This window comes from Shewanella oncorhynchi (assembly GCF_012584455.1).
GTDB lineage: Bacteria > Pseudomonadota > Gammaproteobacteria > Enterobacterales > Shewanellaceae > Shewanella > Shewanella oncorhynchi.
On sequence record NZ_JABAEB010000010.1, the window covers coordinates 115,144 to 172,814 of the forward strand.

Below are 57,671 nucleotides of genomic sequence, written 5' to 3' on the forward strand. Positions count from 1 at the left end.
GTTACGCCTCGTCCTTTACCCTTTAATATTTACGGCTTAAGCCTGCACATAGTGCTGCCTGTGCCCGAGCCAACGTAAAATAATTGCATCGACCTTTTCGGGGGCTTGCACCATTACATGGCTCGCTAATTTCTGAATGTGTGGGATCAAAGCTTGATCGCGCACCAGATCGGCAATTTTGAGCTCAGCCAGTCCCGTCTGCTTAGTGCCAAGCACTTCACCCGGGCCACGAATTTCTAAATCTTTCTGCGCTATGATGAAACCATCATTGCTTTGTCTGAGTACACTCAGTCTTTGGGTGGCGGTATGGCTCAACGGCGCCTTGTAGAGTAACACACAATGGCTTGCGATGGCGCCTCGACCGACTCGTCCGCGCAGTTGATGTAGTTGTGCTAGACCTAAACGTTCAGGGTTTTCAATGATCATCAGGCTGGCATTAGGCACGTCGACGCCCACTTCAATCACGGTTGTCGCTACCAGTAGATGAATAATGCCTGCCTTAAAGTCGGCCATGATTTGCTGTTTCTCGGCGCTCTTCAACCTGCCATGCACTAGGCCAATATTGAGCTCGGGCAGGGCGAGGCGCAGTTCTTCGGCTGTGTCTTCGGCGGCTTGGCATTCGAGCACTTCGGATTCTTCAATCAGAGTACACACCCAATAGGCCTGACGTTGGTCGCTGATGACGGCGTTACGCACCCGTTCAAGCACTTCGTTACGGCGTAAATCAGCAATCGCCACTGTGGTCACTGGAGTTCGCCCCGGCGGCAGTTCATCGATAATGGACGTGTCGAGATCTGCATAGGCCGTCATAGCAAGCGTGCGGGGAATAGGTGTGGCTGTCATGATCAATTGATGCGGGTGGAAACCTTGGTTCACGCCCTTTTCCCGCAGGCCTAAGCGTTGGTGTACGCCGAATCTGTGTTGCTCATCGATAATAATTAACGCGAGTTTGCTAAAGACTACATGCTGCTGGAAGATGGCATGGGTCCCAATTACCATCTGGGCTGCGCCAGATTCAATATCCGCAAGGGATTGGGCTCTGACCTTACCTTTGAGTTTGCCCGCCAGCCAACCGACCTTAAGCCCGAGTGGCTCAAACCAAGCGGCAAAGTTAGTCGCATGCTGCTCGGCCAATAGCTCGGTTGGCGCCATCATGGCAACTTGATAACCGTTTTCAATCGCTTGCAATGCCGCCATCGCCGCGACTAAGGTTTTACCTGAGCCAACATCCCCTTGCACTAAGCGCATCATAGGGTGCGGCTGTTCTAAATCTTTGCCTATATCAGCCACGACTCTTTGCTGGGCGCCAGTCGGCTTAAAGGGCAAAGCCGCGAGGAAGGGATTGAGCAACTGCCCCGTGGCCTGCATGGTGACAGCGGCATCTAAATTACTGCGCTGCCTTAGGCGTAACATACTGAGATTGTGGGCGAGTAATTCTTCCTGCACGAGTCGTTGCTGGGCTGGGTGTTGGCCTAGCTCTAAATCGAACTGAGAGATCCCCGCAGGAGGACGATGTAGCGTCTGTAGCGCTTGTTTAAGGCTGATGTTATTAGGTTGCAATTGTGGTGGCAGAAGTTCAGTTAAGCCACCCTCTTCTAGCAATACCAAGGCTTGCTCGGTCAGCTTTAGCCAACTCGCCTGTTTTAAGCCCTCAGTCGTGGGATAAATCGGCGTTAGGGTATCACTCAGGTGAACATCTTCACCGGGATACACCACTTTATATTCTGGATGCACTATCTCAGCTTGATGACTACCACGGCGCACTTCACCATAGGCGCGGATTATCAAACCATTTTGCATGGCATTACGCTGAGCAACGGAAAAGTTAAAGAAGCGCAGACTTAAGCTGCCCGTATCGTCGCGCACATTGCAGACCAGCATGCGCTTGCGGCCTTGGATGATTTGTGTCGATTGGATTTCAGCTTCTATAGTGCCATAACCGCCTAGGCTGAGGGCGGCAATGGGATAGATTTGGGTTCTATCTTCGTAGCGCAGGGGTAAGTGAAACAGCAGATCTTGTACTGTTGTGATGCCGAGCTTTGCGAGTTTCTCCGCGACCTTTTTGGCGACGCCTTTGAGGTCGGTGATCGGAACAAGATCCAATTGCTGCAAGTCGTTAGCACTCAATCACTGTGAATTTATACATATATTAACAGAGAATAAGCGTAAGGCAATCTCAAGGGGAATTAGGGTGTTATCAAATTTTGTTTGGAAGCATAGCTAATATCCTTCTGTAGCCTTAAGACCACAAAATTGTTGATAAGATATCGTTAGGCTGAAAGCGTGGTTAACTGTGAGTGTTATTACAACCAGCCTTTTTGTTTGGCGATGCGCGCTGCATCGATTCGATTGCTGGCATTGAGTTTGGCTATGGCTTCTGAGAGGTAGTTGCGAACAGTCCCTTCGGCGATAAAAAGAGTTTCGGCGATGTCGGAGGTGGATTTGCCTTCGCTAGCGAGGCGAAGAGCGCGGCGTTCTTTGTCGTTGAGTGGGTCGACATCGCCAATCGCCATCATCGCAAGTTCAGGATCGATCACTCGTTTTCCCGCCATTACTTGTTGAATCGCGTTGACTAAGGTTTCCGAGGGCGCATCTTTAAGCAGAAAGCCGCCCACACCCGCTTCGATGGCACGTTTAATATAGCCCGCACGGCCGAAGGTGGTAATGACCACTATCTTGGTTTGGCTATGTTGCTCCTTTAACCATGTGGCCAGCTCTAAGCCTGTGCGGCCGGGCATTTCGATATCCGTTAGCAAGAGATCAAAGCTTTGCTGTTTGAGTAAGCTTAGAGCTTCGTCACCGTCACTCGCTTGGGTGATACTAAAACCCCCTGCAAGCGTAAGGAGTGCGGCGAGTGCTCCTCGCACCATAGCTTGATCTTCCGCCAATAAAATCTTCATTAATGTGTTGCTCCCTGCAAAGGTAAACTGACGGTAAAGGTATATCCCTGTTCGAGATTATAGCTCAAGCTGCCGCCTAAACTGTCGAGACGCTCGCGTATACCAGTGAGGCCATTACCTTCTATAAAAGGTTTGGCCGCGGCATTGTCTTTGACTTCTAGCAGCAGGCGGTCTGATTGCTTAGAAAAGTGGATAGAGCATTCACTTGCACCGCTATGGCGAAGAATATTATTAATGAGTTCGGTGAGGATCAAACTCAGTTGGCTTTCTGTGCTTGCACCTAGCTTGGGTAGCTCACCACTGAGCTCGACACTTAAGCCTTTATCCCTTAAGGATTTACAAAGCTGCGTCACGCAACTCTCTAGACCCTTGTGTTTGTAGTCTGACACTGTGTGGCGGATCTGGCTTAAACTTTCCCTCGCAATTTGTCCTAGCTCAGTCAATTGGGTTGATGCGAGTTCATATTCTTGTTTTGCGATAAGCTTTTCGGCTAGCTCAGCCTTAAGGGCGATGGAAGATAGGCTATGCCCCATAATGTCGTGTAGATCCCGCGCGATACGTTCACGCTCAAGCATAGTGGCCAAGGTGGTAATTTCTTGGGCACTTTGCTGTTCTTTCAATTTATGCCGATAACGTCTGCGTTCGGCGACACCAAACATGCCCACGCCGAGCACTAATCCCGAGCCGTAAAGTGGAAAGTAGTAACTGTTAAAGTGGTAAATCTCATTGAGGGCAAACAACAGGCCGATGAGGGCTGCAATAGCCAACAGACAGGTCCGGAGAGGATAAAAAAAGCCAATGAAGAAGGCGGCAAAGGTAAATAGCGAGATAGAGCCTGGGTTGATTGGTGTGATCGCTATTGCTATGGCCACCATAATGAGAATGGGCAGATAGGCGCTACGGCTATTGCACTTATAGGTCCAAAAATAACTGGCAATAAAAGGGATTAACACGGCAAAACTGAGGGCGATTTTCCAGCTTGGATAGGGATTTATGGCAAGTGGGATAAGATAAAACACTAAGTTTATCAAATACACCCAAGCAAGTTTTCGTTCGAGCTGAAGGGGAGTGCTTATCATGATGCCTCTGTGTCACTGAGTTGGTTGTTGAATGCCCACCGATGGCATCTTGTTTTAATTTATTCTTTTTAGGGATTGGCGCTATCGTCAGCGCCATAGATCCCCGTTAACAACTTTGTCTATTTTGCACTTAATTGCTGATTTTGTTGAAGCAAAAATTTTGCCCAACCGTAATCTGCTTGTACTTTGATCGCTTGTTGCCAATCTTCAATCGCGCCTTGGCTATCGCCTAATTCCTGTTTAGCGAGCCCGCGCCACGTGTAAGCTTCGGCTTCACCCCAGCAAATGTTGTCGCAAGGCTGGGCGAATCTTTCTATGGCTGTAGTGGCTAAGGTCTTAGCATTTTGCATGCTGCCGCCAAATATGGCTGGCGTGTTATAGGCGGCGATGGCTTTAACAAGCGCTACCCGTGGATTTTGTGGTTCTAATTGTTCGGCACTGGCAATCGCCTTGGCGGATTTCATGCCGAGCGTTGCACCTTTGCTATTGTCTAAGGCGATTTGCATGCCATAAACCGACGATAATAGCGCGAGGGATTCTGCATTCGCTTGGCTGGTTTCGAGTGCTTCTAATGTGGTTTGCGCTGCACTCAGTGCGCTGCTAGCGAGTGTTTTCTGCCCCATTACATTGGCACTGATGGCTAAGCGATAGTTCGCATAGGCTTTATCATAATCTTGAGTGCTACCGCTCAGTTGTTGTAATTGCGTTAGATTCATTGCATTCGAGGCCGCGTCTACGTTGGTGATGCTAGTGTTTGATGGCGTTGCTGCAAACGAGTGAGTACTGATAAGCACAAAGCTGGAGGCGAGGAGTAATGTTTTCATGGTATTTCCTTATTGAGTGAGTTTCCCAATGTTTGGGTACGGGCTCATTATCAGAAATTCGATAGAAGAAGTGCAGACACAAAGGTCATGGCTTTGGCATGACAAATGTCATCAGTTGAGTTGTGTGCTTATATTTTTTATGAGGTGTGCTTTAAAGAAAGTGCGTGATGAATAAAGGACAGCAATACCTAGAGAGCAAAACACCGGAGAGGCTCCGGTGTTTTTTATCGTAAATGAGCAGCTAAGTGTTATACCACAGCTTGAGTGCTCGCTTGGTTTATTAGGTAGCCCAAGTAACCTAAGTAGCACAGTAGTAATACTGAACCTTCGCGGCGGCCAATACGAAATCCTGTCCAAGCGAAAGGTAAAATCATGATGGCAAATGCCAACATCACGATGAAATCAAAGGGTTGGAAGCCAAGTGATGATACTGGCTGTACTATTGCAGTAATACCTAAAATACCCAAAATATTGAATATGTTAGAACCGACAACGTTACCTATGGCTATGTCACTCTGACCTTTCAGTGCCGCTAGAACAGAAGTTACTAACTCTGGCATACTGGTACCAATCGCCACGATCGTTAAGCCGATAATGACTTCACTGATACCGAAGGTCTTGGCTAAATCTACTGCGCCGTTGACAAACAAAATACCGCCACCGACTAACATACCAATACCGACTAAGATAAATAGTGCTGAAAGTAGCGGATTATTTGGACCTGCTTCAATCTCTTCCTCTTCATTACCATTTTTCGAGCTGATGTAACTAAAGGCTAAATAACCGAACAGTAGTGACAGCAATATCACTCCGTCAATTAGGCTGAGCTCGCCATCTAACAAGAGTGCCCAGAACAACATGGAAGCCAATATCATCAAAGGGATATCACGCTTTACGACTTGAGATTGCACTTGAATAGGGCGGATAAGTGCCGTGATGGCTAAAATCAAACCTATGTTAGCAATGTTAGAGCCAATAACGTTACCTAAGGCGATACCGCTGTTTCCTGCTAGAGCAGATTTTACACTCACAGCCAGTTCTGGTGCGCTAGTACCAAAGGCTACAATAGTTAAGCCTATGATAAGTGGCGTAATACCTAAACGTAGAGCGATTGAACTCGCGCCACGAACTAGGGCTTCAGCGCCTAAGGTTAAAATAATAAAACCGCCAATAATCGATAGTGTAATTAGCATCGTTAGACTCTGTTAAACCTAATATTGAATGGAAAAGTACAAGGGAATTGCCCCTTGGCCGACTGGCGCACATGATACGTGGTTTTATCGGATTTTGACAGAATATGTCATAAAAAAGCACACCCTAGGCGTGCTTAGTTTTAGCTGATGACCATACTCGCCAACTGATTGTTTGGCCTAGTTATTTTTGAGTTAATTCATCTTCCCAGCGGACTTGGGCGCCACGAATGCCGTCAACTCGTTCGCTAAAGGCTTTTTCAAGCACATGGCGTTTGATTTTGAGGGTAGGTGTGAGCGCATCATTTTCAATCGTCCAAGGATCACTAACCACGACAATCGCATCGACATGTTCGTGTGACTCTAAGTGCGGATTAACGCTATCGAGTGTCGCTTTGAGTGAGGTGCGGACTTCTTCACGGGCTTGTAGATTTGCCCCTTCGGATAACTGCACTAGTGCGACGGGATGTGGCAGACCAGAGCCAATCACGCAGATCAGTTCAACATGGGGATCCTGTGCCAGTTTACGTTCGATAGGCACGGGCGCTACATATTTGCCCTTGGCGGTTTTAAAGTTGTCTTTCACTCGGCCAGTAATAGTGACACAACCATCGGCATCAATTGAGCACAGATCGCCTGTGTGGAAGAAACCATCAGCATCGAATGCCGCTGCAGTAGCTTCAGGCTGTAGATAATAAGCAGTCATTAATCCTGGGCTCTTGAGCAGTAGCTCACCATCCTCGCCTTGGCGGATCTGGCAATCCTCAACTGGGCGGCCAACAGTACCAATTTTACGCGCATCAAAAGGATAGTTGATGATCGAATAGGCACAGTTTTCTGTCATACCCCAAGCTTCGCAGATATTAAGACCAATACTGTGATACCAGTGGATCAGTGATGGCGGAATAGGCGCCGAGCCAGAGCCGAGTAGACGACAATGGTTTAAACCTAAACCCTTATGGATTTTGTATTTCACAAAGCTGCTAAGCAGTGGGATTTTCAGCAATAGATTAAGTTTACTGACCCCAATTTTGTCGATAATGTTTTTCTGAAACAGGCTCCATAACCGTGGTACCGAGAAGAATACCGTTGGTTTTGCCCGTTGAACATCGACAACGAAGGAGTCGAGACTTTCAACGAAAGCCACCACACTACCTGAGTAGAAGGATGAGCCTTCAATCGCAACGCGCTCTGTGATGTGGGCTAAGGGTAAATAGGATAAAAGTCTATCATCGCCATCGGTGCGCAGGTCACGGACTACCGCTTGGCAAGTCCAGCCATAGCTGGCGAAGGTTTGAATCGCGCCCTTAGGTTGGCCAGTCGAGCCAGAGGTATAGATGAGTGTCATCACTTGATCTGGAGTCGGCAGTGGGGCGTTAATTAAGGGATAGCCTAGCTTAAGCAACTGTTCCCATTGATATTGGGCTGGCATCGTATCATAGGGCATGGCAAGGCGTAGTAGCTCGCCGCCGACACCAGCCTCTTGGTCTGCCCAATGGTCAAGCTTGCCGAGAAAAATGGCTTTTGCGCCACTGTGTTGCAGTACATAGCGAATCGTGTCTGTGTTGGCGGTAGGGTAAATAGGTACGCTGACATAGCCGCCGTGCATCAACGCGAGGTCGGTGATAAACCATTCGGCACAGTTTTTAGAGAGAACGGCAATTTTATCACCACGCTCTAAGCCTAAGTGATGTAAGGCTCCGGCAAGTTGTTGAACTTTTTCTTGAACTTCAGCCCAAGTAAAATCAAGGAATTGACCCTTGATCGGTTGGCGTAAATAGACTTGGTCCCCCTGAGTATTAGCCCAGTGCGCCAGCATTTCAATTGGCGTCTTAATCGCTGTATCCATTGGCAATTCCCTGTTATTTATTGTTCTTTTGGCTGTACCCAGTATGGCGAGTTTTGTGAGCTCGCGCAAATAGTTTACAAGATTGTAAAATATGAGAATGGAGCGCAAAGCCTACAAGTTGAGTGTTATACCAATCGTATTAAATATCTGTTCATTCAGCGGGAGTTCAACGCGCTTTAGACAAGGCGAAGGCTTGAAGGCATAGTGGTGCTCTGTCGAAAGCCTTAAACGCAGTATAAAGCGCGTTGCCATGTAGTAAACATCAGCCGCCCTTCGGGAGCCACACTGGCATCCCACTCCGGTGTTGCATTGACTTAAAAGGGAATAACCATTTCTGCGTCAATGCGCCTTGGATTGAAATGCCTGTGAGGCTCTGAACTGATTAGATATTTAATGTGATTGGTATGAAAGCAAGATGAAGAGAGTGGCGAGCGGGGGGGATTGTGTTGGCAACAAAAAGGCGCCGTAGCGCCTTTTTGTTTATAGAAGGTGAAATGCTAGCGCTTACAGCTCCATCACGCCGTCCATTTCAACTTGAGAATCCTTCGGCAATTGCTTCACGCCGATAGCAGCACGGGCAGGGTATGGCTGGCTGAAGTAACGGCTCATGATTTCATTCACTTTAGCGAAGTGGCTTAAATCAATCAGGAAGATGTTGAGCTTAACGATATCGTTGATTGAACCACCCGCAGCAGCACAAACCGCCGTTAGGTTTTCAAATACTTGCACGACTTGTGCTTCAAAATCATCGCTGACAATTTGCATTGTGCTTGGCACGAGCGGGATCTGGCCAGATAAATACACTGTGCTGCCGACTTTAACCGCTTGTGAATACGTGCCTATGGCCGCTGGGGCGTTTTCGGTCGCTATGATGATTTTTTCTGCCATGACGCTCTCTTTAGTGTTGAGTTAATTAACGGTTACGGGACGTGCGCAGTACTTCGGGCAGTACCCTAATTCGGCGCATCACGTTGGCTAAATGGATCCTGTCTTTCACCGAAATCCGCAGGTTGATCAAATACACGCGACCATCACGTTCTTCAGTGCTGAGGTTGTGAATGTTTGAACCTTCGGCGGCAATGATCGAGGTGATCTTCGCCAGTGCACCTTGGTGGTTAACAATTTCCACCCGCAGATTGGCTTGATAATCAACGCCTTCAACATTATCCCATTGTACGGGAATATACTTGTCTGGCTCGCCTTGATAACCACGAATATTGGCGCAGTTTTCCATGTGTACCACTAAGCCCTTACCTTGGCTCACGTGGGCTATCACGGCATCACCTGGGATAGGGCGGCAACAGTTAGCGAAGGTAACGAGCATGCCTTCGGCGCCACGAATTGGCATCATGTGGCCGTCGCGACTTTCTTGATTCTCAAGATTATCGCCAATCAAACGCTGGGCGATAACAATACTCATGGCATTGCCAAGGCCGATGTCGGCGAGCAGCGAATCGAGCGTCGTATGTTTAGTATCGCGGATCACTTTTTCAATCTGCTCAGGCGCAATGCTATCGAGTTTAGTTTTGCCTAGCGCATGGTTGAGCAGGCGGCGACCAAGCGCAATCGCATCATCACCCTTAAGGCTTTTCAGCACTTGGCGGATTTTAGCGCGAGCTTTACCGGTTACCACAAAGTTCAGCCAAGCGGCATTAGGACGGGCGCCTTTAGCGGTAATGATTTCAACGGTTTGACCTGAAATTAACGGTTGGCTAAGCGGATACGCTTGGCGGTTAACGCGGGCACCGACGCAGGTATTGCCCACATCAGTATGCACTTCGTAGGCAAAGTCTACCGCGGTGGCATTGACGGGTAATTCCAGAATGCGACCTTCAGGGGTGAACACATAAATCTCTTCAGGGAAGAGTTCAGTCTTCACGTTTTCAACGAATTCGAATGAGGTGCTAGCGCTTTGTTGTAGCTCCAACAAGCTTTGCATCCACTTACGGGCACGCACTTGAGTCGTCGTGCCTTGGCCTGTTTGTGCACCGCCTTTGTAGGCCCAGTGTGCTGCTACCCCTTTGTCGGCCATCTGGTCCATATCTTCGGTACGAATTTGGATCTCAACGGGCACGCCATGTGGACCAAATAAAGAGGTATGGAGAGACTGATAACCGTTGGCTTTAGGGATAGCGATATAATCTTTGAAACGACCGGGACGAGGCTTGTACAGTCCATGCATGGCGCCGAGTACGCGATAACAAGTGTCGATGGAATCGACTATCACCCTAAAGGCGTAGATATCCATCACTTCTTGGAATTGCAGTTCTTTACTCTGCATCTTGTTATAGATGGAGTAGAGGTTTTTCTCGCGACCTTTGACTTTTCCTGGAATACCCGCATCGTTTAAGCGCGTATACACAGCGGCTTCGATGCCTTGGATCAATTCTTTGCGATTGCCACGGGCGGCTTTAACGACTTCTTTAAGCACTCGATATCGCATGGGATAATAAGCTTGGAAACCTAAGTCTTCTAACTCTGTCTTGATGTTATGGATACCAAGACGGTTAGCGATGGGCGCGTAGATTTCTAAGGTTTCGCGGGCGATACGGCGACGTTTGTCGGGACGCAGTGCACCTAAGGTACGCATGTTGTGGGTTCTATCGGCAAGCTTGATGAGGATAACGCGGATATCCTGCGTCATCGCCATCATCATTTTACGGAAGTTTTCAGCCTGAGCTTCTTTCTTGTCGCGAAATTTAAGCTTATCGAGTTTTGACACGCCTTCGACGAGTTCGGCCACCGCGACACCGAATAGTTCGGCTAAATCGTCTTTGGTGACATGGGTATCTTCGATGGTGTCATGGAGCAGTGCTGCCATCAGCGTCTCATGATCAAGACGCATGTCAGCAAGGATGCGGGCAACCGCAACCGGATGAGTAATATAAGGTTCGCCACTCGTGCGCATTTGCCCTTCGTGGGCATCGCGCGCAATCTGGTACGCCTGCTTGAGCAATTCTACCTGTTCAGGTTCTAAGTAACCGGAAGCAGACTCCTTTAGACCTTCAAACAGATACAAGTGGCAGCTCTCCTTTTACCTAAATAGGTTTTTACTCAAAAACTATAATGAACGACCTTCAGCAATGGCTGCAACCGCTGCAATTTCAGCGGCTTCACGTTCACGTACCGTTTGACGCTCATCGGCATCTAAGGTGTGAGCATTAACTAAACCTAGTTCGATTTCACGCAGGGCGATAACCGTGGGTTTGTCGTTCATCTCTTCAACCATAGGGTCTTTACCCTGCACGGCGATTTGGCGAGCACGACGCGCCGCAACCAAGATCATATCAAAACGGTTGCCGATTTGTTCTACGGCGTCTTCTACAGTTACGCGAGCCATGTGTTGAAACTCCAGTTTATCTAGGGAAAAAATGACGCAAAATTGTACACTATGACAGCTATCCTGCCAACAGATCGTGAAGCATATCATTTTGCGCGTGGATCTGACTAGCACCTGTTAAGCGCTGACTGCGAATGATGGCACGCAAATCGGCTAAGGCAGTGTCAAAATCGTCGTTGACGATAATAAAATCATATTCTTTATAGTGGGACATTTCCGATACGGCTTGTGCCATACGGCTGGCGATAACATCGCTACTGTCTTGTCCGCGACCTGTGAGGCGGCGCTCTAGCTCGGCTTTCGAGGGTGGTAGAATAAACACACCAACGGCCTCTGGCATCACGGCTTTAACTTGTTCGGCACCTTGCCAGTCGATATCGAGGAAAACATCGATACCTTGGGTGAGCGTATGCTCGATCACATGGCGCGAGGTACCATAGTAATTGCCAAACACTTCTGCCCATTCAAAAAAGGCATTTTCAGCAATTAAGGCTTTGAATTGCTCAACATTAACGAAGTGATAGTGTTGACCATCAACTTCACCTGGGCGTGGTGCGCGGGTGGTATGAGATACCGAAACCTGCATGTCGGCTGGCTTGTCTTTAAGCAAGGCTGAAATCAACGAGGATTTACCTGCGCCACTTGGCGCCGACACAATAAATAAATTTCCGCGTGCGGTCATGAGCTAAATATCCAATGGGTTAACGCAAGAAGGGCCCAGAAAGCCGAGCATTATACCGATTTTGACCATAGAAATACTAGGGCTTGTTGGCTGGCAATTTAAGCCTATTTTAGATTTACTTCGATATTATGTGCATTTTTATCCGACTTGGGTCGTAGGCACTGACAATTGCGGGTAAATTGGTTACGCTCGTGCGAATAAGGCAATGAGTGTCTTTTTGTATCTCGTTTTTACAACAATAAAGGAAGGGTCGTGCTGTTAAAATCTCTTTTCTGCCTTCACGGGCGTGATTCTCGTCCCCGTTTTGTCGCAATCAGTGTTGGCGTTTACGTCTGTATTGCATTTGCCGCCGCTGCTTTTGGGGCTAATTTTCTGATGTATTTGCTGGCATTGTTGGGTCTACCTTTATTAGGGCTCACCAGCTTGCGTCGTTTGGCCGATGCCGATAAGTCAAAAGGCTTGATTGGCGTATTTCTATTGCCGTTAATAATTTTCATCGGCCTGTTAGCGGCCGATGTGCATATTGCCTTAATTGGATTGAGTTTAGTGTTAGCCGCGGGACTGACATTTTGGGGCTGGCGCTTTCCTGCACCAACGATAGTGGATTATCGCTACGGTTATTTCGGTCCTGAGCTGGATGCACCAACATCACAGGCAATGCCTAGGCGCCGTGTGGAACCGACTATCGTTCCTAAAACCATCGCACCTAAAACCATAGATCCTAATACTATAGACCCTAAAGCCATGGCATCTAAAACTGCCATAGATCCTAACATCATTGACCCTAAACCTATTGTTGCTCAAGACGTTGCCGTAAGACAATCGGCAAAATCTACCTCTCACATTCAAGCACAACCTCAAGCTGAAAGGCATGAGCCGCATGTTGATCAGCTTCATGCCCAAACCATTAGTGCTGAGACTGTGTCTGAGCCAGAGGTCGATTTGTCTACCCATGTTGAATCTGTTTTAACATCGCCGAGGGTTGAGCCGAGTGTTAGCGCGGCGGAGGCAGAGCGAGAGGCGTTGCGTCAAGATGAGCTGCGCTTTGATGCGTTAACTCGAATGACGCAGAATCCTGCCGATTTTGTGATACCAGACAGCCATGCGGATTTCCGTCCTGCTAATACTAGCCGCGTTGAACAGACCCACATTGAGTTGATTGATGTCGATGTGGACAATGTTGATTTGAAACATGTCGACTTTACTGCGGCGCAATTAGATCCTGCCGAGCGTAGTGTTGAACCCGGTTGGCGTTTTACCGCCGAAGAAGATGACGAGCCTGACAGCTTTAACGATAGAGATCATGCCGAAGAAGTGCGTCAGCGCCGCGCCGAAGCAAAAGATTCTGGTTCGATGACTGAGCTATTTCGCGGTTTATTTGAGTTTTTGGCGCCACTAAAGCGTTTTTTGGTGTTGCCTAAGATTAAACTGCCGAAAGTGGAACGCCGTTATTGGCGCCCAGCAGGAATTGGCTGTTGCGTGGTGCTCTTGATTGCCTTGGTGTGGGGCCTTTGGCCAAATGGCGACGCAGAAACGGGTGATGGTGCAGAAGTTGTCACGGTTAACGCGATTGCGCCCTATGCGGGTGAGCGGGTGACGCTCGCGTTACCGGACGGTTTTTCTGTGGCGCTGGAGGATGACATCTTGATCATGCGTTGGCTCGGTGAGAAAGGTAAAGCACAAAACCTGTGGTCCTTAGCGACGGCAAAGGGAGATAAAACTTGCAGCGTCTTATCCTTTAACAATGGCACTGACTATCGCCCTGTGACTGTGGATCTGAAAGCGGATTCCGCTTCAGAGGCGCGATTCTCACCACTCGACACTCAGGCCATCATTATTGACCTCGCCCGTCGAGGTAATATTAGCCTGTGTGGTTATAAGTTCAGTCTTAAGGGCAGCCAAGCGATATTGGAACAAAATCGCACCTTTGGCGATTATATTGCTCGTTAAAAAGTCTGCTGCTAAGTCGATAAAAATTCTGCTTAAATGCTAGTCACAATTAGAGGGGTAGATTACACTTTTGCTCCTCTTTTTCTCAAACCGTACTTTAGGTTGTTTAGGTCACTGCGGTTTGGGGAAACATCTTTAAATTTGAACTGAATATATCAATCCAGCATGAATACAGAATTGACCTTAGTCATTATGGCTGCGGGGCTAGGTAGTCGTTTCGGCGGCGATAAGCAATTGGCGGCACTCGGCCCCGCGGGTGAACCCATGTTGGTGCTATCAATCATGTCGGCCATTCGCAGTGGTTTTCAGCGTGCTGTGCTGGTGATCCGTCCAGAGTTAGAAAGTGAATTAACTGAGATCCTGACACGATTTTTGCCAGCCGATTTTGAATATCATTTTTGCTATCAAGTCTTAACGGATTTACCCGAAGCGGCGCAGTTGGCGGAACTTAGCCACAGGCTTAAACCTTGGGGGACGGCCCATGCACTCTGGAGTGCGCGCCATCTTGTTAAAGGGCCAATGGCCGTTATCAATGCCGATGATTTTTATGGTGATAGCGCTTTTGCTTCCTTAGCCAAAGGCTTAAGCATGAGGCCAACTGAGTGGATGATGGTGGCCTATCCCATAGAACTCACGTTGTCGGAACACGGTGGTGTTAACCGTGGTCTGTGTCAGGTTGAAAATGGTCAGCTTAAATCGGTCGCCGAATGGCTCAATATCGCCGAGCAAGCAGGCCATTTAATGGGTGATGGCCCACAGGGTCATGCTAATTTGCCGGCGCACTCCTTGGTCTCTATGACATGCTGGGGCTTCTCCCCAAACATATTTGATGTTATTAAACGTGAATTAACCGAATTTATCGGGCAACAGGGTCAACAACCTAAGTCTGAATGCTATTTACCCGCCATAGTACAAGCGGGAATTGAGCAAGGTTTGCCTGTGTATGTCGATGTTGCCTGTGAGCCATGGCTTGGCGTGACTTATCCGCAGGACACTGTCTGGGTAAAACAAAAATTAACGGAGTTATTGAGTGATTAAACTCATCAGGCAGTCAGTGTTGCCTCATTTTGGTATTGAATCTGCCGAGGCGAAAATTTCTGCCCTCGGTAATGGCCACATCAATGACACCCTTTTAGTGCGCTGGCCTGCGGGCGAATTGGTATTGCAGCGAATTAACACTGAGGTATTTAAAACACCCAACGCTTTGGTCTGCAATGCCGATAAAATTAGCCATCATTTATGCGCTAAGTCATTACAGCAACAATACGGCCTTAAAGTCGTTAGCCCATGTTTAACCCAAGAGGGTGAGCTGGCTATCGATTTAGGCGAGCAAGGATTTTGGCGTGCGATCAGTTACTTGCCCCATAGTCTTAGCATTGAAGTGGTTAAGTCGGAACAAGAAGCGGAAATGGCGGCTAAGGCCTTTGGGCATTTTGCCTCTGCCTTGAGTGATTTTGATGCGACAGAGCTTGAAGATGTGATCCCTCAATTTCACCATTTACCGGGACGCATGGCCTTACTAAAGCAGGCCGCTGAACTCGATAGTCAACATCGCTTAGCGCTCTGCCGTCATTGGGTCGATTACGCGTTATCTCAGCAGGCTTTGCTGGATGAACTTGCAGAAATATCGCCAAAGCTGCCGCTACGAATTTGTCATAACGACACTAAAATTAATAACATGCTTTTCGATAAACGCGACATGTCCAGCATGGCGATTATCGATTTAGATACCTGTATGAAAGGTCATCTGATGTATGACTTCGGCGACATGGTACGCACTTTCTGCTCGCCAGAGGAGGAAGACTCTACGGCCTTGGATAAAGTCCAAGTTCGCCAAGACATCTTCGCCGCGATTTGCCGTGGCTACTTGAGCGAGTTGGGTGACGTTTTAACGGAAGACGAAAAGCGCAGTCTGTGGCTCGGTGCTCGGGTGATTTGTTTGATGATAGGTGTGCGTTTTTTAACGGATTATCTTAACGGTGATGTGTATTTCCACATCCACCGCGAAGGCCATAATTTAGACCGCGCCGCCAACCAGTTTACCTTGTACCAAAGCTTGCTCGACCAAGAGGCTGTGCTTAAAGCTAATTTTTAATTCAGCGCTTGGATATCTGTGCATTGGTATTTGTGTACTGATCCAATGCATTGTTAAAGCGTGTAGTCGAAAAACTTACGGCTTTGTGGGCCTGCGCTATTGGTGTTGACCTTGTTGGGGTGTTTATATTCGCCCCAACTTGCCACGTTGCGGCCCACGTTAAGTTTAGGGAAACTCAGCGGCTCGCTTAAACCTAATGTAACATCGCTATTCTTCGCGTTTGCTTCTATTCCCAAAAATTGCAGTAACTGACTTAAGCTTCCTGCATGGCTAACATCGATTGAAATAAAGTCTTCCCTCCCATTAAAGTAAGCGAACACTTCTTGCTGATGCTTTTGATAACAAGCAATTAAGTGCTCACTGCTGGCAGGTTCCGCCACTTTATCTATGGCGAAAGTATGCCTAAAACTGCGCTTTAATATTGGATGGAAGCGGCCCGTTTTTTCATCCAAATGGGGCGCCATTTTACCAAGTAACATCTGCATTGAAGGCAACCAAGTATTGATATCGCGGTCGAGATAGACAAACACAGCCTCGGGAAATAATAAATCCAACTGCTGATAATCGCTGAAACAAGGCGTGTCAGACACTGCATCGGCCAGCATAAATGCCTGTTTAGTAAAGGCCATGTGCGCCACTTTTAGCCCTTGCTCCAACAGCGCCACACTCACACTCGTGGTGCCCGTACGTGGCAAACCTATGATAAAAACCTTCTGTTTTTGCTCGGCAACAACCGACTCATGCTTAATTGCATTTGGCTCGACTGCACTAGGCTTGGTTGCATTCGGCGCGAGTAAGCTTAGCCTGATTTCATTTGGTTTAGTCGAATCGCACTGTGGCTGATTGAGCTGCACATCTGCACGATGTTTATGCCCTTGAGAATCGGGAAGGGTGGCAATAGTTGCGTTATCAGGCATGGATTTGGCTCGGCATTCTTGTCAGCGTGGTCGCGATGGGTAGGTAAATTGGGGTTTAACATTAGCGTTTTATCAACGTTGGCAGTATATCGCAGTGCACAGGTTTTGGCAGCGCAAAGCTGGCGTTGCGTCGGTATTGGGTTGTAGAGGCAATCAACAGCATAAATCCCTTTATGCTAGAAGCAGTTGGGCAAGGTGAGGCGATTACTTGTATTATTTGCCTCATTTTGTGAGGCGAATAGGTTTGTTAATTGACTCATTGTGTGATGCTCATAATGCTGTTCTTACTTGGGGCATGTAGAAAATCAGTGGGTTGATGGTTACCTATACCCTCAGAAAGCTGCCAAGGTTGGCGTAAACGGAAAATCACCTTGCGCTACTATCAGCAGTTGATAAGATATGCCGCTTATGTATAAGCGTACAGTCTTTTGATTGGCAAAGCGCTTTCGATACACTCATAGACTCTGGGGCGTTGAGCTTTAAATGAAGGCCTCAGTAAATGAAAACGCAACGAGTGTAAAAAGTGAATGAGTGCCGCTTATGTAGGGAATCAAGCGAGCACAGTATTCGAGTAAGCTATCCGAGTAAACAATGAAAAACGTCAAACAATCGCGTTGCGTAATAGGCATTAAAGGTCAAATGCCCGATCCCGATTTCCCTGTTGATATCTGGTTCGATTCGCTTAAATCGGTTGCCAATGTGCTATCAAAAGAAAACCAGCAGCTGCTAAAAGTGATTGCCGAGCAAGAGCCGCAATCGGTTACTAAATTGGCCGCGCTTACAGGACGAGCGGTAAGTAATGTGTCGAGAACACTGAAAACATTGGGCAAGTACAACTTAGTTGAAATGCAAAGCACAAAAACCATGCTTCGCCCTAAAGTCATCCATCAAGAATTTATAGTAGTAGTTAATAATGAACAATAAAACCAACGTCCTTCTACAAGCCGAAGTACTTATTAAGCCAGTAGCACTTGAGCATGTTCCACAAGGCAGTGACGTTGAAGCGGTAATTGATCAATGGTTACATGCCATTGCAACCGATAGCCAGTTTTACTGTAATCCTAAATTAGCAAAGCCAGAACAGCTCAAAAAAGTCGTAATAAGCCAGTTACAAAAAAATGGTTTATACACAACGCGAGACGCATTTTTTAATGAAGTGTTCGGAACGCTAAAGTTAAAGCCCGATTTTGACAGTCAATTTCGCTTTATCGACTTATTTGCGGGGATCGGTGGCGTAAGGCTCGGTTTTCAACAAAATGGCGGTGTTTGTGTATTTTCTTCAGAATTTGATAAGCATGCTCAGCAAACCTACAAAAATAATCATGGCGAGGTTCCATTTGGTGATATTACAAAGATCCCCGCAAGTGAAATCCCTGAACACGACGTTCTTTTGGCTGGCTTCCCATGTCAACCATTTTCGCATGCAGGTCTTAAACTAGGGATTGAAGATACCCGAGGCACTCTATTTCATGACATAGCCAACATTCTAGAAACGAAAAAGCCTAAGTTTGCACTGCTAGAAAATGTGAAGGGGTTAATTAGCCATGATAAAGGTTACACGCTCAAAGTAATTTTAAAAATGCTAACCAAGATAGGATATAGCTGTAATATTCCGAAAAATGTTATTGAGCATGGATCTACAAAGGAAATTCAAACCTTAGCCAAAGAAATGGTTCTTAAATCAGTGGACTTTGGAATTCCTCAGAATAGACAGCGCATCTATATTGTTTTATGGCGTGATGGCGAGGTTGATAAGTTTGAATATCCAAAACCACTAGGCATTGAAGTTAAAGTTGGTGACAAGTTAGAGGAAAATCCAGATCCTAAATTAACTATTTCGGATAGGCTATGGGAAGGTCATCAACGTAGAAAAATTGAAAACAAAAAAAATGGCAAAGGCTTTGGTTTTGGCTTAGTTACAGAAGAATCACCTTACACCAATACTATCTCAGCAAGATATTACAAAGATGGTAGCGAAGTTTTGATTGATCAGGTTGGAAAGAACCCTAGGAAGATTAGTCCAAGAGAGGCTGCTCGATTACAGGGTTTTCCTGATGAATTTGAGCCTAGCTCTTCAAAAGTTCAAGCATATAAACAGTTTGGAAATAGTGTTACTGTTGATGTTATTAGCGCAATAGCAAATTGCATATCAGAATATCTATAAGGATGCTTAATGTTAATCGATTTAAGGAAATATAGTGGTAACAGCTCTTACGTTGTAGTGAATACCAATACTCTGAAAGAAATTAAGCTACCTGCAAATCTTAGGGATAAGATAGAAGGACGAATTTTAGCAGGAAAACTTACTGTTAATCCTTACACTGCATTTTCTAATACAAGTGCAACAAATTACGCTGTAATGCCAAATCAGATTTTTCGATTTGCTTGTGAAATTTATGATGCTGCTTTCGATGTTATGGCTTACTTTAACGTTTTGGATGAAATTAGAACATCAATAAATTTGACAGACCTATTTTCTGAAAATGTAGAAGAGATTGAAGCAAAATTACTGGCTTTAGGTTTACTAGATGAATACGATGTTAAACTACTTGCTCAATTTATCTCTTTTCCAAAGAAAAAAGGCGAAAAAAACGAATATAGACTTGGTGGAAAATCAATCTTTAATAAAAGTGATGCTGGGAAAGTAAGCGTCCGCTCAAATGAGGATTGCTTTGGTTCTATTGTTCTAACTATGGTTAATCTACCAAATTCCTCATCTAGCATTTTTGGTGACTTAGTATATTCGCTTGTACAAAATAAAGATTTATATGATGAAATTCGAACGTATTTCTACACATTATCTAATTCAATACCTTCAGAACAAATAACGCGACTAAGTGTTGAAGTTTCCAAACCCTTCCTCCTTCTAGCTGGCATCTCAGGCACAGGTAAAACCCGTTTTGTGCGTGAGCAAGCTAAGGCTACAGGTAGTCTTGCTGAAACCTATTGTTTAACCTCGGTACGTCCCGATTGGCATGAGCCTAGCGATTTGCTGGGATATATTTCGCGCTTAAATGGCGCAGCCGAATATATTACCACCGATGTATTGCAGTTTATCGCTAAAGCATGGCGTGGTATTGCTGATCGTGGCTTAAGTATTGAAGTTCAGGACATTGAAGAACAGGGTAAACGTTTAGTCGTAACCGGTGAGCGTGATGCTCTTGAACAGGTGTTGCCCTATTGGCTGTGTTTGGATGAAATGAACCTAGCCCCTGTCGAGCAGTATTTTGCGGATTACTTATCAGTACTTGAAACCCGTGAATGGCGCTGGGCGGATGACAGTTTTACCTACAGCAGTGATGCGTTATTAAAACCCACCACCATTAACGACGTGGCTGATAAAGATAAACTACGCAAGGAATTGGGTTTTGGCAGCGAAGAATATAACGAGCTGTGGGATATTATTTGCCAATATGGTTTAGGTATTCCATTTAACCTGATGGTAGCAGGTACGGTTAATATGGATGAAACCACTCATGGCTTTTCGCGTAAAGTAATCGATCGAGCATTGAGCTTTGATTTTGGTGAGTTTTTTCCAAATAAAACGGAAGAATTTTTTGCGCCTAAACACAAACCAAAGGCGTTAAGTTATCCGTTATATAGCCAAGCCAAGTTGCCAATGTTTGCATCGGTTACTGCCGATTGTGATGCATCGAAAACTACAGCGTTCTTTAATGCGATCAATGCTGTATTAAAGCAAACCCCATTTGAATTGGCTTTTCGTGCTTTCAATGAGCTTTGTCTCGCTGTGATTAGTTTTTCACCCAAAACGGAGCTTGAATTAACCGCTGTGTTTGACGATTTTTTAATGTGCAAAGTGTTGCCGCGCATTGAAGGCGATGATGACAAACTGGTCGGAAATAGCGAGCAGAATCTATTGGAGCAGCTAGAAACGGTGCTCGCAGATAAATTAGCGAATATTTGGCAGGGGACGCGGCCTGATTTGTTGCGTGAAGTGATCGAGCAGCCTGATGAAACTGTCATGGTGGCCTGTCGCTCTGCGACTAAATTAGTGCGCATGAGAAAACTGCTAGAAAGTGGTTTTACGTCTTTTTGGCCTTAACCTAAACGGATTGTTGGGTGGTATTGATTAATGGCGCAACAAACGCGTGAAACCTTGCATGTAACCCATGATGACTTTGAATTCTATGTTTCTGCGGAAGGGTTAGATAAGCCAAGAAAGCAGCTGGCCAGCACTTATGCGAAGCGCTCATTCAGCCTGCCGACTGAGGATATTGCTGTTTTCGTGGGCGACAAATTGGTGGCAACGGATACAGAAGCCAGCTTGGTTGAGCCATTCTTTTTTGAGAATCGTCAGTATTGGTTTGAAATTGAATTTAAAGACAGCGTTGACATCAATACGGCAGCAGTAAGTCATAAGTACAATCTAATCGAGCAAGGTTTTATGCTCAGCCCGAGACGAAAAATGCTGCAAGCCATGATCAATTTTGGCAATGATATCGGCCGTTGTGCATTTCAAATTAAATATATCGTTGATGGCGTGCATAAATCGGTGCCTGTACAGTTTACCGTGCTGGCAACCAAAATGGTGCAAAGCCAAGATCTTACTCTGATGAACAGGCAGATTGATCAGATTTATCCACTATGGCGATATACCATTAGTAGTAAAACCAGTCAGTCCCAAGGCAAATTGAGCCATAAATCTGAGTCGTTCGAGCTATTTTGGTTAGCGCAATTTGAGCGATTAGTAGTTGATTTTAATCAAGGTATTAATCGAATTCTACATGCGCCACACAATCGTTTGCAGTCTTTTACCCTGCAAAAGCAGCTAGATCGCATTCACAAAAAACTCAGTGCTAAACAGCAAGAACAAGCAAAAGAATTACTTGCTTCAAAACGTCTATCAAGCCGTATGGGGATTGCCCAGCAGCGTCTGAATATTAACACTCCTGAAAATCGCTTTATTAAAATGGTACTAAAGCGAACCCAAGCTAATTTGACGAAATTGATAGCAGGTATTCGCACGAGTAAAGAGGCCAAAGCGTCAGACTCTTTTTTGCAAACTTTAGATGCTTGGCTTGGGCAGGTATCAAAACATGCTAAGCATCAGCTATGGCAAGAGGTTGGGGCGTTTGCAGGGCAAAGTAGTGAGTCAAAGGTGTTACAGCAGGGCGCTGGCTATTCGAAAGTCTATAAAGTGTGGCAACAGTTAAGGCATTATTTAGATAACAATAATGGTGAGGCGCAGTTGTCGATTAAGTCTGTAGCAGATATTTATGAGGTTTGGTGCTTCCTAGAAGTAAAAACCGTGATTGAAAGCTTCGGCTTTCAGTTGCAAGAAAAGAAGTTAAGCAGCTTGAAAAAGGTGCAGTTTGAACGTCAATTTCCTGAAGACATCATGGCTGCTGCTTTTGTTTATTATCGCCAAAGTGATGGCATGATCATTGAGCTTGCCCATGAACCTTCTTTTTCACCAGAAGGGAAAGAAAATCGTACTTGGTCGGCAAATCAGCGCCCTGATATTGTGTTAAGGGTGACACTTGCTAACAGTGAATCATTTTTGATTTTGTTCGATGCTAAGTATCGAATTGATACTAAGCAATTGGGTAAGGAACAAGACGATGTACCAGAAGATGCGATTAATCAAATGCATCGTTACCGTGATGCCATTATTCACCAGCAAAAAATGATGAATGAAAGGCCACTAAAAAGCCGCCCTGTAATGGGAGCATTTGCTTTGTATCCTGGCTTTTTCGACCAAACTACTCAGCAAAATCCTTACGATGAGGCTATTAAAGAGATTGGCATTGGTGCATTTGCTTTATTACCATCAGCGGAATCATCAAATTCGCACAATCAATGGCTGCGAAGCTACTTAACGAATAAGTTAGGTATCAAAACAAGTTACCGAGATCCTCGATCAAATGATTATTACTTTGTTGAGGACTCTGCACGGATAGCGCCATATGGCGGCAATCTGGTTCGTCATTATGGGCTGACAATGGTGGCGCCGATAAATGAGATTGGACGTGATGCTAGTTATTTAACTAAGGCTAAAACAGGTAAATTATTGGGCTATCATACTCAGCTTTTGGCGACTAATCGGCAGAATGTCCATCGTAATATTGTGCGTGAAATTCGCTACCTGTTACTGACAGTACGTGTTAATCCATCAGACCCGAATCAATTGGGTAAATTTCTATATCGTGTTGCGAATGTAAAGTTACTACCAAGGCATGATATTGATCGGCAGTTAACTGGAAAGCTTAGTAATGACAATCACCATTATTGGGTGTTTGATTTTGTTGGTGAGCCTGAAGTGTTAATGACTCCAATCCAAAAACTGTATTCGGAGGATTTCCAATTTAAGCTTACTAAAGCAGAGTATTTGCAACAAATTAGCCATTGGGATGATGTGAAAGAAGCTTATCAGCTCTATACCGACCTAGACTTGAATTGGTAATACTTTGGCATTCAGTTGTAGTTTTATCTGCTCTAGATAATCAATCAGTTCACTTGGCAGTTCAAATTCAAGCTGCAGTGTTGGCTGAGAAGCGGTACGGATTTCTGGGTGTAGATTGTCGCCGTCATTTACGGCTGAAATGATGGTGTAGCGGGGATAATCCTCTTCGCGACAGATGGGGTCGGCATAGTCTACCCAAAGAATAAAGTAGTCGCTTTTTCGTTTGAAATAAAAGCTGGGGCACATGTCATTTTGGTAGCTTTTGTCGATAAGAAATGGGTATTGGCTCAGGTCGAAACCAAGATCGAATTCATAGCCAAATGTTTGATGATAAGCGCTCATATTTCTGCCTTAAATTGCCAGTTAGACTGACTATAATTATAGTTGGGCAGGCTATTTAACGTGCTGCTTTATTTGATTTAAGTCCATTTTAAGTTAGTCTTTTTTCGCTTTGTGTTTGTATTCGTCATAACCCTTTTTTAAAGCCGTTTTTATCGTTAACCCTATCTAATCATTGCCCAATCTCTTTACTAACAACTCCATCAAAAACTCAATTAATACACTCACCTTAGTCGGCAAATATTTCCGCTGCGGATAAACCGCATAAATGCCATGTTCGGGGAGGGGATGGTCTGAGAGCAAGGCTTGTAGGCGGCTTGCTTGTAAGTCGGCGTCGATCATGAAACAGGGTAGGTTGGCTATGCCTACACCATCGAGTGTGGCTTGGTGGATGGCATCACTATTTGAGCGCTGTTATAGCAGTCGCCTTACCCTATGCTCTAACCCGTTCAGGATGCTGTGCTGGATATGTGGGGGGAAATCATCTGGCAGTTGCGCTTGTATCCGTTGGATAACCATAGGCGTTTTTTCAACAAACTCCTCAAGAAGCTCGTTCATGGCTTGTTGACTAAAGCCGACTCGATTTGCCGTAGCGAGAAAATGGCGGGGAAAGATTTGTTCAATCTGGTATTTTTTCCCTTTAGTGGCTGTCAGTCCCATGGCCAGTTTCGCATCGCGGATGTTAAGTCCTGTACCACCCAGCACTGGATAAACGGAGATGATGTCGTAGAGTGGGGTAAGCTCGTATTTTCCTTCGGGCCTGATAAATAGCGAAAAGTTTTTAGCGTGGCCGTCTGTCGCCGCCAGTAACCAAAATAACACTTGTGCTTTCATGAAGATGCGCCGATCTCTTTCTGGGGCAAGCGATCCCATCAATACGTACATTATCTCGCTAATGCCTGGTCCCTCTTGGTTCTCGTATTTCCTCGCTGAGGGGATATTGAGGGTTTGGCAAAAATCTTCCTGTGGTAGACGCATCAGCCAACTATTGTCCGCTGCGTAGCGGCGATCGAAGCGTTCAACAGCGAGCGCCTTGATATTCCCAACCTTAAGGATTTCGCAATCGGGAACTGGTAAACCATATTCTCGAGCAATAGACATGCACAGGTACTCGTTTTCGACACTGTCCGATAGATCTAAGGTGTGGGAATGGGTGACTATCTGGCCGATAGGGAGTTTGATTATGTGACTGGTTGGCGTTGAACCATGGGGTAAACACCACTGACCATCATATTTCAGCAGGGCGGTTTTTTCCTGTGCTCCAGCAACTGAGATCCGAAAATCGTCATATTCTTCGAGCATGCCTAATGGGATCTTGGATTGGTAACCTGCTAAGACCCGTACTAGGGCTGCGTCATCAAGTGGTTCACATTCAATTTTTTTAATGTCTTCGGGTTCAATACCTTGTGGTACCAGTTGCAAGGCTCCGACACTATCTTGGCCGACTTTCGTCAGTAAATCGAATGGTTGGGTTGAACTAGCTTGATAGCGTGCGAGGATACGCTGGCGAATTTCCGGTGAGTCAGGCAGTAAGTTATCAAAGAAGTTATAAACTTCATTGCCCTGATAATGGCGTTGGCGTAGAGGCATAGACAACGATATGGGGCGATTTCCTGGAATAGTCAGCCAGTCGCTATTGTATTGAAATCGATGGGCTCCTGTCTCTTCTTTAGAGAAAGTACCGACTAGAAAGCCATTCATATAAACGTCAAGTGCTGCCATTACCACTCCTGAGCCCATTGTTTATTGTTAGATGGGCCTGTATCACTGTCACTCGCGTTGCGAGGTTTGAGTTCTATTTCGAGTTCGAGGGCTGATAAGAGTTTGAAAAATGTATCAAGTTTAGTGCTGTCGGGATTCTGTTCGAAGTTGGAAATTGTGCCTTGGCGTAAGCCAATTTTCTCACCAATTTTTGCCTGGGAGAGTCCCTGTGATTGGCGAACATCTTGTATATAAGCGCTAAGCTGTTTGGTTGTGGTGATCTTCATCTTGAATTCCCATTATTTCCCAATACGCTTTAAAGTATAAACATAACTTAACACGCTATAGCGTATAGTCAATGTTTAAGACGTTACAGCGTATAATTTGTTTGTATACGTTGTAGCGTATAAATAGTGGCTAAAAATGCAAGTGTAGTCTTGATTAAAAACATAAATCGGATTGTTCAAATGATCCGCTTTCAGCCGCTCGAGAGAGTCAGTCTGATGGTCTCTGGTCTATTGTTTATTTTTCATAGGGGGTGAAAGGGAGTTGTCCTTCCTCATTACTGACAAGTGAAAATTTACCCTAACTTGCCACTCGCCAGCTTCTCTATCAAAAATTCAATCAATACACTCACCTTAGTCGGCAAATGTTTTCGCTGTGGATAAACCGCGTAAATGTCATGTTCGGGGAGGGGATGATCTGTGAGCAAGGCTTGTAGGCGGCCTGCTTGTAAGTCGGTGTCGACCATGAAATGGGGCAGGTTGGCTATGCCTAAACCATCGAGTGTGGCTTGGTAGATGGCATCACTATTGTTGACTTGATAGTTACCGTTCGGCTGGATACGAGTTGGGCCCTGCGGGCTTAAGAAGGTCCATTCAACACCATCACGAAAATATGAGTAGAACAAACAGTTATGTTGGCTGAGTTGCTGCGGCGTTTGTGGCGCAGCGTGGCGAGCAATATATTCGGGTGAGGCGCAAATCACACTTAAACAAGGGGCAACTTTACGGGCAATCAGGCTTGAATCTGGCAGTTCGCCGATGCGAATCGCCAGATCGAATCCGCCAGCAATTAAATCGGTTGTCTTATCATCCATCTGCATTTGTAGCTGTATTTTCGGATAACGGCGTAGAAACTCGGGGATTAAAGGGGCGATATGTAAGCGCCCAAATACCATAGGAACTGCGATGCGCAGACTGCCCTTAGGCGCTTGTTGTAGCTCAGAAATGGCGTCCAAGCCGTCTGCTGCGAGTTTAACGGCAGGACGAACATAGTCAAAATAGCGGGCGCCCGCTTCGGTAAGGCTTAAGCTGCGAGTGGTACGGTGCAAAAGTTGAATACCCAGACTTTGTTCTAATAGGGTAATGCGTTTACTCACCGCCGATTTACTCAGTCCAAGCTTTTGACTTGCAAGCGAAAAGCTACCGCATTCCACGACCGTGACAAAGATAGGTAATGCCGAAAAGTGCTCCATGGTGTCCTTAGATTATCGCGTTCCCCTGCCATTATTGTTGATGATACCTCAACAGTCAGTTTTTATTATCGTGGTTATCATCGCCCTTGATGCAAGGTAGACTAATGCACTTGCTGATTGCGGGTGTTGACTGTGAAGCCTAGTTATTTTCGCGCTCATCGCTCATGTTTATCGCTTATCTTGATTACTGCTAGGTAGTTAGCCACAGTGTTGCCGCAATCGCCGATGTACCATTCTCGATGCCACTGAACGGCATGGGATGGGTCTTAGCTATTTTGTCAGAAAGAGAGTTCCTATGTCCTTGCCTTACCAATGGATTTTGTTCGATGCCGATGAAACCCTATTTTATTTCGATGCCTTAAAAGGGCTTAAATTGATGTTTAGTGAGTTTGGGGTCGATTTTACCCAAGCCGATTTTGATGAGTATCAGTTAGTTAACAAACCACTTTGGGTTGATTATCAAGATGGCAAGATAACTGCCGCCGAGTTACAAACCATACGTTTCGAGCCTTGGGCTGCCAAATTATCTGTCACGGCCATGACACTCAATAGCGCTTTTTTATCGGCAATGGCCGAAATTTGTTCACCGCTACCTGGTGCCCGCGAGTTATTAGCCGCGCTCCAAGGTAAGGCCAAATTAGGCATCATCACTAACGGTTTCACTGAGCTACAAACCGTGCGATTAGAGCGTACAGGCTTACAGCATCATTTTGATATTTTAGTGATTTCAGAAAAAGTCGGCATAGCCAAACCTGATGTTGGCATCTTCGAACATGCTTTCGAACTCATGGGCCATCCTGAGCGCGATGCTGTGCTCATGGTCGGTGATAACCCGCATTCAGATATCCAAGGCGGCATCAATGCAGGTATTCATACTTGTTGGTATAACGTCCACGGCCACGATGTACCCGCCGGTATCGCCCCGCACTATCAAGTGAGCTCGCACCAAGAGCTGCAAAAAATCCTGTTACCGTAAGCGGCTTATCACTGAGCCTAGTTCAGCACTTCGCACTCGATATTTTTGGCTAAGAGTGAGTGCTTTAACTGATATTCCCTCAGTGCCATAAAATACAAAAAGCCCTTAAATTAAGGGCTTTTTGGTATCTAAAACGCGTTAACTATCATTACTCAACGTTTTGGATCTGCTCGCGCATTTGCTCAATCAGCACTTTAAGTTCAACTGCGGCTGAAGTGATTTCAGTGCTGATGGATTTAGAGGCGAGTGTGTTCGATTCGCGGTTGAATTCCTGCATCATAAAATCTAAACGGCGACCTTCGCTGCCGCCTTTTTTGAGGATACGGCGAGCTTCGGCTACATGGGCTTCGAGTCTGTCCATTTCTTCGGCGACATCTTGTTTCTGAGCCAGAAGCACCATTTCTTGCTCGATGCGGGCTGGGTCGAGTTCACCTTTGATTTCTGCAAGGCGGTTGGTGAGCTTTTCGCGTTGATACAGCATTACCGTTGGCATGTGCTCGCGTACGACGGCGATTTGCTCGCTGACTCCGTCTAAGCGGCTTAACAGCATGTCTTTGATGGCTTCACCTTCACGGCCACGGGCTTCGATGAATTGATCTATGGCTGAGTCGAAGGCTGTCATCAGATCTGCGCCGATGGCATCCATATCTTGTTCACCGCTCGCTAGTACGCCCGGCCAGCGCAGGATGTCGGTCAGATTGACATCGCCTTGTCCCGCTTCTTGCTTGAGCCAAGTGGCGGCGCCTAATAACTGTTTTGCTAGCGCTTGATTCAACTGCAGCTCGTTATTGCTGTTGTCTGCCAACTCGTAGCGCAAATTGACTTCAACTTTGCCGCGGCTTAAACGTTTACGAAGGCGGTCGCGCAGTACGGGTTCGAAGCTGCGGAATTGCTCGGGTAAACGTAGGTAAGTTTCGAGATAACGTTGATTGACTGAGCGAATTTCCCAGGAGGCAGTGCCCCATTGTGCTTTGTGCTCGATGCGAGCGTAGGCTGTCATGCTTTGGATCATGGGTTGTCCTAATGGTGTAATCGTCATAATGAGAGGCGATTATAGAGTCAATGGCTTTAGGATTAAAGGCATACCGCCAATAGCGACCGGGATTAGGTGTTTGTGTGATGAGTTTGCCAGAGAATCACCCTAAGCATGGCATCCTAAGGCTCAAGCCCTTATAATATGCAGCCAAAATCGGTCAATGACTCAGAATACAGGAATCTCGCATGCGTCCAAGTAACAGAACGCCAGCACAAACTCGTCCCATCACTATCACTCGCCAGTTTACGGCCCATGCCGAAGGTTCTGTGTTAGTGGAATTTGGCGAAACGAAAGTGCTTTGTACCGCCAGTTTTACTGAAGGTGTGCCACGTTTCCTTAAAGGTCAGGGTCAAGGCTGGGTGACGGCGGAATACGGCATGTTGCCACGTTCGACCCATAGCCGTATGGATCGTGAAGCCGCTCGCGGTAAGCAATCTGGCCGTACGCAAGAAATTCAACGTCTTATCGGTCGTGCCCTACGCGCCTGTGTGGATATGAAAGCCCTAGGCGAAAACACTATCGTGATCGACTGTGATGTGATCCAAGCTGACGGTGGCACACGCACTGCCTCTATCACTGGCGCCTGTGTGGCCTTAGTGGATGCGTTGAACTGGGCGCGTGGTAAAGGCATCATTAAATCTAACCCGCTGAAATTCCTTATCGCTGCTGTCAGCGTCGGTATTTACAAGGGTGAAGCGATAAGCGATCTAGAATATATCGAAGACAGCGCCGCTGAAACTGACATGAACGTGGTGATGACAGAAACGGGCAAGATCATCGAAATTCAAGGCACCGCCGAAGGCGAGCCATTCAGCCACGAAGAATTACTTGAACTGTTGGCATTGGCGAAGAACAGTATTCGTGAAATCGTCGATGTGCAGAAAGCCGCACTGAACTAATATTGTGGTGATGAAAAAGCCCCGTCATGTTATAGAGTGCGGGGCTTTTTATTAACTGCAGCTTTTTATCTGCAGCAAGATGCTAGTGTAGTGCAAGCCCTGTACCGAATAAAAATTACCAATAATAAAAAACCAATAAAAGACAAAGTCGTAAGGAGATATTGTGAAAGCTTATCAACGTGAGTTTATTGAATTTGCCCTAGAACGTCAGGTGTTGCGATTTGGCGAATTTACCCTTAAATCGGGCCGTATCAGTCCTTATTTCTTCAATGCGGGTTTGTTCAATACTGGCCGTGATTTAGCGCGTCTGGGCCGTTTTTATGCCGCTGCGTTAGTGGATTCAGGTATTGATTACGACTTGCTGTTTGGCCCTGCTTACAAAGGTATTCCGATTGCGACCACTACAGCAGTTGCCCTGTGTGAACACCACGATATCGATATCCCTTACTGCTTTAACCGCAAAGAGAAAAAAGATCACGGCGAAGGTGGCAGCTTAGTCGGAAGCGAGCTGAAAGGCCGCGTTATGTTGGTGGATGATGTGATCACCGCAGGTACTGCAATTCGTGAGTCGATGGAAATCATCGAAGCCCATAAGGCACAATTAGCCGGTGTGTTGATTGCTTTAGACAGGCAAGAGAAAGGCAAGGGCGAGTTATCGGCCATCCAAGAAGTTGAGCGTGATTTTGGTTGTGGCATAGTGGCAATTATTAAACTCGCCGACCTAATCAGTTATCTGTCTGAAAAGCCAGGGATGGAAGTGCAACTTGCCGCCGTGAGCCAGTACCGCGAGCAATACGGGATTTAAGTCTAGTGTTTGGCCGCTGGTATTGATCAAGCGGCTATCGCAGGTTTGGTGAAATCAGTTAATCAGCCAGCATTGATCTTAGCTAGGTTGAGAAGGGTTTGATTGAGTGGGTATGAAAACAAAAAACGCTGCGATTCTATAGAAGGAATCGCAGCGTTTTTTTATTGAGCTGTATTGATTGCTATTGATTTCGACACGTTTTAAATAGCGTTAAGTTTCAATACATTTATTTGGACTGGTGCAAAAACTCGGCGCGGGTCGCGGGGTTAGATTTGAAAATACCACCCAGCGCTGTGGTAGTGGTCGAACTGGTGGAGTCCATCACGCCACGGGATTTTACACAGTAATGCACGGCATCCATTTTAACGGCAACGTCTTTGGTTTCGAGTAAGGTTTGCAGCGCGACTAACACTTGCTGAGTCAAACGCTCTTGTACCTGAGGGCGTTGAGCAAAGAAACGCACAATACGGTTAATCTTTGATAAACCAATGATTTTTTTGCGTGGTAGATAAGCTATGGTGGCTGTGCCATCGATCGTCACTAAATGGTGTTCGCAGGTGCTGGTGAGGCTAATGTCTTGCACTCGCACCATTTCATCGAAGCCCATCTTATTGTCGATAACCGTGATCTTAGGGAAGTTCGCATAATCTAAGCCGGAGAAGATTTCATCGACGTACATTTTAGCAATGCGGCGCGGCGTATCGGCAAGGCTATCGTCTGACAGATCCAATGACATTAATGTCAGGATTTCTTTCATATGATGTTCAATCTTGTCTTTACGTTCTTCACTGCTGTAAACGCTTGGGAGCATTGGGGTTTCAAGTCCACGTTCTAATAACGCGGCTTGTACTTTTACTGCTGCTTCACTTAATGCCATCTTATCCTCCACTACGTCGTAGCGGCTATAACAGAAAACCTATGCTGATCATCGTGTAGTACTAGGGCTGTTCAGCATCAGATACAAATTATTGTTATTCTCGCTAGGGCAAGAATAGGGGGAGGAGGATAGCGCGAATTGCAGACAATTCATACCGAAAAACGCGCATAGGCCATATGAAAAAGCCGATAGTCCTTATCGGATATCGGCTTTAAATCTGCCACTGCCAATCGAGTTTAGCCTAGTAGTGTCGGCAAGTTTGAGTCAATTCTAAAGTTTCAGATTGGTTTTTAGGAAACTGAGCATTTGTTCATAGTATTTCGCTCTATGCTCATCGTTATAAAAACCGTGGCCTTCATTGTCCATCACCAGTTTTTGGTAAGGATAATTGTGAGCTTTTAGGCCTTTTTCGAGGGATTCGAGTTGTTCAATTGGCGCTCGCTCATCTTCACCACCATGCACCAATAGTATGTTTGCTTTGAGTTTATCGACGTTTTCAGAAGGAGACATTGCTTTAAGTACCGCTTTATCTTGGCCAAGCACATCCTTGAGATAGCTAGTACCAGAACGGCTGTTGGCGACATCGCCTTCATTAAACATCAATTCAAGATCATATACGCCAGCTACACCTATGGCGCATTTAAACATATCTGGCGCAAGCACAGCGCTCTGCAAGGCGCTGTACCCACCAAAACTGCCGCCAACAATACAGATGCGTTCCTTATCGGCAAAACCTTGGTCAATAACGTACTGGGTTGCGTCGATAATGTCGTGCTGAATATCTGAGCCCCATTTTTGATAGCCTGCGCGTTCAAATTGATCGCCATATCCACCTGAGCCACGGAAGTTGACCTGTAGAACGGCTATGCCTTGGCTTGCTAGAAATTGGTTTTGTGGGTCAAAGCCCCACCAGTCACGGATACCGTGTGGACCACCGTGTGGATTGACGACTAAGGGTAGGTTTTTAGCTTCTTTACCAAAGGGGAGCGTTAGATACCCATGGAGTTGTTTACCATCACGGCTGGTGAAACTGATGGGTTTAACATCAGCCATTTGCTCTGGGTCGAGCCATTTTTTAGCGGCGGCTAGATATTCAAGTTTTAGTTTTTTCGTATCAAATATGTAGTAATCGCCAGGGTTTCGATCGTTAAACGCAAGTACGACGAATTTTTCAGCATCTCGGGTTTCGCTAACAATTCGTACTTGGTGACCGGGGAGAGCACCCAGCAGATCTTTTAGCAATTTAGCGTGCGAATCCTCATTATCGACAAAGGCATAACTTGGGTAACCATTTTCAAACTCGACGGCGTAAAGTTGTTTATTGGTGCCGTTAATCCAAAAGTTGCTAGGGTCAACGTTTTCATCCTGAATGATTTCAGTTTTATCGCCCGTTTCGAGATTAATTTTATAAACCCCTAAGGTTTCACCTTGGGAGCGTCCCGCTGCATAAATCGTATTTTTGTCATCGGCAAAGGAGAGTGGTTTAAAGTCAGTTAGACCTAGGTTGAGTTTGTCAGTATTTATCCAGTTACCGTCTTTGCGATAGAAGACTTTAGTGATGTTTTGTTTGTCTTCACCTGCAACGAAGCGAACCTCTCCATCATGGTCTGTCATAAAGCGAGCTTGGCCAATAGGTGAGCCTGTGATGCGTTTGCGTGTGCCATTGAACAAGTCTACGCGATAGACATCTTGTGATAGTTCAAAGTCAAGATTGATCCTATCATTCCATGGAATAGCATTAACTAACATGTAGCGTTCATCATCTGGCAGAGGATCGAGGATAAATGCGCTTGCCCGCATAGGGGTGTTTTTCTTGATATTTGAACCTGTTTGTTGCTCGCCACTCTCGAAACCGAATAGATACGCTTTTCGTGAACCATCGGCATTTACCGCCATCAATTCACCGTAGTAGATAGGTGTGTCTTGCCAGCCTTTTAGGTATTCTTTTGCCAGTACCAGTCGCTCACTGTTGGCCCATTCATAGTCGCCGACTTGAGCATTACCGGGAAAACGTATCGCATTGAGGAGTTTTTTGGTTTGGGTATCTAAGACTAAGAGAACGTTTTTACCTTCGACACTTGTGATAGCGCTTAAGTATTTACCAGTAGGCGATATTTTTACATCCGAGTACTCATCACCTTTGCTGAATAACTGTGCTTGCGATAACGCATTCGCGTTGGAGCTATTGGCTGCAAAGGTAGATATTGGAAGTATTGGTAAGCAAAGTGTCGCCAACATGGCTAATCGGAAGAGTTTCATCTGACATCCTTGTAAAATCATTGTGTTTTTTGTTCTTAAAATGTTTTTCGAGGATAAAACAAAAGATGGAGCGAAACAAGGAAGGAATATCGAAAATAAAGGACGATAGTTACCGTCCTTTATGTTGAAAAATCATTAGCTTTGTAAAAGTTGGTGCTGGATAAAACGCCACTGTTCATCGAAGTGTGTCGTCGGTTTGAGTTTGAATTCACTTCGTACAAATTGGGCGATGCGGCCTTCGGCAAAGGCTAACAGTAAATTGGCTAATATGGCTTCGTCTAAGTTGAAGCCTTTACCTTCTCGTAGGGTTTTTTCCCGTAAAATTTGCTTTAACTGGGTTTCAATTTTGGCAAATAAGTTACCAATACGACTTCGCAGGCGTTCATTTTCACCGAGTAGAGCATCACCGTTGAGAACGCGGGAAATTCCTGGGTTACGCTCGGCAAAGATCAGCAGCAGTTGCAGTACCAACTGGCAGCGCTTCATGGTGTCTTTTTCGTCATCCATGATTAAATTGATGCGCGACAATAACGACTCTTCGATAAATTCGATTAGGCCTTCGAACATCCGCGCTTTACTCGGGAAGTGGCGATACAGTGCGGCTTCCGATACACCGACTTCTGAGGCCAGTTTCGCTGTGGTGATCCTTTGTCCTGGGTTGGTTTCTAGCATCTGCGCTAGACATTGCAGAATGTGTTCACGACGATTAATTTTTGGGCTTACAGCCATTGCAGTATCCTTGGCTCAATAACGACTTAGGGGATTATTTAGTGCCTGAATGGCCAAATCCGCCTTCACCACGGTCTGAGCTGTCGAACTCATCAACGAGTTTGAATTGTGCTTGTACCACAGGAACAAACACCAGTTGCGCGAGACGATCGCCCATTTCTAAGGTGAATGGACTGTCACCACGATTCCAACAAGATACCATTAAGGGGCCTTGGTAATCTGAATCTATGAGTCCGACTAGATTCCCCAGTACGATACCGTGTTTATGGCCCAGGCCTGAGCGCGGTAAAATCACCGCTGCAAGTCCTGGGTCGGCCACATGAATGGCAATCCCCGTTGGAATAAGCACGGTTTCACCCGGTGCTATGGTCAAAGTCGTGTCGATCATGGCACGAAGATCCATGCCTGCACTGCCCGGCGTGGCGTAGGCAGGTAAAGGAAATTCTGAGCCGATACGGGAGTCGAGAATTTTTAATTCAATCGGTGTTTTCATGTATTTGTTTTTTCTTTCACTATCAACGAAAGTAATTGCCGTGCCAGCGTGAGTTTGTCAGTGGCGGGCAAATCTTGGCTACCTTGCGGCCAGAACACTCGCAGGGCATTGGCATCGGCATTAAAGCCAATACCTGCAACGGAAACGTCGTTTGCGGCGATCATGTTCAAGTTTTTACGTTTGAGCTTATCGCGGGCGTAGGTTTCTACATCATGGGTTTCTGCGGCGAATCCCACCACAAAAGGACGGTTAGGTAAGCTCGCAACCGTGGCTAAGATATCAGGATTCCTCACCAGCGCAAGTTGCATTTCTTCTGCCGATTTTTTGATCTTACAGGTGGCGATGTCGCTAATTCGATAGTCAGCAACGGCGGCGCAACCAATAAAAATATCTTTTTTATCAACGTTATCCATCACAGCATCGAGCATATTTTTCGCCGATTCAACATCGATGCGGGTCACGCCTTCTGGGGTGCTTAGATTCACTGGGCCAGAGACTAAGGTGACTGCTGCACCCATATCTGCCGCGGCTTTGGCGAGTGCAAAGCCCATTTTTCCAGAACTGTGATTTGAAATGTATCTGACGGGATCAATTGCTTCACGGGTTGGTCCGGCGGTGATCAGCACCGACTGTCCTGCGAGTGGCTTAAATTCAACGGCGTCAGGGGTGGCAAAAAATTGTGTAGCCAGTTCCGCTATGTCTAATGGCTCTAACATACGACCAGGGCCGACTTCACCACAGGCCTGACTGCCACTGGCGGGGCCCCAAAGTGTAAAACCACGTGATGCGAGGCTAGTTAAATTCGCTTGTGTAGCCAGATTACGGTACATCTGCTGATTCATTGCTGGACACAGGGCAATTGGCGCCTCAGTGGCAAGACATGTGGTGGTGATTAGCTCATCGGCCATGCCTGCATTAATCCGCGCCAATAGGTTTGCGGTTGCAGGGGCGATGATGACGAGATCTGCCCAACGAGCAAGTTCTATATGACCCATGGCTGCTTCTGCTGCGGGGTCGAGCAAGCTAGATGCCACTGGATGTCCAGACAACGCTTGCAGCGTCAGAGGCGTGATAAATTCCATCGCACTTTGGCTCATCACCACGCGCACATCAAAACCACGCTCCTTCAAGCGACGTACTAAATCAGCACTTTTATAGGCCGCAATACCGCCGCCAATGCCCAGCAGGACGTTTTTATTTGTCAGACTCACAGACATCATCCGAGATAGAAATAATGCCGGCAACAATATCACAAAGCGGTGAATTTTAGTGACTATCCCAGTTCAAAAAATCTCGTCCATACTCAGTAAAGTGAAAATATGTGAGATGACAGGGAGGTCACATGGGGATTAAAGATTGGCCTGAGGGCGAAGGTCCCAGAGATAAACTGTTACAAAAAGGAGCTGCGCATCTCTCGGATGCTGAATTACTGGCAGTATTGCTGCGTAACGGTTTAGCTGGATTAAACGCGGTTGACCTTGCTAGGTCGCTTATTTGCGAGTTTGGCGGCCTCAGAAACCTGCTCTGTGCCCCAAGAAATCAGGTGTGTCGACTTCCGGGCGTAGGACCTGTAAAATACGCCCAGCTTCAAGCTGCGGCCGAATTAGCGCGGCGTGTAGCGCAGGAAAATCTGCAAAGAGGTCAGGTTTTGACAAATCCCGATTTAACTCGGGACTATTTAATGCGACAATTGGCCGATCGCTCCTATGAAGTGTTCGCAGTTTTACTGCTGGATAGCCAGCATAGAGTGATTCAATTTGTCGAATTATTCCGCGGCACAATAGACTCAGCCTCAGTATATCCACGTGAAGTGGTGAGCTTAGTGCTGGAGAAAAAGGCCGCAGCAGTTATAGTTTGTCATAATCATCCGTCTGGTATTGCCGAGCCCAGTCAGGCTGACCGACGAATAACTGAGCGATTAAAAAATGCGTTAGCAACCATAGACGTATCCTTATTGGACCATATGGTTGTAGGTGATCGAGAGATAGTTTCTTTTGCAGAACGAGGCTGGATTAATTAATCTAACACTTGATCTTCACTCTGTGATCGTGTATAAAATGCGCCCTCTTTGTGCCTCGGGCGACGGCCATACGAGGCACATTAATGCTCGAGCGTTAAAATTGTTTTTGGAGAAGATTGACATGTCAAGAGTATGCCAAGTTACTGGCAAGAAGCCGATGGTTGGTAACAACCGTTCGCATGCAAAAAACGCGACCCGTCGTCGTTTTTTACCTAACCTACAAAACCACCGTTTTTGGTTAGAAGAAGAAAAGCGTTTCGTACAGTTACGTGTATCTACTAAAGGTATCCGTCTGATCGACAAAAAAGGTATCGAAGTTGTTGTTGCTGAACTTCGTGCCCGTGGCGAGAAGGTATAATAGATCATGGCTAAAGCTAAAGGTAATCGTGAGAAGATCAAATTAGTTTCTACAGCTAAGACTGGTCACTTCTACACAACTGAAAAAAACAAGCGTAACATGCCTGAAAAAATGGAAATCAAAAAATTTGATCCAGTTATTCGTCAGCACGTTATCTACAAAGAAGCCAAAATCAAGTAATCCTTGGTTAGTGTTTCGAGAAAAGCCCCTTATTTAAGGGGCTTTTTTTTGCACTTTTTTTAGTGGCTAGTCATCAAGTTGAGATAATTGCCTCGCAAACTTAAGCAACTGAATCATCCCCTGTGAAGTTAAAAAAGTGTGAACACTTGCTGAAAATATAAAACAGTGCGGTTCTAAGCACTTTAAATCATTAAATCTGCACTTTAGTGAGAATAAATTCTTTATATGTGAATTAAAATGCAATACCATACGCGAAAGTTAGCGATTCATTCCTGGTGTGTCATAGTGACGCTGCCAGCTCAAAAATGAGGTGTAAATAACGCGTGCGTACCACTGAACTGGTTGATGGATTTCGTCATTCTGCCCCCTATGTTAATGCTCACAGAGGTAAAACTTTTGTGGTCATGCTTGGCGGTGAAGCTTTGGCTCAAAATCAATTCCGCGCCATCTTAAATGATGTCGCCCTGCTGCACAGTTTAGGGATCAAAGTGGTGTTGGTATATGGCGCTAGGCCGCAGATTGATGCTGCATTAGCCGCCAACGGTATTGCGCCTGCCTACCACGACGGTGTGCGTATCACGGATGAAGATTCGCTCAAAGTGATTAAGCAAGTTGCGGGTGCACTGCAATTCGATATCACAGCGCGTTTATCCATGAGTTTAAGTAATACGCCGATGCAAGGTGCGCAAATTAACTTAGTGAGCGGCAACTTTGTGATTGCTCAACCACTGGGTGTGGATAATGGTGTGGATTTTTGCCTGAGTGGCAAAGTGCGTCGTATTGATGTGCAAGGCTTAAAACGTCAGTTAGATAATCACTGCATCGTATTGATGGGGCCGATTGCGGCTTCGGTTACTGGTGAAAGCTTTAATCTCACCGCTGAGGAAATCGCGACTCAAGTGGCAATTAAGCTTAAAGCAGACAAGATGATCGGCTTTAGCTCACAGAACGGTATTCTCGATCGTAATGGCGATGTAATTGCCGAGTTGATGCCAAATGATGCGCAAAACATCATGAACAAGCTGGCCGAGCAAGGGTCTGCTTGTGTTGGCACTATGGCGTTTCTCAAAGCCAGTATCGATGCTTGCCGCAATGGTGTGCCACGTTGTCATTTAGTTAGCTACCTTGAAGATGGTGCTTTACTACAAGAGCTGTTTTCCCGCGAAGGGATTGGTACACAAATCGTCACTGAGAGTGCTGAGCGTTTACGCTGTGCGTCGATCGCCGATATTGGCGGTGTGTTGAACCTTATCCGTCCATTGGAGGAACAAGGCATTCTGGTGCGTCGTAGTCGTGAGCAGCTTGAGATTGAAATCGAACAGTTCATGTTGATTGAGCGCGACGGTTTAGTGATTGGTTGCGCTGCGCTCTATCCTTTTGAAGAGGACAATGCGGGTGAGTTTGCTTGTTTGGTGGTGCATCCCGATTATCGCGATGCCGATAGAGGGAGCTTACTGCTGAAGAACATTATCAATCAGGCTAGAAACCGTGGTTATTCACGCTTGTTTGCATTGACAACTCGGAGCATTCACTGGTTCTTAGAGCATGGTTTTGTGATTGAAGATGTTGAAGCACTGCCACAGAAGAAGAAGCAGTTGTATAACTATCAACGCCGCTCAAAAATTCTTGCGCTCGATCTTTAAGCCGTTCTAAATTAATCCAATCAATGCCAGCCTAGTACTCATATTAGCGCTGGCATTTTTATTGACATAATATGTCTTTATTGGCAGATTAAGACTTCACTGCACGGGAGATACTGCCAATGAGTCCTCAATTTTTTGAACTCGCCCCTTTAACCCAAACCTCTATCTTTAGCTTTATCGTCTTATTGCTCGGTTTAGCGGGTATCTTGCTGATGTTATGGCTAAAAAATATGCCTAAGATAGCGAAATCGGCGAGTGTAGGTATATTGCTGGTGATGATGGGCGGATTTTCTTGGGTCTTCTATCAATCGAATAGCGCCGAATTAGTGTTAACCGATACAGAGCTCACAGTGGATGTTCCCTTCTATAAAGTGCAGTTATCCCGCGTGGATTTATTGCCCGCCGAGGCACGCATAGTCGATTTGCAGCAAGAGGCAGATTTAACGCCGAGATTTAAAACCAACGGTATAGGCATGCCAGGATTTCAATTGGGTTGGTTTAATCTACAAGGGAAAGGCAGGGCATTTTTGGCGATAACAGATAAATCGCAGTTAGTGTTAGTGCCAACGACTAAAGGCTACAGTTTATTACTGACAGTACCGCAAGGGAGTGAGTTTTTAGCACAATTACAGAAGTAACCATCATATGTCATCACTTCTGCCACTGTGTTTATCGGTGTGATAATGCTTACGCCGTTTTGCGTTTATAGGCCATATCTAAGGTAAAGACGAGCAGCGCGCTCCAGATAAATCCGAAGGTCACGCCTTTTTCGGCATCGAAGGGCTCATTGAATAGACTCACCGCGAGGATAAACATAATACTCGGGCCAATATATTGGAAAAAGCCGAGCATAGACAATGGAATACGTACCGCTGCCCCTGCAAAACACAGTAAAGGAATGGTAGTCACTATCCCAGCCGCCATTAACATCAGATTCAGTTGCCAATCATTAGTCAGCATGCTCGCTGTGGCTGTGTCTAAGGTTGCGAGGAGATAAATCAGCGCTACCGGTAATAACACTGCGGTTTCGACCAATAATCCGGCCTTAGCATCCACATTGACCTTTTTTCGCAGTAGCGCATAGAAACCAAAGGTGCCCGCGAGTGCCAGTGAGACGATGGGAATTGAGCCAAAAGAGATTAACTGGATCAATACGCCAGCGCTGGCGAGTGAAACTGCAAACCATTGCAGTTTACGCAATCTTTCGCCTAGAAATAACATACCGAGTAAGACGTTGAGTAAAGGATTGATGAAGTAACCTAGGCTGGCATCGAGCATGTGATCGTTATTTACCGCCCAGATAAATAGTAGCCAGTTTCCCGCGATTAATATGGAAGTAATGGTGAGAACCATCAACTGTTTAGGCTGTTTAAACAGTAAGCGTAAGCGAGAAAAACCGCCGATAAACTGCATCATGATCAGCATAAACACGAATGACCAAATCACTCGATGGAGCAAAATTTCGGTGGCGGAAACATGGTTGAGTAATTTGAAATATAAAGGCGCAAAACCCCACATACAGTAAGCACTGACGGCAAGTAGGATCCCTTTGCGGTATTCAAGATTTGGCATGAGACATCTTCGAAGAACAACAAGGTGGCGATTGTAGGTGTGTCTGACCGCTGACTCAAGGGATTCGCCGCGTTCTTTTCGTTACAGAATATCTCCACAAAAAATTGAATGGGCGATTAAAGTCAGTAAACATCCTGTTGATCAAGACGTTTACCTTAGTCAGTTTTGAGCCCTAAGGCAGTAATACACATCTAAATTTAACCGCCTAACCCACCATATAAGTCCCTGTTCCAAAAGCGATATGCGTGCCTTGCTCATTATGTAGTTCCATACGGCATACTGATACTCGATTACCCGCACGAATGACGCTGCCCGTCCCCGTAAAGGTGAGGCCGCGTCCCGGCCGCAGATAATCGACGCGCATATCAATCGTCCCTAAAGTTTGGAGGCGTTGTTGTAATTCTTCAATCGTCCAATCTTCACGGCTTGCGACCAGTCCTGCAAATGCGGTAAGTCCGCCGACCACATCTAGTACTGTAGCTGTGACACCGCCGTGGAGGATTTGCTGGTGGATATTGCCAATAAGTTCAGGTTTCATATTGATGACCACTTCGACACCGTCGACATCGTAGCGTTTAATATCGAGCCCGAGCAGATTATGAAAAGGGACATGTTGATCAAATACTGCTGCGACTCTTCTCAAAGCTTCGGCTTGGATTGGGCTGGTCATTTTGGGGTCCTTGTCACTGAGTGACGGTATTAGGCGTAATTGGATTTGTTATCAACACTTAGATTAACAAAGTGCGGCTTAGAGCAATTAATCTACAGTGAAGCGTGCGCAGAATGCAACTTAAGCCAGATTGAAGATAAATTGGCTATGGGCATTATGGTTAGTTGAGGGAGGGCGATCTTAGTCGATGACATTTATCCAGAATGGGTTTACGACAAGATGGCGCAAGACAGGAGCGGTTCAGTCCTTTAGAATAGGCCCCCTCACTTTTGACATAGAAGATCCATGGAAAAGCTCGTACTCGACACGCATGATGATCCGCTCTCGCAACGCCTCGCACAGGTGTTTGGTTACCGTGACTTTAGGGACGGTCAGCGGGAGGTGATAGAACGTGTCTGCGGCGGGCAAGATTGCTTAGTGATCATGCCGACTGGCGGCGGTAAGAGTCTGTGCTATCAGTTACCCGCCTTGATGATGAATGGCATCACTATTGTCGTCTCCCCATTGATTTCTTTGATGAAAGATCAAGTCGATAGCTTATTGCAAACCGGTGTTGCTGCGGCTTATCTGAATTCTTCTTTGCCGCGCGAGCAGAGTGCCGAAGTATTAAGGCAGCTACGCCACGGTGAGTTAAAACTGCTTTATGTGTCACCTGAGCGCTTATTAACCGCTGATTTTATTGAGCGTATGCAGTCTCTCCAGCTGGCGATGTTTGCCATCGATGAGGCGCATTGTATCAGTCAGTGGGGTCATGATTTTCGCCCTGAATATGCGGCGCTCGGCCAGTTAAAGCAACTCTTCCCCTATGTGCCTATGATGGCGCTGACCGCAACAGCAGATCAGGCGACTCGACAGAGTATTTGTGAGCGGCTCGGTATTGAACCGTTCCGTTTACTTTCAAGTTTCGATCGGCCCAATATTCGCTATACAGTCGCTGAAAAGCTTAATGCAGCTAATCAGTTACGACATTTTTTAACGCAGCAGAATGGCACTAACGGCATTATTTATTGCAGCAGCCGTCGCCGTGTCGATGAAGTGGCTGACCGTTTATGCCTGCAAGGTTTTAATGCCAAGGCCTATCATGCGGGAATGACGCAGGAAGACCGTGGTGCAGTACAGGATAGTTTCCTTAAAGATCAAATCGATATTGTGGTTGCTACTGTGGCTTTCGGTATGGGGATTAATAAGTCAAATGTGCGCTTTGTGGTGCATTACGATATCCCGAAAAGTATCGAAGCCTATTATCAGGAAACGGGCCGAGCAGGACGTGATGGGCTCGATGCAGAAGCTTTTATGTTGTTCGATCCCGCCGATATTGGTCGGGTGCGACATTTGATTGAACAGTCCGAGCCAGGGCCGCAGCAACAGGTCGAATTCCACAAACTTAATACTATGGCCGCCTTTGCTGAGGCGCAGACCTGTCGCCGCCAAGTGTTGCTGCATTACTTTGATGAGAGTGCATTAGAGCCCTGTGGTAACTGCGACATTTGCCTCGACCCGCCTAAGCGTTATAACGGCACCGAAGATGCGCAGAAGGTGTTGTCATGTATTTTCCGTTTAGGCCAGCGTTTTGGTATCAATCATTTAATTGAAGTGTTGCGCGGTTCGAAAGGTGCGCCGATAGTCGATCGAGGGCATGACAAACTCACGACTTGGGGGATTGGTAAAGACAAGAGCCATGAATATTGGTTGAGTGTGATCCGTCAACTCATTCATCTGGGACTGGCGAGTCAAGATGTGACTCGCGGTTCATCTATTACCCTAAACCCATCGGCACGGCCTGTTCTCAAAGGTGACGTAGCGTTAATGCTCGCCGAACCGCGTATTCAGTTAACAACCACAAAACGTAAGGCGAGTCAGTCTAAAGCACCGTTGAATTATGACCGTAAGTTGTTCGCACGGTTGAAGTTATTGCGTAGAACCATTGCCGAGCAACAGGATGTGCCGCCGTATTTAGTCTTTAACGACGCTACCCTCGCAGAAATGGCCGCCATGATGCCAACGAGCGCGGGGGAAATGCTCGCCGTCAACGGGGTTGGCGAGCGTAAACTGAGTCGTTTCGGTGACGCTTTTCTCGATGAAATCGCGGCTTATTTAGCGGGAGAATAATGGTTTGGATTATTCTCATTGACTTTAACCTTGCCCAATTGATTGATACTGGCTCGCTTAATTAAAGACTCTAACGTATCAAACTGTTGCATCGCCGCTATACCAATATTGACCTTACTTGAACCCTGCCAAGGCTGAATGCAAGCAACTAACTGACTAACGACTCTTTTAGCACCAGTTGCCGAGGTATGCGGCAGGATAATGATAATTTCATCCATAGAATATCGGATTAACTTATCTTGCTCCCGTAGTCTGTGTTGCAGCTCATCCTGTAAGAGAGGTAGGTCAACTTGACGGATCTGACTCGCATTAAACAATAATAAAGACAGCGGATAATTACCTTGTTTGGCACTGTTTAATGTTGATGTGACTTGTTGGAGCAGCGTTTCCGCAGGTTCATTACCTTCAATATGTGGGGCACGATTATTCTGTTTATCAATTAAATACCAAATAGCTCCGCCCAATAATGCCATTGCGATTAAGAACAGTGTGCTATAGGCCCAATCGACATTTAGCTCTTGTAGGATTGAATCTTTTTCTAGCGCAGTGCTATTTGGCTCCTGCTGCAGATCTTGTTGATTTAGACGGGCCTTAAACTGCAATATCCGAGCATTATTCATCGCTTGATTGGTGAGCTCGGCCGCTCGATAACGTTTGAGCAAGAAAGAATAGGCTTGTTTAAAATCCCCTTTTTCTAAGTAGTGATCGCTCATGATCCCGTAAAACCCTTTGAGATCTGAGTATTGTTTTAGGTTTTCAGCTTGCTCAATAGCGTGATTCATGAGGATTAAAGCGGCATCTTCTTGATGCTGAGCAAAACGAATTTGGGCGAGTAGGCGAGTTGAACGCATTGTCGCTAATTGTTGATTTTGTTTTTTAAACGTATTAATCGCGATAGAAAGATATTCTTCGGCATTATCGATGCGGCCTTTATCGAGCGCGATTGAGGCCAAAATGGCATAACTGTAGGCGAGTTCAAGTGGCGAACCGAGCTCAGGTAAAAGCGCTTTAGCTTGTTGTTCGAGTTTATCACTGTAATCAAACTCTTGATTATCAAGCGCTATCCGAGCTGCATTGCGTAAAATAAAGTGTAAAACTTTCCCTTTTGCATCGGCACTTTGTATACCTAAGTTGGTGTAATACATGGCTTGGGGGAAATCATGGGTGGCATAAAGTAAATTTCCCATCGCGGCATACACATAGGCTTGTGGTGGCCAAATCCAATTTTGGTTTTGAGTATGAATATCCGGATAAATATCAATCGCGAGGCGTAAATCTTCGATAGCAGAGGAGAAGTTATCAGTGTCAGTATCGAGTTGGCCACGTAAGCGTAAGGCATCGACTAAGGCTTGTGGTTGCTGGTAACGTCGCGCTAGGTTAATGGCTGAATCAAGCAAAGGTAGAGCATTTTGAACATTGTTATAGCTAAGGTTGGCATCGGCTTGGCAGATCAAAAAGTAAGGTCGTACTTGATCTAGCTTAAGTTGTTTAGCGTTTGCTTCGCCTAATTGAGCGACGTTGATAGCGGCTTCATTTTCCCCTATTTGTAGTAGGTTTTGGCATTTCAATACACTTAATCTGAGTCGATTGATATCTGAGCTTGCACTGGTCGCAAATTGTTTTTCTAACGCTGTTATTTGAGTGAGTGCTTTACTGGGATATTGGTAGACGAGTTCAGTGAGTTCATCTAATTGGTCTATAGCACTGGCCCCAAAGGGAAACAGCCATAACAACAGGCTCAGTACCAAGACGCGAAAATCCATTTTGTGCTCCATATAAAATGCGTAAGTTCTAATATCCCTAATCACTAAGGCGGGATTATAACTTTTCTTAATCGTTTTTTGCATAAAAAACTATTTTTTTCTAAGGGGAATAAGTTAACACATCACAGTGATTTCTGAATCCAAACAGCTGGTTAATTCTGTGGAATCGATCACTAATTTGGGGATGAAACTCACCGTTATTAGCCTTAAGACAGGTTGAATGAGTGGAACATGAAAAAATTAGGGTTGACACTATCGGCTAGGCAAGTTAAATATTAACCGTCCTCAATAATTCAAACAGAATAAATATACAGATTAAATGAATATTATTAGCCGCAAACTCGACCTCCTCCTTCTCTCTCTCGCGGTTTATACGCGGAGGTCTTAGTGTTGCACGCTCGATAAAGAGGCAAAGCATTCACAAACCCCGCACCGATGTTGCGGGGTTTTTTGTATCTGAATACGGCAAAAATTAACTAACGAACGGTGACGTTCCATGGAGAAGCGAGATGTCTAACAGAGTCATAATATTTGATACTACCTTGCGTGATGGTGAGCAGGCGTTAGCCGCAAGTTTGTCGGTCAAAGAAAAACTACAGATCGCTATGGCGCTGGAACGTCTGGGTGTGGATGTGATGGAAGTGGGTTTTCCGGTTTCTTCGCCCGGTGATTTTGAGTCAGTGCAGACCATAGCGCGCACCATCAAAAATAGTCGCGTTTGTGCCTTATCCCGTGCATTGGAAAAAGACATAGATGCCGCGGCGCAGGCATTGTCTGTCGCTGAGCAATTCCGTATCCATACCTTTATCTCGACCTCGACTATCCACGTTGAGAGCAAGTTGAAGCGCTCCTTCGACCAAGTGTTAGAGATGGCCGTAGGCGCGGTGAAATATGCCCGCCGTTTTACCGACGATGTGGAGTTTTCCTGTGAGGATGCGGGGCGTACGCCCATCGATAATCTATGCCGCATGGTAGAAGCCGCCATTCGTGCGGGTGCGCGCACCATTAACATTCCCGATACGGTCGGTTACACAGTGCCAAGCGAATTTGGCAATATCATTCAGACTTTGTTTAATCGGGTGCCGAATATCGACCAAGCGGTGATCTCAGTGCATTGCCACGATGACTTAGGTTTATCTGTGGCTAACTCGATTACCGCTGTACAGCACGGTGCGCGTCAAATCGAATGTACCATCAATGGCATAGGTGAGCGTGCGGGTAACTGTTCATTGGAAGAGATCGCTATGATTTTAGCGACGCGCAAGGGCATGTTAGGGCTAGAAACGGGTATTAATGCCAAAGAAATTCACCGTACTTCTAATTTAGTCAGTCAGTTATGCAATATGCCAGTGCAGGCGAACAAAGCGATTGTCGGTGCCAATGCCTTTACCCATTCGTCGGGTATCCATCAGGATGGCATGTTAAAAGCGCAAAATACCTATGAAATCATGACCCCAGAAAGCATAGGTTTGAATCGCAATAACTTGAATATGACCTCGCGCTCGGGTCGCCATGTGATCAAGCATCGTATGGAAGAAATGGGTTATAGTGAGCACGATTACAATATGGATACTCTGTATGAAGAGTTTCTAAAATTGGCAGATAAAAAAGGCCAAGTCTTTGATTATGATTTAGAAGCCTTAGCCTTTATGGAGGCGCAGGCCGAAGAAGACAATCACTATCAATTGCAGCAATTAGTAGTGCAGTCTGACTCTACTGAAGGCGTTGCTACAGCGACTGTGCGTATCGAAGTGGGCGGCGAAGTTAAAACCGAAGCCGCAACCGGTAATGGTCCCGTCGATGCCGCCTATAACGCCATTGCCCGCGCAACCGATCGTCGTATCGACATCATCAGCTATAAGTTAGGTGCTAAGGGTGTGGGCCAAAACGCCTTAGGTCAAGTGGACATTACCGCCGTTTACCACGAGCAAAACTTCCACGGTGTAGGTTTAGCAACCGATGTGGTTGAAGCCTCGGCACGCGCTTTAGTGCATGTGATGAACTTAACGTGCCGCGCAGACAAGGTTGCCGATTACAAACAAAGCATGCAAAAAAATCGAGAGCTAGGCGGCGTCTAGTCGCTAAAAGCATCCAAAGAATAGCAAGGTCGAGCATAAAGCATTCACATTTAAAGGAGTTGGCTGGCGTATGAGTTATCAAATAGCAGTATTAGCAGGGGATGGGATCGGTCCTGAAGTGATGGCAGAGGCGCGTAAAGTGCTGCGTGAGGTTGAAGCACGTTTCGATTTGAATATCGAATACACTGAATTCGATGTTGGCGGTATTGCCATCGATAACCACGGTAGTCCCTTACCCGATGCCACACTAAAGGGCTGTGAAGCGGCCGATGCGATCCTGTTTGGCTCGGTAGGCGGCCCTAAGTGGGAAAAGTTACCGCCAAATGAACAACCTGAGCGCGGCGCGCTATTGCCGCTGCGTGGTCACTTCGAACTGTTTTGTAATCTACGCCCAGCTAAATTGCACGACGGCCTAGAGCATATGTCACCGCTGCGCAGCGATATTTCCGCCCGTGGCTTTGATGTTTTATGTGTACGCGAGTTAACCGGCGGTATTTATTTTGGTAAGCCAAAGGGTCGCCAAGGTGAAGGCGAGAATGAAGAAGCCTTCGATACCATGCGTTATAGCCGTCGCGAAATTAGCCGTATCGCCCGTATCGCCTTCGAAGCCGCCCGTGGTCGCCGTAAAAAAGTGACCTCAGTGGATAAAGCCAATGTGCTCGCCTGTTCAGTGTTATGGCGCCAAGTGGTTGAAGAAGTCGCGGTAGATTTCCCCGATGTCGAGCTTGAACACATCTATATCGATAATGCGACCATGCAGTTGCTACGCCGCCCCGATGAGTTCGATGTGATGCTATGTTCTAACCTGTTTGGCGACATTTTATCCGACGAAATCGCGATGTTAACGGGCTCTATGGGCTTGTTGTCATCGGCGAGCATGAACAGTAATGGCTTTGGTTTATTTGAACCAGCGGGTGGCAGTGCGCCGGATATCGCGGGCAAAGGCATTGCAAACCCTATCGCCCAAATTCTGTCGGCGGCATTAATGTTGCGTCACAGCTTAAAGCAAGAAGAAGCCGCCTGTGCGATTGAGCGTGCCGTAAGCAAAGCATTAAATTCTGGCTACTTAACTGGTGAGCTATTGAGCAGCGACAAGCGTAGCCAAGCTAAATCAACCGCCGAGATGGGTGACTTTATCGCCAATGCTATAAAGGAAGGTGTGTAATGACGACTGTGCCAAAAAACGCGGTGGCAAAAACGCTGTATCAAAAAGTATGGGATGCCCACGTTGTAGCGACTCCTGAAGGTGAAGCGCCGATCATTTATGTCGACAGACATTTAGTCCATGAAGTGACTTCTCCTCAAGCATTCAGTGGTTTAAAGGTAGCGGGCCGCAAACTGCGTGCACCGGAAAAAACCTTTGCCACTATGGATCATAATACTTCGACCCGCAGCGCCAGCTTGGATGCCCTAAGCCCGATGGCACGCACTCAGGTTGAAACCCTAGCGCAAAACTGTAAAGACTTTGGCGTGCGTTTATACGACATTCACCATCCTAATCAAGGGATTGTGCATGTAATGGGCCCTGAATTGGGTATCACCTTACCCGGCACTGTGATTGTCTGTGGTGATTCCCATACCGCGACCCATGGCGCCTTTGGGGCATTGGCGTTTGGCATTGGAACATCTGAAGTTGAGCACGTTTTAGCAACCCAAACTTTGCGTCAGTTAAAAGCTAAAACCATGAAGATTGAAGTGCGTGGTCATGTCACCGATGGCGTGACCGCCAAAGATATCGTACTCGCTATCATAGGTAAAATCGGCATGGATGGTGGCACGGGTTATGTGGTGGAGTTCTGTGGTGAGGCGATTGAAGCCCTGTCGATGGAAGGCCGCATGACAGTGTGCAACATGGCGATTGAGATGGGCGCTAAGGCGGGCATGGTCGCGCCGGATCAAACCACTTTCGATTATTTAGCAGGCCGCGAGTTTGCACCCAAGGGCGAAGATTGGGCAGAGGCTGTCGCTTATTGGCAAGCCATCAAAACCGATGATGGCGCCGTGTTTGATGCGACTGTGGTACTCGATGCCGCCGATATCGCGCCGCAATTGACTTGGGGCACTAACCCTGGCCAAGTCGTAGCGATCGATGGAAAAGTGCCAAATCCTATTGATGAAGTAAATCCAAGTACCCGAGCTAGTATGGAAAAGGCCCTAGAATACATTGGCCTGAGTGCGGGTACGCCTATGACAGACATCAGTATCAACAAAGTATTTATCGGTTCTTGTACTAATTCTCGGATTGAAGATTTACGCAGCGCTGCCGTGCATGCTAAAGGTCGTAAAGTCGCGAACGGTGTCACTGCGATTGTCGTACCCGGTTCTGGCCAAGTGAAAGCGCAAGCCGAAGCCGAAGGCTTAGATAAAATCTTTATCGAAGCGGGATTTGAGTGGCGTTTACCGGGTTGTTCCATGTGTTTAGCGATGAACGATGACAGATTAGAAGCGGGTGATCGCTGCGCTTCGACCAGTAATCGTAATTTCGAAGGTCGGCAAGGCCGTGGTAGTCGTACCCATTTAGTGAGCCCGGCGATGGCCGCCGCCGCTGCGGTGGCTGGGCATTTTGTCGATATTCGTAAACCTTACTAATTACCGTAAACCCAAGAGGAGAAGTTAATGCAACCTTTTACGACCCATACCGGGCTTGCGGTCATGATCGACAGCACCAATATCGATACGGATCAGATCATTCCGAAACAGTTTTTGTCTAAGGTGACGCGCGATGGTTTTGGCGTGCACTTATTTCATGACTGGCGTTATTTAGATGATGCGGGCGATGTGCCCAATCCTGAGTTTTCATTGAACCAGCCTCGTTATAAAGGCGCTTCAATTCTTTTGTCGCAGGAAAACTTTGGTTGTGGTTCAAGCCGCGAACATGCGCCTTGGGCGCTGGCGGATTTCGGTTTGCGCGTCATTATAGCGCCCAGCTTTGCCGACATTTTTTACGGCAACTCAATCAATAACGGCCTATTGCCTGTGGCGTTAACCCACGCGCAGGTGCGTCAGTTGATGGATGAAGTGGCGGCAGAAGAAGGCGCGCAAATCACGGTTGATCTCACAAGCTGTAAAGTGATTGCACCGTCAGGTGCTGAGTTTAGTTTTACGCTGGCAGAGTCGGCGAGACATAAGTTACTCAATGGGTTAGATGCTATTGGGCTGACCTTGTCCCATGCTGCGCAAATCAGTCAGTACGAAACTCAAATCCAAGGTTGGCGCCGCTAAACTTTCAGCGCACATTTGTACTCGTGTTGAGTCTATATTTAAGCGCCTAGGTTAATACCTAGGCGCTTTTGTTTTGAATCTCAATACACTCTTAATTTAATTAATTGTATTTTAAAGCATAAATTTTTATTGTCGTTTTGATACTAGAAAATTTTATTCTCTGCAGTGATTTATGCTGAATTTGTCGAGTTTAAATGACTTACAGGTGTTCCAAAGTTTTAATTTTTTATCTTGTTGTTTAATATTGGTATTTGTTGGGTTCTTCATTTAAATCTCACGACTGTTGTGAATGATTTTTGAGTGTTTAAAGGTGGTTTTTTGTTTTAATGGTGATGTATGTCACTAAATCTGTTTTAAACTTGTATTTCTTTAGAGTTTTTGTCTGTTTTATCTCCTTTGGTTGCAAACATCTTCTGCATAAGTAAACTGCTGCGCATTCAATATGGAGTGTTTGCTCTATTTTGCCTGAACGCCGCAGTACTCATCTAAGTAGTACAGATAACAATAATATGATTAGAGAATAACAATGCAAAAACGTCTTCTGACATTGGCTGTCACTGCAGCCTTGTTAAGTTCAACGACTCAACTCCATGCCGCAGGTTTTCAACTTGCGGAATACTCTGCTACAGGTTTAGGTCGCGCCTTTGCGGGTGAAGCCGCTATGGCGGATAACGCTTCGGCTCAAGGTCGAAATCCTGCAATGCTCACTTATTTAGAAGGACGTCAGTTGTCCGCGGGTGGCATTTACGTAATGCCAAACGTCGATGTGACAGGTGATGTCAGCCTTAGCTCACCGTTAATTGGTCCTAATCCTGTAGTTATGAAAGGTGGCGACGCACTAGATGTGGCCGATGACGCACTCGTGCCAAATTTTTATTATTCAAATCAGCTAAATAATCAATGGACTTGGGGCCTAGCGGTAAACTCTAATTATGGTCTAGCCACTGAATTACCCGCGACCCACGCAGCGGCTATTTTTGGTAACAAGACTTCGGTTACGACCGTTGAATTTAATCCAAACATCGCTTATCGCATCAATGATGCTGTCAGCGTTGGTGCTGGTGTACGTATCGTTTATGGTGAAGGTGAAATTGGTGCTTCATTACCCGGTTGGGTCGATGGTATCAAACCTGCTCTGCCGGCTCCTGTGCAGGCTGTGTTACCTCCAGGTGGCACTGAGCTGAAAAGCATGAAGGGTGATGATGTGGGTTATGGCTGGCAGTTAGGTGCGAGTTGGCAGATCAATCCGGCTCACCGTTTGGGTTTTGCTTATCACAGCGGCGTGCAACTGGACTTGGATGGTCATGCTTCTGGCGTCTTGTACACTGGCGGCCAAGATGTGTCCATTGAAGGTTATTTACCGCTTGAATTGCCCGCCTTTGCAGAGATAGCTTCCCATCACCAATTGACCGATAACTGGGCCATGCATGCGAGTGTGAACTGGACCGATTGGAGCGTATTCGATCAACTAGTGGCTTATTTCCCTGGTGAAGTTAAACCTAAGGGCGGTTTAGAGTCTGATTTAGTTAAAGAAGAGCACTTCGAAGATAACTGGCGCTTCGCGCTAGGGACTACTTATCAAGTGAATAACGACTGGTTAGTGCGTGCCGGTGTTGCTTTAGATAAAACGGCGGCAAATGACGAGTGGCGCACAACCACAATTCCAGACTCTGATCGTCTGTGGTTCTCTGTCGGCGCAGGTTATCAGGCAACTAAGAACCTGAACGTTGATTTTGCTGTGACTTATATTAAAGCGACTGGCGATGCGCCAATCAACGAACAGCAAAACCTATTGAACCTCGCGACTGTTAACTTTAACGGTGAAGCAAGCGGCGATGTATGGCTTGCGGGTATCCAAATGAGCTACAAGATGTAAGTTCAGTATGTTAAAAAAAGCCCTGAATCTTCAGGGCTTTTTTATGGCTATAGCATGGTGGCGTTATCTTGTTTTACGGCTTGCTTGCTGGTCACGGCGGTAAATTCCGAATATATTCACTGCATAAGTCGGTGGATCATGTTAATTCTCGCTAGCATAAAAAGGCGGCGGAGAGTTCAGATAGGATAGTAGCGTGCAGAAAAAATACGTGGTGGCCTTAGATCAAGGCACGACCAGCTCAAGGGCGATAGTGTTCGATCACGACGCAAACATTGTCAGCGTGTCCCAGCGGGAATTTACCCAGTTGTACCCTAATCCGGGTTGGGTCGAGCATGATCCTATGGAGATTTGGGCAAGCCAAAGTTCAGTGTTAATTGAAGTATTGGCGCGTGCGGGTATTCACAGCGATGAAGTGGCCGCCATTGGCATTACCAATCAGCGGGAAACCACTGTTATATGGGAGAAGGCCACAGGTAAACCTATTTATAACGCGATTGTGTGGCAGTGCCGTCGCAGCGCTGAGATTTGTGAGCAACTCAAAGCTCAAGGGTTAGAAGAATATGTGCGTGAGAATACCGGTTTATTACTCGACCCTTATTTTTCAGGCACTAAGATCAAATGGATTCTAGATAATGTGCCCAATGCCCGTGAGCAAGCCGAGCGTGGTGAGTTGTTGTTCGGCACTATCGATACTTGGCTCGTGTGGAAGTTAACCGAGGGCAAGGTACATGTTACCGATCCCACCAATGCTGCCCGCACTTTGCTATTCAATATCCATAGTCTGACTTGGGATAATAAGTTACTCGAAGCCTTAGATATTCCCTTGTCTATGTTGCCTGACGTTAAGCCCTCCTGCAGCGTGTATGGTACGACACGGATTGCTGGCGAAGGCAGTGAAATCCAAGTTGCAGGAATGGCGGGCGATCAACAGGCTGCACTTTTTGGTCAGTTATGTGTCGAGCCCGGCATGGCGAAGAATACCTACGGCACTGGTTGTTTTTTGTTGATGAATACAGGGACCAAAGCGGTGCGCTCAAACCATGGCTTATTGACTACAGTTGCCGTGGGGCCTAAGGGTGAAGTGAACTATGCCCTCGAAGGTTCAGTCTTTATGGGCGGCGCGACCATTCAATGGCTGCGAGATGAACTGGGGCTTATTCGTGATGCCAGTGATACTGAGTACTTTGCCTCTAAGGTCGCCGATACTAATGGCGTGTATCTGGTGCCCGCTTTTGTGGGACTCGGTGCGCCCTATTGGGATCCCAATGCCCGTGGTGCGCTATTTGGTCTGACACGCGGGGCGAATCGTAATCATATTATTCGGGCAGCGTTGGAATCTATCGCTTACCAGAGTAAAGATTTACTTGATGCCATGACCAAAGACAGTGGCGTCAGCCTTAAGCGTTTAAAGGTGGATGGCGGCGCGGTCGCTAATGATTTTTTGATGCAATTTCAAGCCGACATTACCGATGTCGAAGTGTTAAGGCCAAGCGTTTGTGAGACAACCGCTTTGGGCGCGGCATTTTTAGCTGGGTTGGCCGTGGGCTTTTGGGAGAGTGTGATAGAGCTTGAGCACAAAGCCTGCATCGATAAGCATTTTATCCCTAATATCGATGCCCAGACTCGAGTACAGCTATACGCAGGTTGGCAGGACGCGGTGGCCAGAACTCGAAATTAAACAATACGGCTTGAGGCGGCATTGGTTTGAGATAAAACTTAATTTGAGGTATCGCATGATTCGAAATCTGGCCTGATTTCAGGCATGCTCGATAGTGCTGCTAAAAAGAGGCTAATAAAAAGGCGCTAATCCAATGGGATTGCGCCTTTTCCGTTTTATATCAGTACGGATTTATACTTCTACATCAATGATATGTTGGCTCGGTGGCTTCTTGATTTCTGCGGAATCATCGGTCACTTCAAGTACGACACCTTCTTTTAGTTTTAGCGTTTCGGTTTCATCCGATGCACGGCGTTTCTTATTTTTATTGTTATCTGATTCTTTGCGTCTTTCCCTGACTTTAGTATTGCGGCTTTCTAACGCTGGAGGTAACTGCGACTGCGGTGTTTCATGGCTATCGGGGGCATTTGCGCTTGCACTGCTGACTTGGTCAACAACCCGTTTAGGGTGAAACACGGCTTTTACTGGCTGTGCCAGCATGGCATAAATGCTATCCAATCCACTCATAACGCCTCCTTGTTATTACACCTCTTAATATGATATCGGCTGAAGTCGGTCAATATTTAGACTATACGCCGTTTAACTTGTTAAGGCGAATAGGGCGAGCCATTAGGTAGCTAGTGCGGGTATAAGGTGAATGTGTAGGGATAAAGTGGTTCTTTTGGTGGATTTTACGTGGGATTTTTGATCTTTCTCGCAATCGCGACATTAATATTCAGCCATTAGTAAAAAGATGAACGTCTTTATTTGGAATAAAAATTTAGATTTTTATGCTGATTTCAACTCTTTTTTGACTGTCGAATAAGGATGGACGTAAGTTTGTTTTGTTGCGTTTTTGAGTTTGACGTTATTTCTCGACCCGTAAAATCCCACAAATACAGAAATAATTCCCCATTTTTTTCATCGCAAGCACCTGAAAGCAAAAGGTTGCTGAATATATCGGCGCTATTTATTCCTGTTGTTTCCTCTGTTTAGTCAATCTCTAATGGTTTTTCTTGTCAAAAGTTTGTCGCGCGGTTAAGTGCTCAACATGCGGCTAACCCGCTTGCCGACTGGATTTATAAAAGGATCCCATCCCTTGACAATGCTTGTCGACTGTCCCTAAACTTAGCAGTTGTGGGAAATAGTGGATATTTGTGGATCAAAAATCAAAGGATAGGATGAATTAGCGTGTTTCGTGGAGCCAGTGCTATCAACTTAGATACAAAGGGACGGATCGCTATTCCAGTGCGATACCGCGAACCTTTGCAGCTTGAGCACCAAGGCCGCATCGTGATTACCGTCGATATCCAATCCGCCTGTTTACTCTTGTATCCCATTCACGAATGGGAATTGATCGAAGCTAAGTTGTTGAAGCTTTCAGATACCGATAAAACCCAGAGATCTTTAAAACGCCTGTTACTCGGCTACGCCCACGAAGTGGAGCTCGACAGTAATGGGCGCATATTACTGCCGCCACCGTTAAGGCAATATGCCAATTTAGATAAGCGCATCATGCTGGTGGGGCAATTGAATAAATTTGAGCTGTGGGATGAGCAATCTTGGCTGCAGCAAATTGATGAATGTCAGGAAACGATTCGAAGTGAGGATCTCGTTAATAACGAGCGCCTCGCGGATTTTTCACTTTAACGAGTCGCGATAACTAAATAAGAAGAGAGTAATGAGTCAAGAATTTGCCCATTTATCCGTACTGCTAGCAGAAACGGTTGGCGGTTTAAACATCAAAGACGATGGCATCTATATCGATGGCACGTTCGGCCGCGGTGGTCATTCAAGACAAGTATTACAACAACTCGGTGAACATGGTCGATTGATCGCTATCGACCGCGATCCTCAAGCGATTGAAGCGGCCAAACAATTTGCTGACGATCCACGCTTTCAAATCGTGCATGGTGGCTTTGGTCAATTAGCCGATTACGTCGAAGAGCTTGGGCTTGTGGGCAAAATTGATGGCGTATTACTCGATTTAGGTGTGTCTTCACCCCAGCTCGACGATGCTGAACGCGGTTTTAGTTTTTTGCGCGATGGTCCACTCGATATGCGTATGGATAACAGTCAAGGCCAAACGGCTGCACAATGGTTGGCTCGTGCCGAAATTGAAGATATGGCTTGGGTATTTAAAACCTACGGTGAAGAGAAAAATGCTCGCCATATTGCCCGTTGTATTGCTGCCGATCGTGAGAAAACGCCGTTTTTACGTACTAAAGATTTAGCCGATTTAATTGCGCGTATCACTAAAAATAAAGAACGCAATAAGCACCCTGCGACTCGGGTGTTTCAAGCGATCCGCATTTATATCAATAGTGAATTAGATCAAATTGATCAGGCACTTGAAGGAGCCGTCAATGTGCTCGCTCCCCAAGGACGTTTGTCAGTCATCAGTTTCCATTCTTTAGAAGATCGTATCGTGAAGCGTTTTATTCGTCGTCATAGCCAAGGCGAAAGTGTACCGCACGGTTTTCCGGTTACTGAAGATCAAATTAACAAGTCGCGTAAGTTACGTGCCGTGGGCAAGGCGATTATGCCATCCGACGAAGAAATCGAACGCAATGCCAGAGCTCGCAGCTCAGTGTTACGCATTGCCGAGCGTTTAGATTACTAAGGGGCGCACTGTGAGTAAGCCCTCGATTAATCTGCCACGGATCGTTTTACATGATTTATGGCTGCACAAATGGATCTTGTTATTAGCCTTGCTTGTGCTGAGTAATGCGGTTGCCGTGGTTTATGGCAGCCATGTTAGCCGTCAACTGACAACCCAGTGGGACCAGTTACTGCAGGAGCGAGATAGATTAGATATTGAGTGGCGCAATTTATTATTAGAAGAGCAATCGCAGACTGAGCACAGTCGTATTACGCGTATTGCCTCTAAGGAACTCAACATGAGTCGTCCGTTACCCAGCGAAGAAGTTGTGGTAAAGGTGCCGTGAGTATAGGGAAGATATGACTAGGCAAGCGAAAATCAAACGGGTAAGCAAACCGCAAAAACCTCAATTGATCCACTGGCGTTTATACGTAGTGGTCGGGTTTGTGTGTGCGTTGTTTTGCAGCCTAGTGGGACGCGCAGCTTACATTCAAATTATCGAGCCCGACAAATTACGTCACGAAAGTGACATGCGAACATTGCGGACCACAAGTCGTGAAGTGCAGCGTGGCTTGATCACCGACCGTAATGGCGACATGTTGGCCGTGAGCGTACCTGTACGAGCCGTCTGGGCCGATCCAAAACAAGTCAATGATAGTAATGGTTTTGCCGATATGCGCCGCTGGCAAGCCTTAGCCGATGTGTTGCATGAGCCCCTCGAAGATTTGTTAGAGCGAGTGCGCAGTAACCCCACCAAACGCTTCACCTACTTGAAACGCCAAATTACCCCTGCGGTTGCGGACTATATTACTCAGCTTAAATTACCCGGTGTATTTCTAAAGTCTGAATCTCGTCGTTATTATCCTGGTGGTGAAATCACAGCTCAGTTAATCGGCATCACTAACATAGATGATGTTGGGATTGAAGGTGTTGAAAATGCTTACAATAGTTGGTTAACAGGTACGCCTTCCAAACAAAAAGTGCGTAAGTCACGCGATGGTCATGTCGTCGAGCGTCTGGATATAGTGCAGGAAGGTGAGAGCCCTAACGATCTCGTGCTGAGTATCGATCATAGGATCC

At 46.2% G+C, this 57,671-nt stretch carries 51 protein-coding genes and 1 pseudogene (1 of these 52 running past the window's edge); 26 read left to right on the forward strand and 26 right to left on the reverse strand.

Features of this window, described 5'->3' with window-relative positions:
• Positions 1-36 precede the first annotated feature (36 nt).
• The 10 genes from recG to gmk form a co-directional block, all read right to left on the reverse strand.
• A complete protein-coding gene (recG, locus tag HGO26_RS16295; RefSeq protein WP_168826521.1) occupies positions 37-2,112 on the reverse strand; it encodes an ATP-dependent DNA helicase RecG in 2,076 nt (691 codons plus the stop codon).
• A 191-nt stretch (positions 2,113-2,303) separates the two neighbouring features.
• Positions 2,304-2,900, reverse strand: a complete 597-nt coding sequence (locus HGO26_RS16300; RefSeq protein ID WP_113941110.1) for a response regulator transcription factor — start codon at positions 2,898-2,900, stop codon at positions 2,304-2,306.
• Entirely contained in the window at positions 2,900-3,979 is a 1,080-nt protein-coding gene (locus tag HGO26_RS16305) for a sensor histidine kinase (protein WP_168826523.1), read from the reverse strand. Before HGO26_RS16305 ends, HGO26_RS16300 begins: the two co-directional genes overlap by 1 nt.
• A 119-nt stretch (positions 3,980-4,098) precedes the next feature.
• A complete protein-coding gene (locus HGO26_RS16310) occupies positions 4,099-4,803 on the reverse strand; it encodes a tetratricopeptide repeat protein (RefSeq protein ID WP_168826525.1) in 705 nt (234 codons plus the stop codon).
• 248 nt (positions 4,804-5,051) lie between these two features.
• On the reverse strand, positions 5,052-5,996 hold the full coding sequence (locus tag HGO26_RS16315) for a calcium/sodium antiporter (protein ID WP_105251158.1): 945 nt from the start codon (positions 5,994-5,996) through the stop codon (positions 5,052-5,054).
• A gap of 181 nt (positions 5,997-6,177) precedes the next feature.
• On the reverse strand, positions 6,178-7,842 hold the full coding sequence (locus HGO26_RS16320) for an AMP-binding protein (protein WP_168826527.1): 1,665 nt from the start codon (positions 7,840-7,842) through the stop codon (positions 6,178-6,180).
• Between the two features lie 504 nt (positions 7,843-8,346).
• Positions 8,347-8,730, reverse strand: a complete 384-nt coding sequence (locus HGO26_RS16325) for a RidA family protein (protein ID WP_105251160.1) — start codon at positions 8,728-8,730, stop codon at positions 8,347-8,349.
• Between the two features lie 25 nt (positions 8,731-8,755).
• Complete coding sequence (gene spoT / locus HGO26_RS16330) at positions 8,756-10,861, reverse strand: bifunctional GTP diphosphokinase/guanosine-3',5'-bis pyrophosphate 3'-pyrophosphohydrolase (RefSeq protein ID WP_105251161.1); 2,106 nt, start codon at positions 10,859-10,861, stop codon at positions 8,756-8,758.
• Between the two features lie 42 nt (positions 10,862-10,903).
• Complete coding sequence (gene rpoZ / locus HGO26_RS16335; RefSeq protein WP_007651394.1) at positions 10,904-11,182, reverse strand: DNA-directed RNA polymerase subunit omega; 279 nt, start codon at positions 11,180-11,182, stop codon at positions 10,904-10,906.
• Between the two features lie 58 nt (positions 11,183-11,240).
• On the reverse strand, positions 11,241-11,864 hold the full coding sequence (gmk, locus tag HGO26_RS16340; RefSeq protein ID WP_105251162.1) for a guanylate kinase: 624 nt from the start codon (positions 11,862-11,864) through the stop codon (positions 11,241-11,243).
• A gap of 252 nt (positions 11,865-12,116) precedes the next feature.
• On the opposite strand from gmk, the gene HGO26_RS16345 reads away from it, so the two are divergent.
• The 3 genes from HGO26_RS16345 to HGO26_RS16355 all read left to right on the forward strand — a co-directional run bounded on the left by HGO26_RS16345 (position 12,117) and on the right by HGO26_RS16355 (position 15,909).
• Entirely contained in the window at positions 12,117-13,814 is a 1,698-nt protein-coding gene (locus HGO26_RS16345) for a hypothetical protein (protein WP_168826529.1), read from the forward strand.
• Positions 13,815-13,979: 165 nt separating this feature from the next.
• Entirely contained in the window at positions 13,980-14,852 is an 873-nt protein-coding gene (locus HGO26_RS16350) for an NTP transferase domain-containing protein (protein ID WP_168826531.1), read from the forward strand.
• Entirely contained in the window at positions 14,845-15,909 is a 1,065-nt protein-coding gene (locus HGO26_RS16355; RefSeq protein WP_168826533.1) for a phosphotransferase enzyme family protein, read from the forward strand. Before HGO26_RS16350 ends, HGO26_RS16355 begins: the two co-directional genes overlap by 8 nt.
• A gap of 53 nt (positions 15,910-15,962) precedes the next feature.
• On the opposite strand, the gene HGO26_RS16360 is transcribed toward HGO26_RS16355, so the two are convergent.
• Complete coding sequence (locus HGO26_RS16360; RefSeq protein WP_168826535.1) at positions 15,963-16,826, reverse strand: sulfotransferase; 864 nt, start codon at positions 16,824-16,826, stop codon at positions 15,963-15,965.
• A 591-nt stretch (positions 16,827-17,417) separates the two neighbouring features.
• Here HGO26_RS16360 and HGO26_RS16365 point away from each other — a divergent pair.
• From HGO26_RS16365 to HGO26_RS16380, 4 genes are read left to right on the forward strand one after another with little or no spacing between them, the layout of a single operon-like run.
• Positions 17,418-17,750 (forward strand): HVO_A0114 family putative DNA-binding protein, encoded by a 333-nt coding sequence (locus tag HGO26_RS16365; RefSeq protein ID WP_168826537.1) that lies wholly within the window; start codon positions 17,418-17,420, stop codon positions 17,748-17,750.
• Complete coding sequence (locus tag HGO26_RS16370) at positions 17,740-18,990, forward strand: DNA cytosine methyltransferase (protein ID WP_168826539.1); 1,251 nt, start codon at positions 17,740-17,742, stop codon at positions 18,988-18,990. Before HGO26_RS16365 ends, HGO26_RS16370 begins: the two co-directional genes overlap by 11 nt.
• 9 nt (positions 18,991-18,999) lie before the next feature.
• The gene (locus tag HGO26_RS22390; RefSeq protein WP_247651573.1) at positions 19,000-20,889 is read left to right on the forward strand and encodes an McrB family protein; all 1,890 of its coding nucleotides are present in this window, start codon (positions 19,000-19,002) and stop codon (positions 20,887-20,889) included.
• Positions 20,890-20,919: 30 nt separating this feature from the next.
• Complete coding sequence (locus HGO26_RS16380) at positions 20,920-23,250, forward strand: DUF2357 domain-containing protein (RefSeq protein ID WP_168826541.1); 2,331 nt, start codon at positions 20,920-20,922, stop codon at positions 23,248-23,250.
• Here HGO26_RS16380 and HGO26_RS16385 read toward each other — a convergent pair.
• The 5 genes and pseudogenes from HGO26_RS16385 to HGO26_RS16405 form a co-directional block, all read right to left on the reverse strand.
• Positions 23,233-23,592, reverse strand: a complete 360-nt coding sequence (locus HGO26_RS16385) for a hypothetical protein (RefSeq protein WP_168826543.1) — start codon at positions 23,590-23,592, stop codon at positions 23,233-23,235. The genes HGO26_RS16380 and HGO26_RS16385 overlap by 18 nt on opposite strands.
• Positions 23,593-23,757: 165 nt before the next feature.
• Positions 23,758-24,003 (reverse strand): annotated as a pseudogene (locus HGO26_RS16390) (LysR substrate-binding domain-containing protein); the annotation flags it as partial.
• Positions 24,004-25,311, reverse strand: coding sequence for a type II toxin-antitoxin system HipA family toxin (locus HGO26_RS16395; RefSeq protein ID WP_168826545.1), 1,308 nt, complete (start codon positions 25,309-25,311; stop codon positions 24,004-24,006).
• Positions 25,311-25,577 carry a helix-turn-helix domain-containing protein gene (locus tag HGO26_RS16400; protein ID WP_168826547.1) on the reverse strand — a complete coding sequence of 89 codons (267 nt, stop codon included), beginning with the start codon at positions 25,575-25,577 and terminating at the stop codon, positions 25,311-25,313. Before HGO26_RS16400 ends, HGO26_RS16395 begins: the two co-directional genes overlap by 1 nt.
• Before the next feature lie 293 nt (positions 25,578-25,870).
• Positions 25,871-26,767, reverse strand: a complete 897-nt coding sequence (locus tag HGO26_RS16405; protein ID WP_168826549.1) for a LysR family transcriptional regulator — start codon at positions 26,765-26,767, stop codon at positions 25,871-25,873.
• Positions 26,768-27,062: 295 nt separating this feature from the next.
• On the opposite strand from HGO26_RS16405, the gene yjjG reads away from it, so the two are divergent.
• Positions 27,063-27,743: a pyrimidine 5'-nucleotidase gene (yjjG, locus tag HGO26_RS16410; protein WP_131523988.1), complete on the forward strand. Its 681-nt coding sequence runs from the start codon at positions 27,063-27,065 to the stop codon at positions 27,741-27,743.
• Positions 27,744-27,891: 148 nt separating this feature from the next.
• Here yjjG and HGO26_RS16415 read toward each other — a convergent pair whose 3' ends face one another.
• Entirely contained in the window at positions 27,892-28,755 is an 864-nt protein-coding gene (locus HGO26_RS16415) for a YicC/YloC family endoribonuclease (protein WP_006086670.1), read from the reverse strand.
• A 209-nt stretch (positions 28,756-28,964) separates the two neighbouring features.
• Here HGO26_RS16415 and rph point away from each other — a divergent pair, with 209 nt between their 5' ends.
• Together rph and pyrE are read left to right on the forward strand one after the other, a co-directional pair.
• Positions 28,965-29,678 carry a ribonuclease PH gene (gene rph / locus HGO26_RS16420; RefSeq protein WP_006079862.1) on the forward strand — a complete coding sequence of 238 codons (714 nt, stop codon included), beginning with the start codon at positions 28,965-28,967 and terminating at the stop codon, positions 29,676-29,678.
• Positions 29,679-29,841: 163 nt separating this feature from the next.
• Positions 29,842-30,483, forward strand: coding sequence for an orotate phosphoribosyltransferase (gene pyrE, locus HGO26_RS16425; protein WP_006079863.1), 642 nt, complete (start codon positions 29,842-29,844; stop codon positions 30,481-30,483).
• 226 nt (positions 30,484-30,709) lie between these two features.
• Here pyrE and folE read toward each other — a convergent pair whose 3' ends face one another.
• From folE to coaBC, 5 genes are all read right to left on the reverse strand, one after another.
• Positions 30,710-31,360: a GTP cyclohydrolase I FolE gene (gene folE, locus HGO26_RS16430; RefSeq protein ID WP_006079864.1), complete on the reverse strand. Its 651-nt coding sequence runs from the start codon at positions 31,358-31,360 to the stop codon at positions 30,710-30,712.
• Positions 31,361-31,630: 270 nt separating this feature from the next.
• Positions 31,631-33,619, reverse strand: coding sequence for an alpha/beta hydrolase family protein (locus HGO26_RS16435; protein ID WP_168826551.1), 1,989 nt, complete (start codon positions 33,617-33,619; stop codon positions 31,631-31,633).
• A gap of 135 nt (positions 33,620-33,754) precedes the next feature.
• Entirely contained in the window at positions 33,755-34,348 is a 594-nt protein-coding gene (slmA, locus tag HGO26_RS16440) for a nucleoid occlusion factor SlmA (protein WP_113941097.1), read from the reverse strand.
• Between the two features lie 34 nt (positions 34,349-34,382).
• Complete coding sequence (gene dut / locus HGO26_RS16445; RefSeq protein WP_168826554.1) at positions 34,383-34,841, reverse strand: dUTP diphosphatase; 459 nt, start codon at positions 34,839-34,841, stop codon at positions 34,383-34,385.
• Positions 34,838-36,061: a bifunctional phosphopantothenoylcysteine decarboxylase/phosphopantothenate--cysteine ligase CoaBC gene (gene coaBC / locus HGO26_RS16450; RefSeq protein WP_168826592.1), complete on the reverse strand. Its 1,224-nt coding sequence runs from the start codon at positions 36,059-36,061 to the stop codon at positions 34,838-34,840. The genes dut and coaBC overlap by 4 nt, the downstream gene beginning before the upstream one ends.
• 122 nt (positions 36,062-36,183) lie before the next feature.
• Here coaBC and radC point away from each other — a divergent pair, with 122 nt between their 5' ends.
• The 5 genes from radC (at position 36,184) to HGO26_RS16475 (ending at position 39,680) form a co-directional block, all read left to right on the forward strand.
• Positions 36,184-36,861: a RadC family protein gene (gene radC, locus HGO26_RS16455; protein WP_113941095.1), complete on the forward strand. Its 678-nt coding sequence runs from the start codon at positions 36,184-36,186 to the stop codon at positions 36,859-36,861.
• A 121-nt stretch (positions 36,862-36,982) separates the two neighbouring features.
• On the forward strand, positions 36,983-37,219 hold the full coding sequence (gene rpmB, locus HGO26_RS16460) for a 50S ribosomal protein L28 (RefSeq protein WP_006079870.1): 237 nt from the start codon (positions 36,983-36,985) through the stop codon (positions 37,217-37,219).
• Between the two features lie 6 nt (positions 37,220-37,225).
• Positions 37,226-37,399 (forward strand): 50S ribosomal protein L33, encoded by a 174-nt coding sequence (rpmG, locus tag HGO26_RS16465; RefSeq protein WP_006079871.1) that lies wholly within the window; start codon positions 37,226-37,228, stop codon positions 37,397-37,399.
• A 323-nt stretch (positions 37,400-37,722) separates the two neighbouring features.
• On the forward strand, positions 37,723-39,042 hold the full coding sequence (gene argA, locus HGO26_RS16470; RefSeq protein ID WP_105251176.1) for an amino-acid N-acetyltransferase: 1,320 nt from the start codon (positions 37,723-37,725) through the stop codon (positions 39,040-39,042).
• Between the two features lie 119 nt (positions 39,043-39,161).
• Positions 39,162-39,680, forward strand: a complete 519-nt coding sequence (locus tag HGO26_RS16475) for a PH domain-containing protein (protein ID WP_168826556.1) — start codon at positions 39,162-39,164, stop codon at positions 39,678-39,680.
• Between the two features lie 49 nt (positions 39,681-39,729).
• Here HGO26_RS16475 and rarD read toward each other — a convergent pair whose 3' ends face one another.
• On the reverse strand, positions 39,730-40,614 hold the full coding sequence (gene rarD, locus HGO26_RS16480) for an EamA family transporter RarD (RefSeq protein ID WP_168826557.1): 885 nt from the start codon (positions 40,612-40,614) through the stop codon (positions 39,730-39,732).
• Between the two features lie 205 nt (positions 40,615-40,819).
• Positions 40,820-41,284, reverse strand: a complete 465-nt coding sequence (locus HGO26_RS16485) for a thioesterase family protein (RefSeq protein ID WP_113941090.1) — start codon at positions 41,282-41,284, stop codon at positions 40,820-40,822.
• Between the two features lie 285 nt (positions 41,285-41,569).
• Here HGO26_RS16485 and recQ point away from each other — a divergent pair, with 285 nt between their 5' ends.
• The gene (gene recQ / locus HGO26_RS16490) at positions 41,570-43,393 is read left to right on the forward strand and encodes a DNA helicase RecQ (protein WP_168826560.1); all 1,824 of its coding nucleotides are present in this window, start codon (positions 41,570-41,572) and stop codon (positions 43,391-43,393) included.
• On the opposite strand, the gene HGO26_RS16495 is transcribed toward recQ, so the two are convergent.
• Positions 43,375-45,156, reverse strand: coding sequence for a diguanylate cyclase domain-containing protein (locus HGO26_RS16495; RefSeq protein WP_168826569.1), 1,782 nt, complete (start codon positions 45,154-45,156; stop codon positions 43,375-43,377). The genes recQ and HGO26_RS16495 overlap by 19 nt on opposite strands.
• 509 nt (positions 45,157-45,665) lie before the next feature.
• Between HGO26_RS16495 and leuA the strand changes: the two genes are divergently transcribed.
• The 6 genes from leuA (at position 45,666) to glpK (ending at position 54,010) form a co-directional block, all read left to right on the forward strand.
• On the forward strand, positions 45,666-47,234 hold the full coding sequence (gene leuA / locus HGO26_RS16500) for a 2-isopropylmalate synthase (protein WP_168826571.1): 1,569 nt from the start codon (positions 45,666-45,668) through the stop codon (positions 47,232-47,234).
• Positions 47,235-47,304: 70 nt separating this feature from the next.
• The gene (leuB, locus tag HGO26_RS16505; RefSeq protein ID WP_168826573.1) at positions 47,305-48,399 is read left to right on the forward strand and encodes a 3-isopropylmalate dehydrogenase; all 1,095 of its coding nucleotides are present in this window, start codon (positions 47,305-47,307) and stop codon (positions 48,397-48,399) included.
• Between the two features lie 23 nt (positions 48,400-48,422).
• Complete coding sequence (leuC, locus tag HGO26_RS16510; protein ID WP_168826593.1) at positions 48,423-49,823, forward strand: 3-isopropylmalate dehydratase large subunit; 1,401 nt, start codon at positions 48,423-48,425, stop codon at positions 49,821-49,823.
• Positions 49,824-49,850: 27 nt separating this feature from the next.
• Positions 49,851-50,456, forward strand: coding sequence for a 3-isopropylmalate dehydratase small subunit (leuD, locus tag HGO26_RS16515; protein WP_168826575.1), 606 nt, complete (start codon positions 49,851-49,853; stop codon positions 50,454-50,456).
• 526 nt (positions 50,457-50,982) lie between these two features.
• Positions 50,983-52,332, forward strand: a complete 1,350-nt coding sequence (locus tag HGO26_RS16520) for an outer membrane protein transport protein (protein WP_168826577.1) — start codon at positions 50,983-50,985, stop codon at positions 52,330-52,332.
• A 193-nt stretch (positions 52,333-52,525) separates the two neighbouring features.
• On the forward strand, positions 52,526-54,010 hold the full coding sequence (glpK, locus tag HGO26_RS16525) for a glycerol kinase GlpK (protein WP_168826579.1): 1,485 nt from the start codon (positions 52,526-52,528) through the stop codon (positions 54,008-54,010).
• Between the two features lie 171 nt (positions 54,011-54,181).
• Here the strand turns inward: glpK and HGO26_RS16530 are convergent, their stop codons facing one another.
• Positions 54,182-54,517: a hypothetical protein gene (locus HGO26_RS16530; RefSeq protein ID WP_168826581.1), complete on the reverse strand. Its 336-nt coding sequence runs from the start codon at positions 54,515-54,517 to the stop codon at positions 54,182-54,184.
• 663 nt (positions 54,518-55,180) lie between these two features.
• Here HGO26_RS16530 and mraZ point away from each other — a divergent pair.
• The 4 genes in view from mraZ to HGO26_RS16550 are tightly spaced (at most 31 nt apart) and all read left to right on the forward strand, a layout consistent with a single transcriptional unit that may run on beyond the window.
• A complete protein-coding gene (gene mraZ / locus HGO26_RS16535) occupies positions 55,181-55,639 on the forward strand; it encodes a division/cell wall cluster transcriptional repressor MraZ (protein WP_105251188.1) in 459 nt (152 codons plus the stop codon).
• 31 nt (positions 55,640-55,670) lie between these two features.
• Positions 55,671-56,612, forward strand: a complete 942-nt coding sequence (gene rsmH, locus HGO26_RS16540) for a 16S rRNA (cytosine(1402)-N(4))-methyltransferase RsmH (protein ID WP_105251189.1) — start codon at positions 55,671-55,673, stop codon at positions 56,610-56,612.
• A gap of 10 nt (positions 56,613-56,622) precedes the next feature.
• A complete protein-coding gene (gene ftsL, locus HGO26_RS16545) occupies positions 56,623-56,937 on the forward strand; it encodes a cell division protein FtsL (RefSeq protein ID WP_105251190.1) in 315 nt (104 codons plus the stop codon).
• Positions 56,938-56,950: 13 nt separating this feature from the next.
• On the forward strand, positions 56,951-57,671 hold the 5' portion of the coding sequence (locus tag HGO26_RS16550; RefSeq protein WP_105251191.1) for a penicillin-binding transpeptidase domain-containing protein. Its footprint extends 1,034 nt past the window's final position; only the first 721 of its 1,755 coding nucleotides appear in the window; the start codon lies at positions 56,951-56,953; the stop codon falls past the right edge of the window.

Excerpts from the sequence above, each read along its gene's own strand:
- HGO26_RS16300 (WP_113941110.1), bottom strand. The coding sequence starts at position 2,900 with ATGAAGATTTTATTGGCGGAAGATCAAGCTATGGTGCGAGGAGCACTC.
- HGO26_RS16305 (WP_168826523.1), bottom strand. The coding sequence starts at position 3,979 with ATGATAAGCACTCCCCTTCAGCTCGAACGAAAACTTGCTTGGGTGTAT.
- HGO26_RS16310 (WP_168826525.1), bottom strand. The coding sequence starts at position 4,803 with ATGAAAACATTACTCCTCGCCTCCAGCTTTGTGCTTATCAGTACTCAC.
- HGO26_RS16315 (WP_105251158.1), bottom strand. The coding sequence starts at position 5,996 with ATGCTAATTACACTATCGATTATTGGCGGTTTTATTATTTTAACCTTA.
- HGO26_RS16320 (WP_168826527.1), bottom strand. The coding sequence starts at position 7,842 with ATGGATACAGCGATTAAGACGCCAATTGAAATGCTGGCGCACTGGGCT.
- HGO26_RS16325 (WP_105251160.1), bottom strand. The coding sequence starts at position 8,730 with ATGGCAGAAAAAATCATCATAGCGACCGAAAACGCCCCAGCGGCCATA.
- rpoZ (WP_007651394.1), bottom strand. The coding sequence starts at position 11,182 with ATGGCTCGCGTAACTGTAGAAGACGCCGTAGAACAAATCGGCAACCGT.
- gmk (WP_105251162.1), bottom strand. The coding sequence starts at position 11,864 with ATGACCGCACGCGGAAATTTATTTATTGTGTCGGCGCCAAGTGGCGCA.
- HGO26_RS16350 (WP_168826531.1), top strand. The coding sequence starts at position 13,980 with ATGAATACAGAATTGACCTTAGTCATTATGGCTGCGGGGCTAGGTAGT.
- HGO26_RS16360 (WP_168826535.1), bottom strand. The coding sequence starts at position 16,826 with ATGCCTGATAACGCAACTATTGCCACCCTTCCCGATTCTCAAGGGCAT.
- HGO26_RS16365 (WP_168826537.1), top strand. The coding sequence starts at position 17,418 with ATGAAAAACGTCAAACAATCGCGTTGCGTAATAGGCATTAAAGGTCAA.
- HGO26_RS16370 (WP_168826539.1), top strand. The coding sequence starts at position 17,740 with ATGAACAATAAAACCAACGTCCTTCTACAAGCCGAAGTACTTATTAAG.
- HGO26_RS22390 (WP_247651573.1), top strand. The coding sequence starts at position 19,000 with ATGTTAATCGATTTAAGGAAATATAGTGGTAACAGCTCTTACGTTGTA.
- HGO26_RS16380 (WP_168826541.1), top strand. The coding sequence starts at position 20,920 with ATGGCGCAACAAACGCGTGAAACCTTGCATGTAACCCATGATGACTTT.
- HGO26_RS16385 (WP_168826543.1), bottom strand. The coding sequence starts at position 23,592 with ATGAGCGCTTATCATCAAACATTTGGCTATGAATTCGATCTTGGTTTC.
- HGO26_RS16395 (WP_168826545.1), bottom strand. The coding sequence starts at position 25,311 with ATGGCAGCACTTGACGTTTATATGAATGGCTTTCTAGTCGGTACTTTC.
- HGO26_RS16400 (WP_168826547.1), bottom strand. The coding sequence starts at position 25,577 with ATGAAGATCACCACAACCAAACAGCTTAGCGCTTATATACAAGATGTT.
- HGO26_RS16405 (WP_168826549.1), bottom strand. The coding sequence starts at position 26,767 with ATGGAGCACTTTTCGGCATTACCTATCTTTGTCACGGTCGTGGAATGC.
- yjjG (WP_131523988.1), top strand. The coding sequence starts at position 27,063 with ATGTCCTTGCCTTACCAATGGATTTTGTTCGATGCCGATGAAACCCTA.
- HGO26_RS16415 (WP_006086670.1), bottom strand. The coding sequence starts at position 28,755 with ATGATCCAAAGCATGACAGCCTACGCTCGCATCGAGCACAAAGCACAA.
- rph (WP_006079862.1), top strand. The coding sequence starts at position 28,965 with ATGCGTCCAAGTAACAGAACGCCAGCACAAACTCGTCCCATCACTATC.
- folE (WP_006079864.1), bottom strand. The coding sequence starts at position 31,360 with ATGGCATTAAGTGAAGCAGCAGTAAAAGTACAAGCCGCGTTATTAGAA.
- HGO26_RS16435 (WP_168826551.1), bottom strand. The coding sequence starts at position 33,619 with ATGAAACTCTTCCGATTAGCCATGTTGGCGACACTTTGCTTACCAATA.
- slmA (WP_113941097.1), bottom strand. The coding sequence starts at position 34,348 with ATGGCTGTAAGCCCAAAAATTAATCGTCGTGAACACATTCTGCAATGT.
- dut (WP_168826554.1), bottom strand. The coding sequence starts at position 34,841 with ATGAAAACACCGATTGAATTAAAAATTCTCGACTCCCGTATCGGCTCA.
- coaBC (WP_168826592.1), bottom strand. The coding sequence starts at position 36,061 with ATGATGTCTGTGAGTCTGACAAATAAAAACGTCCTGCTGGGCATTGGC.
- radC (WP_113941095.1), top strand. The coding sequence starts at position 36,184 with ATGGGGATTAAAGATTGGCCTGAGGGCGAAGGTCCCAGAGATAAACTG.
- rpmB (WP_006079870.1), top strand. The coding sequence starts at position 36,983 with ATGTCAAGAGTATGCCAAGTTACTGGCAAGAAGCCGATGGTTGGTAAC.
- rpmG (WP_006079871.1), top strand. The coding sequence starts at position 37,226 with ATGGCTAAAGCTAAAGGTAATCGTGAGAAGATCAAATTAGTTTCTACA.
- HGO26_RS16475 (WP_168826556.1), top strand. The coding sequence starts at position 39,162 with ATGAGTCCTCAATTTTTTGAACTCGCCCCTTTAACCCAAACCTCTATC.
- rarD (WP_168826557.1), bottom strand. The coding sequence starts at position 40,614 with ATGCCAAATCTTGAATACCGCAAAGGGATCCTACTTGCCGTCAGTGCT.
- HGO26_RS16485 (WP_113941090.1), bottom strand. The coding sequence starts at position 41,284 with ATGACCAGCCCAATCCAAGCCGAAGCTTTGAGAAGAGTCGCAGCAGTA.
- recQ (WP_168826560.1), top strand. The coding sequence starts at position 41,570 with ATGGAAAAGCTCGTACTCGACACGCATGATGATCCGCTCTCGCAACGC.
- HGO26_RS16495 (WP_168826569.1), bottom strand. The coding sequence starts at position 45,156 with ATGGATTTTCGCGTCTTGGTACTGAGCCTGTTGTTATGGCTGTTTCCC.
- leuA (WP_168826571.1), top strand. The coding sequence starts at position 45,666 with ATGTCTAACAGAGTCATAATATTTGATACTACCTTGCGTGATGGTGAG.
- leuB (WP_168826573.1), top strand. The coding sequence starts at position 47,305 with ATGAGTTATCAAATAGCAGTATTAGCAGGGGATGGGATCGGTCCTGAA.
- leuD (WP_168826575.1), top strand. The coding sequence starts at position 49,851 with ATGCAACCTTTTACGACCCATACCGGGCTTGCGGTCATGATCGACAGC.
- HGO26_RS16520 (WP_168826577.1), top strand. The coding sequence starts at position 50,983 with ATGCAAAAACGTCTTCTGACATTGGCTGTCACTGCAGCCTTGTTAAGT.
- HGO26_RS16530 (WP_168826581.1), bottom strand. The coding sequence starts at position 54,517 with ATGAGTGGATTGGATAGCATTTATGCCATGCTGGCACAGCCAGTAAAA.
- rsmH (WP_105251189.1), top strand. The coding sequence starts at position 55,671 with ATGAGTCAAGAATTTGCCCATTTATCCGTACTGCTAGCAGAAACGGTT.